50 protein-coding genes, 1 tRNA gene and 1 pseudogene (1 of these 52 cut by a window edge) are annotated in these 57,076 nt (G+C 72.9%); 20 read left to right on the top strand and 32 right to left on the bottom strand.

Annotation, left to right across the window (positions count from 1 at the left end; all coding sequences use genetic code 11):
• Positions 1-278 carry the 3' end of a glycosyltransferase 87 family protein gene (locus B7P34_RS13160; RefSeq protein WP_223267805.1) on the top strand. The gene continues 1,234 nt to the left of window position 1, outside the view, so only the last 278 of its 1,512 coding nucleotides appear in the window; its start codon lies off the left edge, out of view; the stop codon is at positions 276-278.
• Here B7P34_RS13160 and B7P34_RS13155 read toward each other — a convergent pair.
• A complete protein-coding gene (locus tag B7P34_RS13155; RefSeq protein ID WP_106676085.1) occupies positions 223-1,533 on the bottom strand; it encodes an SGNH/GDSL hydrolase family protein in 1,311 nt (436 codons plus the stop codon). The genes B7P34_RS13160 and B7P34_RS13155 overlap by 56 nt on opposite strands.
• Positions 1,534-1,790: 257 nt before the next feature.
• Here B7P34_RS13155 and B7P34_RS13150 point away from each other — a divergent pair, with 257 nt between their 5' ends.
• Positions 1,791-3,236 (top strand): glyceraldehyde-3-phosphate dehydrogenase, encoded by a 1,446-nt coding sequence (locus B7P34_RS13150; protein WP_106676083.1) that lies wholly within the window; start codon positions 1,791-1,793, stop codon positions 3,234-3,236.
• Between the two features lie 99 nt (positions 3,237-3,335).
• Here the strand turns inward: B7P34_RS13150 and B7P34_RS13145 are convergent, their stop codons facing one another.
• Positions 3,336-3,965 carry an HdeD family acid-resistance protein gene (locus tag B7P34_RS13145; RefSeq protein ID WP_106676082.1) on the bottom strand — a complete coding sequence of 210 codons (630 nt, stop codon included), beginning with the start codon at positions 3,963-3,965 and terminating at the stop codon, positions 3,336-3,338.
• Positions 3,966-4,351: 386 nt separating this feature from the next.
• Between B7P34_RS13145 and B7P34_RS13140 the strand changes: the two genes are divergently transcribed.
• The gene (locus B7P34_RS13140) at positions 4,352-5,950 is read left to right on the top strand and encodes an MFS transporter (RefSeq protein ID WP_223267804.1); all 1,599 of its coding nucleotides are present in this window, start codon (positions 4,352-4,354) and stop codon (positions 5,948-5,950) included.
• Positions 5,951-6,085: 135 nt separating this feature from the next.
• On the opposite strand, the gene B7P34_RS13135 is transcribed toward B7P34_RS13140, so the two are convergent.
• The 5 genes from B7P34_RS13135 to B7P34_RS13115 all read right to left on the bottom strand — a co-directional run bounded on the left by B7P34_RS13135 (position 6,086) and on the right by B7P34_RS13115 (position 14,188).
• On the bottom strand, positions 6,086-8,155 hold the full coding sequence (locus B7P34_RS13135) for a family 43 glycosylhydrolase (RefSeq protein WP_106676078.1): 2,070 nt from the start codon (positions 8,153-8,155) through the stop codon (positions 6,086-6,088).
• An 84-nt stretch (positions 8,156-8,239) separates the two neighbouring features.
• Complete coding sequence (locus B7P34_RS13130; protein WP_106676076.1) at positions 8,240-9,763, bottom strand: peptidoglycan DD-metalloendopeptidase family protein; 1,524 nt, start codon at positions 9,761-9,763, stop codon at positions 8,240-8,242.
• A 276-nt stretch (positions 9,764-10,039) separates the two neighbouring features.
• Positions 10,040-10,645 (bottom strand): hypothetical protein, encoded by a 606-nt coding sequence (locus tag B7P34_RS13125; RefSeq protein ID WP_106676074.1) that lies wholly within the window; start codon positions 10,643-10,645, stop codon positions 10,040-10,042.
• 67 nt (positions 10,646-10,712) lie between these two features.
• Complete coding sequence (locus tag B7P34_RS13120; RefSeq protein ID WP_146166808.1) at positions 10,713-13,667, bottom strand: AfsR/SARP family transcriptional regulator; 2,955 nt, start codon at positions 13,665-13,667, stop codon at positions 10,713-10,715.
• Complete coding sequence (locus B7P34_RS13115) at positions 13,664-14,188, bottom strand: hypothetical protein (RefSeq protein WP_106676070.1); 525 nt, start codon at positions 14,186-14,188, stop codon at positions 13,664-13,666. The genes B7P34_RS13120 and B7P34_RS13115 overlap by 4 nt, the downstream gene beginning before the upstream one ends.
• A gap of 244 nt (positions 14,189-14,432) precedes the next feature.
• On the opposite strand from B7P34_RS13115, the gene B7P34_RS13110 reads away from it, so the two are divergent.
• From B7P34_RS13110 to B7P34_RS13100, 3 genes are read left to right on the top strand one after another with little or no spacing between them, the layout of a single operon-like run.
• Positions 14,433-15,890: a pyridoxal phosphate-dependent decarboxylase family protein gene (locus B7P34_RS13110; protein WP_106676068.1), complete on the top strand. Its 1,458-nt coding sequence runs from the start codon at positions 14,433-14,435 to the stop codon at positions 15,888-15,890.
• Positions 15,887-16,717, top strand: coding sequence for a hypothetical protein (locus tag B7P34_RS13105; RefSeq protein WP_146166807.1), 831 nt, complete (start codon positions 15,887-15,889; stop codon positions 16,715-16,717). Before B7P34_RS13110 ends, B7P34_RS13105 begins: the two co-directional genes overlap by 4 nt.
• On the top strand, positions 16,710-19,565 hold the full coding sequence (locus B7P34_RS13100) for a pyridoxal-dependent decarboxylase (RefSeq protein ID WP_189382741.1): 2,856 nt from the start codon (positions 16,710-16,712) through the stop codon (positions 19,563-19,565). The genes B7P34_RS13105 and B7P34_RS13100 overlap by 8 nt, the downstream gene beginning before the upstream one ends.
• A 76-nt stretch (positions 19,566-19,641) precedes the next feature.
• Here B7P34_RS13100 and B7P34_RS13095 read toward each other — a convergent pair whose 3' ends face one another.
• Positions 19,642-20,289, bottom strand: coding sequence for a hypothetical protein (locus B7P34_RS13095; protein ID WP_146166806.1), 648 nt, complete (start codon positions 20,287-20,289; stop codon positions 19,642-19,644).
• 811 nt (positions 20,290-21,100) lie between these two features.
• Between B7P34_RS13095 and B7P34_RS37465 the strand changes: the two genes are divergently transcribed.
• On the top strand, positions 21,101-21,253 hold the full coding sequence (locus B7P34_RS37465) for a hypothetical protein (RefSeq protein WP_189382739.1): 153 nt from the start codon (positions 21,101-21,103) through the stop codon (positions 21,251-21,253).
• Between the two features lie 157 nt (positions 21,254-21,410).
• Here the strand turns inward: B7P34_RS37465 and B7P34_RS13085 are convergent, their stop codons facing one another.
• The 6 genes from B7P34_RS13085 to B7P34_RS13060 form a co-directional block, all read right to left on the bottom strand.
• The gene (locus B7P34_RS13085) at positions 21,411-22,478 is read right to left on the bottom strand and encodes a glycosyltransferase (RefSeq protein ID WP_189382737.1); all 1,068 of its coding nucleotides are present in this window, start codon (positions 22,476-22,478) and stop codon (positions 21,411-21,413) included.
• A 243-nt stretch (positions 22,479-22,721) separates the two neighbouring features.
• Complete coding sequence (locus B7P34_RS13080) at positions 22,722-23,585, bottom strand: methylenetetrahydrofolate reductase (protein WP_106676058.1); 864 nt, start codon at positions 23,583-23,585, stop codon at positions 22,722-22,724.
• 100 nt (positions 23,586-23,685) lie between these two features.
• Positions 23,686-24,282: a GTP-binding protein gene (locus tag B7P34_RS13075; RefSeq protein WP_106676057.1), complete on the bottom strand. Its 597-nt coding sequence runs from the start codon at positions 24,280-24,282 to the stop codon at positions 23,686-23,688.
• Positions 24,269-24,637: a DUF742 domain-containing protein gene (locus B7P34_RS13070; RefSeq protein ID WP_106676055.1), complete on the bottom strand. Its 369-nt coding sequence runs from the start codon at positions 24,635-24,637 to the stop codon at positions 24,269-24,271. Before B7P34_RS13070 ends, B7P34_RS13075 begins: the two co-directional genes overlap by 14 nt.
• Positions 24,634-25,041 carry a roadblock/LC7 domain-containing protein gene (locus tag B7P34_RS13065; protein WP_106676053.1) on the bottom strand — a complete coding sequence of 136 codons (408 nt, stop codon included), beginning with the start codon at positions 25,039-25,041 and terminating at the stop codon, positions 24,634-24,636. The genes B7P34_RS13070 and B7P34_RS13065 overlap by 4 nt, the downstream gene beginning before the upstream one ends.
• Positions 25,038-27,380 (bottom strand): sensor histidine kinase, encoded by a 2,343-nt coding sequence (locus B7P34_RS13060; protein WP_223267803.1) that lies wholly within the window; start codon positions 27,378-27,380, stop codon positions 25,038-25,040. Before B7P34_RS13060 ends, B7P34_RS13065 begins: the two co-directional genes overlap by 4 nt.
• Positions 27,381-27,779: 399 nt before the next feature.
• On the opposite strand from B7P34_RS13060, the gene B7P34_RS13055 reads away from it, so the two are divergent.
• A complete protein-coding gene (locus tag B7P34_RS13055; protein ID WP_106676050.1) occupies positions 27,780-28,148 on the top strand; it encodes a hypothetical protein in 369 nt (122 codons plus the stop codon).
• Positions 28,149-28,174: 26 nt separating this feature from the next.
• Here B7P34_RS13055 and B7P34_RS13050 read toward each other — a convergent pair whose 3' ends face one another.
• Positions 28,175-28,891, bottom strand: a complete 717-nt coding sequence (locus tag B7P34_RS13050) for an HAD family hydrolase (protein WP_223267802.1) — start codon at positions 28,889-28,891, stop codon at positions 28,175-28,177.
• A 691-nt stretch (positions 28,892-29,582) separates the two neighbouring features.
• Here B7P34_RS13050 and B7P34_RS13040 point away from each other — a divergent pair.
• Together B7P34_RS13040 and B7P34_RS13035 are read left to right on the top strand one after the other, a co-directional pair.
• Positions 29,583-30,212: a HemK2/MTQ2 family protein methyltransferase gene (locus B7P34_RS13040; RefSeq protein WP_223267801.1), complete on the top strand. Its 630-nt coding sequence runs from the start codon at positions 29,583-29,585 to the stop codon at positions 30,210-30,212.
• A 46-nt stretch (positions 30,213-30,258) separates the two neighbouring features.
• The gene (locus B7P34_RS13035; protein ID WP_106676049.1) at positions 30,259-30,417 is read left to right on the top strand and encodes a CDGSH iron-sulfur domain-containing protein; all 159 of its coding nucleotides are present in this window, start codon (positions 30,259-30,261) and stop codon (positions 30,415-30,417) included.
• A gap of 46 nt (positions 30,418-30,463) precedes the next feature.
• Here the strand turns inward: B7P34_RS13035 and B7P34_RS13030 are convergent, their stop codons facing one another.
• From B7P34_RS13030 to B7P34_RS13005, 6 genes and pseudogenes are all read right to left on the bottom strand, one after another.
• Positions 30,464-31,519: an iron-containing redox enzyme family protein gene (locus tag B7P34_RS13030; protein WP_106676047.1), complete on the bottom strand. Its 1,056-nt coding sequence runs from the start codon at positions 31,517-31,519 to the stop codon at positions 30,464-30,466.
• A gap of 40 nt (positions 31,520-31,559) precedes the next feature.
• Positions 31,560-32,090, bottom strand: a complete 531-nt coding sequence (locus B7P34_RS13025; RefSeq protein ID WP_106676046.1) for a DUF1360 domain-containing protein — start codon at positions 32,088-32,090, stop codon at positions 31,560-31,562.
• Between the two features lie 198 nt (positions 32,091-32,288).
• Positions 32,289-32,684 (bottom strand): CBS domain-containing protein, encoded by a 396-nt coding sequence (locus B7P34_RS13020; RefSeq protein WP_106676044.1) that lies wholly within the window; start codon positions 32,682-32,684, stop codon positions 32,289-32,291.
• Position 32,685: 1 nt separating this feature from the next.
• Positions 32,686-33,114: pseudogene (locus B7P34_RS13015) on the bottom strand (catalase); the annotation flags it as partial.
• A gap of 152 nt (positions 33,115-33,266) precedes the next feature.
• Positions 33,267-33,776, bottom strand: coding sequence for an O-acetyl-ADP-ribose deacetylase (locus B7P34_RS13010; protein WP_106676042.1), 510 nt, complete (start codon positions 33,774-33,776; stop codon positions 33,267-33,269).
• Positions 33,777-33,813: 37 nt separating this feature from the next.
• The gene (locus tag B7P34_RS13005) at positions 33,814-34,158 is read right to left on the bottom strand and encodes a hypothetical protein (protein ID WP_106676040.1); all 345 of its coding nucleotides are present in this window, start codon (positions 34,156-34,158) and stop codon (positions 33,814-33,816) included.
• 243 nt (positions 34,159-34,401) lie between these two features.
• On the opposite strand from B7P34_RS13005, the gene B7P34_RS13000 reads away from it, so the two are divergent.
• Positions 34,402-35,259, top strand: a complete 858-nt coding sequence (locus B7P34_RS13000) for an SCO6745 family protein (RefSeq protein ID WP_223267800.1) — start codon at positions 34,402-34,404, stop codon at positions 35,257-35,259.
• Positions 35,260-35,338: 79 nt separating this feature from the next.
• On the opposite strand, the gene B7P34_RS12995 is transcribed toward B7P34_RS13000, so the two are convergent.
• Entirely contained in the window at positions 35,339-36,193 is an 855-nt protein-coding gene (locus tag B7P34_RS12995; protein WP_106676039.1) for a helix-turn-helix transcriptional regulator, read from the bottom strand.
• A gap of 118 nt (positions 36,194-36,311) precedes the next feature.
• On the opposite strand from B7P34_RS12995, the gene B7P34_RS12990 reads away from it, so the two are divergent.
• Both B7P34_RS12990 and B7P34_RS12985 read left to right on the top strand, forming a co-directional pair.
• Complete coding sequence (locus B7P34_RS12990; RefSeq protein WP_106676037.1) at positions 36,312-37,367, top strand: NAD(P)-dependent alcohol dehydrogenase; 1,056 nt, start codon at positions 36,312-36,314, stop codon at positions 37,365-37,367.
• Between the two features lie 266 nt (positions 37,368-37,633).
• Entirely contained in the window at positions 37,634-38,425 is a 792-nt protein-coding gene (locus B7P34_RS12985; RefSeq protein WP_106676035.1) for a VOC family protein, read from the top strand.
• Positions 38,426-38,527: 102 nt separating this feature from the next.
• Here the strand turns inward: B7P34_RS12985 and B7P34_RS12980 are convergent, their stop codons facing one another.
• Positions 38,528-39,175 (bottom strand): 50S ribosomal protein L25/general stress protein Ctc, encoded by a 648-nt coding sequence (locus B7P34_RS12980; protein ID WP_106676034.1) that lies wholly within the window; start codon positions 39,173-39,175, stop codon positions 38,528-38,530.
• Between the two features lie 241 nt (positions 39,176-39,416).
• Between B7P34_RS12980 and B7P34_RS12975 the strand changes: the two genes are divergently transcribed.
• A complete protein-coding gene (locus B7P34_RS12975; protein WP_189382734.1) occupies positions 39,417-41,567 on the top strand; it encodes a hypothetical protein in 2,151 nt (716 codons plus the stop codon).
• 25 nt (positions 41,568-41,592) lie between these two features.
• Here the strand turns inward: B7P34_RS12975 and B7P34_RS12970 are convergent, their stop codons facing one another.
• On the bottom strand, positions 41,593-42,627 hold the full coding sequence (locus tag B7P34_RS12970) for a hypothetical protein (RefSeq protein ID WP_223267799.1): 1,035 nt from the start codon (positions 42,625-42,627) through the stop codon (positions 41,593-41,595).
• 338 nt (positions 42,628-42,965) lie between these two features.
• On the opposite strand from B7P34_RS12970, the gene B7P34_RS12965 reads away from it, so the two are divergent.
• Entirely contained in the window at positions 42,966-44,720 is a 1,755-nt protein-coding gene (locus tag B7P34_RS12965) for an ABC transporter ATP-binding protein (RefSeq protein ID WP_106676030.1), read from the top strand.
• Here B7P34_RS12965 and B7P34_RS12960 read toward each other — a convergent pair.
• The 4 genes from B7P34_RS12960 to B7P34_RS12940 form a co-directional block, all read right to left on the bottom strand.
• Positions 44,695-46,047, bottom strand: coding sequence for a hypothetical protein (locus B7P34_RS12960; RefSeq protein ID WP_106676028.1), 1,353 nt, complete (start codon positions 46,045-46,047; stop codon positions 44,695-44,697). The genes B7P34_RS12965 and B7P34_RS12960 overlap by 26 nt on opposite strands.
• Positions 46,044-46,343, bottom strand: a complete 300-nt coding sequence (locus B7P34_RS12955; RefSeq protein ID WP_106676026.1) for a hypothetical protein — start codon at positions 46,341-46,343, stop codon at positions 46,044-46,046. The genes B7P34_RS12960 and B7P34_RS12955 overlap by 4 nt, the downstream gene beginning before the upstream one ends.
• Positions 46,344-47,555 (bottom strand): RNA-guided endonuclease InsQ/TnpB family protein, encoded by a 1,212-nt coding sequence (locus B7P34_RS12950; protein WP_223267798.1) that lies wholly within the window; start codon positions 47,553-47,555, stop codon positions 46,344-46,346. It abuts the gene before it with no gap.
• Between the two features lie 512 nt (positions 47,556-48,067).
• Positions 48,068-49,009: a serine/threonine dehydratase gene (locus tag B7P34_RS12940; RefSeq protein ID WP_106676024.1), complete on the bottom strand. Its 942-nt coding sequence runs from the start codon at positions 49,007-49,009 to the stop codon at positions 48,068-48,070.
• Positions 49,010-49,061: 52 nt separating this feature from the next.
• Between B7P34_RS12940 and B7P34_RS12935 the strand changes: the two genes are divergently transcribed.
• Both B7P34_RS12935 and B7P34_RS12930 read left to right on the top strand, forming a co-directional pair.
• Entirely contained in the window at positions 49,062-49,697 is a 636-nt protein-coding gene (locus tag B7P34_RS12935; RefSeq protein WP_106676022.1) for a TetR/AcrR family transcriptional regulator, read from the top strand.
• An 82-nt stretch (positions 49,698-49,779) separates the two neighbouring features.
• A complete protein-coding gene (locus B7P34_RS12930) occupies positions 49,780-50,229 on the top strand; it encodes a winged helix-turn-helix transcriptional regulator (RefSeq protein WP_106676107.1) in 450 nt (149 codons plus the stop codon).
• 60 nt (positions 50,230-50,289) lie between these two features.
• Here the strand turns inward: B7P34_RS12930 and B7P34_RS12925 are convergent, their stop codons facing one another.
• Positions 50,290-51,702: an SDR family NAD(P)-dependent oxidoreductase gene (locus B7P34_RS12925; RefSeq protein WP_223267797.1), complete on the bottom strand. Its 1,413-nt coding sequence runs from the start codon at positions 51,700-51,702 to the stop codon at positions 50,290-50,292.
• Between the two features lie 61 nt (positions 51,703-51,763).
• A tRNA-Ala gene (locus B7P34_RS12920) sits at positions 51,764-51,836 on the bottom strand.
• Between the two features lie 614 nt (positions 51,837-52,450).
• Between B7P34_RS12920 and B7P34_RS12915 the strand changes: the two genes are divergently transcribed.
• The 3 genes from B7P34_RS12915 to B7P34_RS12905 all read left to right on the top strand — a co-directional run bounded on the left by B7P34_RS12915 (position 52,451) and on the right by B7P34_RS12905 (position 54,044).
• Positions 52,451-53,005 carry an inclusion body family protein gene (locus B7P34_RS12915; protein ID WP_223267796.1) on the top strand — a complete coding sequence of 185 codons (555 nt, stop codon included), beginning with the start codon at positions 52,451-52,453 and terminating at the stop codon, positions 53,003-53,005.
• 160 nt (positions 53,006-53,165) lie between these two features.
• Complete coding sequence (locus tag B7P34_RS12910; RefSeq protein ID WP_106676020.1) at positions 53,166-53,714, top strand: AidA/PixA family protein; 549 nt, start codon at positions 53,166-53,168, stop codon at positions 53,712-53,714.
• 141 nt (positions 53,715-53,855) lie between these two features.
• Entirely contained in the window at positions 53,856-54,044 is a 189-nt protein-coding gene (locus tag B7P34_RS12905) for a hypothetical protein (RefSeq protein ID WP_106676019.1), read from the top strand.
• 33 nt (positions 54,045-54,077) lie between these two features.
• Here B7P34_RS12905 and B7P34_RS12900 read toward each other — a convergent pair whose 3' ends face one another.
• On the bottom strand, positions 54,078-55,607 hold the full coding sequence (locus tag B7P34_RS12900) for an NADH-quinone oxidoreductase subunit C (RefSeq protein ID WP_106676016.1): 1,530 nt from the start codon (positions 55,605-55,607) through the stop codon (positions 54,078-54,080).
• Positions 55,608-55,609: 2 nt separating this feature from the next.
• Positions 55,610-57,076: proton-conducting transporter transmembrane domain-containing protein (locus B7P34_RS12895; RefSeq protein WP_223267795.1), on the bottom strand; the 1,467-nt coding region annotated here is incomplete at its 5' end.

Genomic DNA, 57,076 nt, shown 5'->3' with positions numbered 1-57,076 from the left:
CCACCCCCGGATACTCCTGGTACGCCCTGCTCCTGATCGCCCTTGTCGCGCTCGACGGACGCTGGGAGTGGCTCGGCGTCGCCATGGCCGGGGCGGCCAAGTACGTGGGCGGCCGGGCGGTCGACGACTCCGGCCTCCTCGGCACCGTGGCCTACGCGCTGGCGGGCGTCGTGGTGCTCGCGGGATGGCTGGTACGCCGACGAGGACGCGGAGCGCCGGAGGTCACAGCCGGCCGAGGTCCACGGCCTCGGCCACGGCCCGGTATCCCGCGCTGTTGAGGTGGATGCCGTCGGTGAAGGCGAACTCCTCCCTGATCCTGGGGCCGTCGGCAACGGCCCGGTCGACGTCCACGACGCCGTCGTAGGCACCGCTCGCGCGTATCCACTGGTTGACCTCGTTGCGCACCCGCTCGCCGCGCTCGGTCCAGTGCGCGTAGCCCTGGTACGGCGGGATGGTCGCGCCGATGACGCGGACGCCGCGTGCGCGGGCCTCGCGTATGAGCTGCCGGAGTCCTGCCGTGATCTCCTGGGCGGTGACCTTCGGGGCGGGCGTCGTGCAGCGGCCGGGGTCGTCGGGCTGGATGATGTCGTTGGTGCCCTCCAGGAGGACGACCGTGCCCACGTCCGTCCGGTCCAGGGCGTCGCGCCGGAAACGCGCCAGGGCGCTCTCGCCGAAGCAGGCGGAGCCGTTGAGGAGCTTGTTGCCGCCGATGCCCGCGTTGACGACGGTGCGCGGGCTGCCGGCCGCGGCGAAGCGCTCGGCCAGGACGTCCGGGTAGCGGTCGTCGGCGCCGAAGTCCGAGCCGTAGCCGTCGGTGAGGGAGTCCCCGAAGGCGACGACCGTGTTGCCCCTGCCGTGCGGGCGGCCCTTCACGTCCACCCCGGCCAGGTAGTACCAGGACGGGCTCGGCGGTTCGGTGAACGCGGCGGCGGAGACGTCCGCGCTGTGGTCCCCGGCCGTCCGGTACGAGCCGGTCAGCGCGAGGTTGTGGAACGTGGCCGGGCCGCTGGGAGCCCGGAAGTACAGGGTGACGGCGAGCTTCCCGAAAGCCTCGACGGGGAGGGCCGCCGGATCGCTCACCATCTCCCCACCGGCCGGGACCGCCGCGCTGCCCGCGCCCCCGAAGCGCAGCGGGCGCACCGTCCCGGGCCGGACGGCGGCGCCCCCGTCCGACAGGGCGACGGTGGCGCCGGCCAGCCGCAGCGGGATCTTGCCGTAGGCGTTGGAGAGCCGCACGCGCAGCTCGCTTCCCGCCGCGCCGGCCCGGATCACCTGGCGCACGGTCTGATCCTCGAAACCCGCCTCCGACCAGTTGGGATACCAGTCGGTGTGCGTGGGGGCCTGGGGAGCAGCCGTCCAGGCGGCGGTCCACGGTATCTGTCCGGCCGGCTGCCGGCCGGACGGCTGCCGCCCGGGCAGCTGCTCCCGGTCCGCGGCCGGGGCCGCCGGGGCTGCCGAAGCCGCCGAGGGAGCCGAGGCGAGCAGGGCCGCCGCGAGGGAAACGGCGACGCGTGCGAGGGGCTTTCCGATCATCGGGCGGTACCTTCCGTGCCTTCCGTCGAATGCTGTTACCTCTATGACTCGCGGCACAGGGGAAATGTGACCGACGCCCCTGGATCCCCTGCACATGGGCCTCAGCCGGCGGCCGAGCCAGGCCGTTTTAGGAGCTTTTATCGCTTTCCCGGACCCCTCACGGGACGCTCCACCCGACCCCCGGCGACACCACCTGAACGATCAAAATGGCATGGGGTTAGCATGTGAGCGCTGCCTAGCTCGAAAGAGAAAAGCCTGTGACTGTCAACGACGACTCGTTCACTGACTGGAAGAACCGCGAGGAGATCGCGGAGTCGATGATCCCGATCATCGGGAAGCTGCACCGCGAGCAGGACGTCACGGTCCTCCTCCACAGCCGCTCCCTGGTGAACAAGTCGGTGGTCAGCATCCTGAAGACCCACCGATTCGCCCGGCAGATAGCCGGCGAGGAGCTCTCGGTCACCGAGACGCTGCCGTTCCTGCAGGCGCTGACCACGCTCGACCTCGGCCCTTCCCAGATCGACATCGGCATGCTCGCCGCGACGTACAAGACCGACGACCGCGGTCTGACGGTCGAGGCCTTCACCGCCGAGGCCGTCGCCGGCGCCACGGGCGCCAACAAGATCGAGGGCTGCGAGGGCCGCGACGTCGTCCTCTACGGCTTCGGCCGCATCGGCCGCCTCGTCGCCCGCCTGCTCATCGAGAAGGCCGGCTCGGGCAACGGCCTGCGGCTGCGCGCCATCGTCGTCCGTCAGGGCGGCGACCAGGACATCGTCAAGCGCGCCTCGCTGCTGCGGCGCGACTCCATCCACGGCCAGTTCCAGGGCACGATCACCGTCGACGAGGCGAACGGCACGATCGTCGCCAACGGCAACGCGATCAAGGTGATCTACGCCAACGACCCGTCCGAGGTCGACTACACGGCGTACGGCATCAAGGACGCCATCCTCATCGACAACACCGGCAAGTGGCGCGACCGCGAGGGCCTCTCCAAGCACCTGCGCCCCGGCATCGACAAGGTCGTCCTGACCGCGCCGGGCAAGGGCGACGTCCCCAACATCGTCCACGGCGTCAACCACGACACGGTCAAGCCGGACGAGCAGATCCTGTCCTGCGCCTCCTGCACCACCAACGCGATCGTCCCGCCGCTGAAGGCGATGGACGACGAGTACGGCGTGCTGCGCGGCCACGTGGAGACCGTCCACTCGTTCACCAACGACCAGAACCTGCTGGACAACTACCACAAGGCCGACCGCCGCGGCCGCTCCGCGCCGCTCAACATGGTCATCACGGAGACCGGCGCCGCCTCGGCCGTCGCCAAGGCCCTGCCCGACCTCAAGGCGCCGATCACCGGCAGCTCGATCCGCGTCCCCGTGCCGGACGTCTCGATCGCCATCCTGAGCCTGCGCCTCGGCCGCGAGACCACCCGCGAGGAGGTCCTCGAGTACCTCCGGGACGTCTCGCTGAACTCGCCGCTGAAGCGCCAGATCGACTTCACCACCGCGCCCGACGCCGTGTCCATGGACTTCGTCGGCTCGCGCCACGCCTCGATCGTCGACGCCGGCGCCACGAAGGTCGACGGCGACAACGCGATCCTCTACCTCTGGTACGACAACGAGTTCGGCTACTCGTGCCAGGTCATCCGCGTCGTCCAGCACGTGTCCGGCGTGGAGTACCCGACCTTCCCGGCCCCGGTGCTCTGATCCGGTCCCGGTGACCCGCGGCGCGGCCGCCACCCCGCAGAGGGGTGGCGGCCGCGCGCGCGTGCGGCCCGGGCCTACGGTGGGCCGCAACTGCCGCCGTCAGTGCTGCGGGTGGGCGTGCCACCGGTGGCCGCGGCCGCCCCGGTCTCCCCCGCCGCCCCCATGCGCGCCGGGCGCGGAGAGCTTTCCGAGGCGCGTGCGCAACCGGATGCCGTGCCCGACCTCGATCAGTCCCATGACGATCAGCATGATGCCGACGACCGCGGTGAGGACGGCGATCGACGCGAAGGGCGAGGTGATGACCACGATTCCGGCCAGGACGCTGACGACGCCGAGGAAGACCTGCCAGCCGCGGGCGGGAAGCGACGGGACGGACAGGGCCATGCCCGTCAGCATGACGCCGCGCAGCAGCCAGCCGAACCCGATCCACAGCGCGAGCAGGAGCACCGACTGCGCGGGCCCGCGGAAGGCCACCAGTCCCAGCAGCACGCAGATCCCGCCGCTGACGAACCCCAAGGCACGCATGTGCCCCGGAACGTGGGCACCGAAGGCCCCCGCCAGCTGGAAGACGCCCATGGCCAGCAGATAGATGCCGAACAGCACGCCGACCACCGTCAGGCTCGCCTTCGGCCAGGCCAGGACGACCACGCCGAGGGCGACCGAGGCCACGCCCGCGCTCACCATCACCTGCCAGCCGGCGTTGGCCAGCATGGTCAGGCCGGCGGGCATGCCGGTGGGGGTCCCTGCGCGGGGTTCACCCGACCCACCGGGCTCACCCGGCCCGGCGGCAGCCGCGTAGGCCTCGTGGAACGCACGGGATTCGTCCGACGCATCGGACGGGTTCGACGCGTCGGACGGGTTGGATTCGTTGGAGGGATAACTCATGGCGCTTGCCTCTCGCCCCCGCGCATGAATCGCCCGACTGCTCCCCACATCAGGCTTGCACAGTTTCCGGCAGGGCGAAAACGGAGCCCCACTGAGCCCTGCCGGGGGCTGCATATCGGGGTGCACTGGTGTGGCACGCCCGTGCCACACATCACGCGTGTGAAGAATGACCGAAGTGACTCCGGGTCGCACGTCCGCCGCATCCCGCCCCCGACCCTGCAGGTGGAGCATTGAGCGCCGATCGCAGAAGACCCCCGAAGAGGACGACCCCCGCGTCCGGGCGCGGTGCCCCGCAGCGCGGCGGCACGTCGGCCACCGACCGGATGCTCAGGACCCTGCTGCGGCGCCGCAAGAAGATGCTGACCATCGAGGACGTCACCGTCACGGACCGCCCCGAGGTCCACCGCGCCGTCTCCGCCGCGGCGCTGGGGAACATGATGGAGTGGTTCGACTTCGGGGTGTACGCCTACATGGCGGCCACGCTCGGCAAGGTCTTCTTCCCCTCCGACTCCTCCGGCGCACAGGTGATCGCCGCGTTCGCCACCTTCGCCGCGGCGTTCGTCGTGCGTCCGCTCGGCGGCCTGGTCTTCGGCCCGCTGGGCGACCGCATCGGACGGCAGAAGGTGCTCGCGGCCACCATGATCATGATGGCGGTCAGCACGTTCACGGTCGGCCTGCTGCCCGCGTACGCCACGGTCGGCGTGGCCGCGCCCGTCCTGCTGCTCGTGTGCCGGCTGGTGCAGGGCTTCTCCACCGGCGGCGAGTACGCGGGGGCCACCACGTACATCGCCGAGTACGCCCCGGACGAGCGCCGCGGGTTCCTCGGCAGCTGGCTCGACTTCGGCACCTTCGTCGGCTATGCGCTCGGCTCCGGCCTGGTGACCGTGCTCACCGCGACCCTGGGCACCGACGGCATGACCGACTGGGGCTGGCGGCTGCCGTTCCTGGTGGCCGGGCCGCTCGGCCTGATCGGCCTCTACATGCGCATGCGCCTGGAGGAGACGCCCGCCTTCCGCGCGGAGACGGAGAGCACGGAGAGCGCTGCGGAACTGGCCGCCGCCGAGGAGGCCCGGCAGTCCGGGCACGGGCGGCTGAAGGAGATCTTCACCGGGCACTGGCACGCCGTGCTGATCTGCATGGGCCTGGTGGTGGTCTACAACGTCACCAACTACGTCGTGACGTCCTACCTGCCGACGTTCATGACCGAGACGCTGGATCAGAACCCCACCACCGCACAGCTGCTCGTCCTGGGCACGATGATCCTCGTCGCCCTGACCATCACCACCGTGGGCCGGCGCTCGGACACCTGGGGGCGCCGGCCCCTGTTCATGACCGGCAGCGCCGCCCTGGTCGCCCTCGCCGCGCCGGCACTGCTGCTGATCCGGGCCGGCGGCGTGCTGCTGCCGGCGCTCGGCTGCATCGTGCTCGGGCTGCTGCTGGTGGTCTTCGCCGGCACCTCCGCGGCCACGCTGCCGGCGCTCTTCCCCACCCGGATGCGCTACGGCGCGCTGTCCGTCTCGTACAACATCTCCGTCTCGCTCTTCGGCGGCACCACGCCACTGGTCGTCTCGGCGCTGCTGGAGAGCACCGGCGACGAGATGGTCCCGGCCTACTACCTGATGGGCGCGGGCGTCATCGGCTTCTGCTCGGCGTTCTTCCTGCACGAGACGGCGGGCAAGCCGCTGCGCGGCTCGGGCCCGATGGTGGAGACGCCTGAGCAGGCGCAGCGGCTGGTCGCCCACAGCCGCACCGAGGCGGGCCGCCGGGCCCGGAACGTATGGATGCACCTGCGGCATCCCGGGCGGCACCGGCACCACGGGGAGCCGTGAGGACGGGGCGCGGGCCGGCGTATTGCTGAACGCCGGTTCGACGACTGACGCTGCCGCTCAGCCGGCCGCAGGCCACCGGGCCGAGCCGTCCGGCCCAGGCCCGGTCCGGGCGCCCCGGGTCGCTGCGGGAGGAGGTCAGGCCCAGTACGCGGGGCTGCCCGATGGGACGGGGGCGATCGGGCGGTCGCCGAATGCGGTCCATGGGCTCCAGCCGCCGCCGGGCCGGGACCGTACGCGGGTGCGTATCCGGCCTTGGGTGGTGACGGCGAAAACGTGGGTCCGGCCGGTGGCGTCGGCCGCGGCCGTCGGCGGGGCGGCGAGCCGGACGCCGGGCTCGCCGAAGTCGTCACCGGCGTCCCAGCCGCCGACGGGGGTGACCTGCCGGCGGTGGCTGAGCAGGGCGCCGCCCGGGGACAGGGCGAAGCCCTCGAGCCTGCCGTCGGCGTCGGGGACGAGCGCCGGAGCGCCGGCGGTCCAGCCGGACATCGGTTGCCAGTCGTCCCAGCCTCCGCTCGGGACGGTCTGGCGCCGGGAGAACGCCGCCAGACCGGACGGAGCCGATGCGGCGACCGTGAGCCTGCCGCTGCCGTCGCGCGACACGCGCGGCGCGGTGCCGGCCGCGGTGCCGAAGCGGGTCCACTGCGCCCAGGGGCCGTTGGGCGTCTCCTGCCACCGGTGGTAGATCGCGGCGCCGCCGGGCGCGAGGGCGAAGACCTCCAGCCGTCCGTCGGCATTGGCCGCGACGACGGGCGGCGCACCCGCGGGCCCGCCGAAGCCGCCGTCCCAGGGCTCCCAGGTCAGTGACCCGGGTGAGGCCTGCCGCCGCCGGGCGACGGAGGTGCCGCCCGGGCCCAGTGCGAAGGCTTCCAGTCTGCCGTCGGCGTTGCGGGCGACGGCCGGGGCCGCGCCTGCCGCGCCGCCGAACTCCTCCCAGTCGTGCCAGCCGCCGTCCGGCCGCTGCACCCGGTGGTGCAGGCCGGCACCGTCCGGGTCGAGGGAGAACACCTCCTGCCTGCCGTTGGTGTTGCGGCCGAGCGTGGGCACCGCTCCGGCCGGTCCGCCGAACGCCTCCCACGGCGACCAGGTGTCGGACTGCGGGTCGAGCTGGACGCGCCGCAGCAGCGCACCGTCGCCCGCGTCCAGGGCGTACACGGTCAGCCGGCCGTTGACGTCCAGTCCGGCGACGGGGTTGTCGGCGCTCTGCCAGGGTGGCGGTACGTCCCGCCACTGCAAGGGGGCGAGGTAGAGCCCCTGGCGGAACCACCCCGCGGCACTCACGTGCCAATCCCCTCCGTCGGTGACCACCTCGGCCGCGTGACCGGGGACATGGCCCGCGTAACCGTCGAGGCCGAAGGAGAACGGGTTCCGGGACGCGAACACATCGGTGCCGTCGTAGCCGTTGCGGGGCCCGATGAACAGGTAGTACCAGCCGTCCCGCTCGACGACGAAGGGCGACTCGGTGACCGACACCGTCGCGGCGGTGGTCGCGTCGGTGAACGCGATGCCCGGTTCGCTCCAGTGCAACAGGTCGTCGGAGCGCCGGAAGGCCACCACGTGCCGGCCCTCCTGACCGCCCTCACCATCCTGGCCGCCCTGGCCGTCCCGGCCGGACAGTTCGGTGTAGTACATGACCCACTGGCCGGCGATCCGCACCACCATGGGGTCGCGCGCCACGCGTCCCCGGAACAGCGGGCCGGCCGGGACGCGCGTCCAGGTGAACAGGTCGGTCGAGGTGGCGAGGTTGATCGCGGCACCGTTCCGCCCGCCGGCGGCGTAGAACATCCAGTACGTGCCGCCCGCCTCGATGACGTGCGGCGCCCACAGGTGTTCCTCGCCGTAGTACGCCGGGTCGACGGTCAGCGCGTCGGCGTGCGTGGTCCACGGTCCGTACGGGTCCGGGGCGGAGGCGTGGGCGAAGGAGACCTCAGCCGCGCTGTCGGGGGCCTGGCCGGGTGGCGCGCCGGCACCGGCGATGCTGAACAGGTGCCACCGGCCGGCCGCCTTGATCAGCGTGTGGTCGTTGAGGTAGCGACGCCCGCCGGGGGTGGACGGATCGTAGACGTGTGTGAAGGGCCCCGCGCCGGTCCACTGGTGGGGAGGGGGCGGCGCAGCGGTGGCGACCGCGCCGCCCCCGGCTTCCAGCAGTGCGAGTGCGCCCGCCGCGGCGCAGCCCTGGAGCAGACGGCGTCTGCTGATCGGATGCATGGGTCCTCCCCGCAGGTGTGCCGCGGCCGGCCGGGCCTCGCAGGCCCGCCCGGCCGGCCGTGGATGGTGCCGGCGGTGCCGGGGTCAGGTGATCGGAGGGCCGGAGGTGCTGTTCACCCGGGCCCACTGCGACCAGGTGCTGAACCCGGTCTGCCACTTGTGGATGACCCCGTCCCGGCTCGTGCCGAAGACCTCGATGCGGCCGTCGGCGTTGGTGGCGGCGGTGATCCCGGATCCGCCGGCGCCGAAACCGTCCCAGTCGCTGTAGGCGGCGTTCAGGCCCTTCTGCCAGATGTGCGCGGCGGTGTCGCCGTTGATGGCGAAGACCTCGACGCGCCCGTCGGCGGTGCGGTCGCTCGTGAGCCGGGAGTCGGCGGGGCCTCGCGTGGGCTCCCACTCCGACCAGCTGGTGGGGTTCGTCTGGTACCTGTGGAACACCCCGACCGGGCCGGAGGCGAACACTTCGAGGCGGCCGTCGGCATTGTGGTCGACCGTCAGGTCGTGGCCGCCCCCGCCGAAGTCCTCCCACTGTGACCAGCCGCCGTTGACGGCGGTCTGGTACTGGTGCTGGAAGACGCTCCCGTTGAGCACGAACACTTCGAGACGGCCGTCAGGGGCCTTCTCCATCTTCACCCGGCCGGCCGCGGGGCCGCCGCCCGTGGGCTCCCAGCCCGACCAGCCGCTGTTGGGCGCGGTCTGGTAGCGGTGGAAGACGCCGTTCGGGCCGGAGGCGAACACCTCGATGCGGCCGTCGGCGTTGACTCCGGCGGCGACGGTGCTTCCGCCGGTGCCGAATTCCTCCCAGTTCGACCAGGCGCCGGACGGCGACAGCTGGTAGCGGTGCTGGACGGTGTCCCCGTTGACCGCGAACGCCTCCAGGCGCCCGTCGGCGTTGGGGGCGATCGCGAGCTGCGCGTTGCCGGGGCCGCCCAGCCGTTCCCACTCCGACCAGCTGCCGTTGACCTGGGTCTGCCAGGCGTGGTGCACTCCGTCGGCTCCGGCCGCGAAGATCTCCAGCCGGCCGTCGGCCGACCGTGCGGACACCACCCGGCCCGGCTCCACCGGATAGACGAGCGGCGCCGGCGCGGGCCGCCGGCCCGGCGTGCACGGCATGGAGACGCCGCGTTCCTCGAGGTAGGGGATGGGGTCGATGCCGCGGTTCATGCTGGTGTCGCGTCGTACCCGCAGATGGAGGTGGGGGCCGGAGGCCTCGCCCTCGGCTCCCATGAGCGCGATGCGCTGCCCGGCCGTCACCCGGTCCCCCACGGCCACGTCCCGCTGACGCATGTGCCCGTACTCGGTCACCGTTCCGTCGGGGTGCAGGATGCGGATCCACTGGCCGTAGCCCTGGGCGGGCCCGGAGTTGATGACCTCGCCGTCGCCGACGGCGTAGATCGGCGTGTCGTAGTCGTTGGCTATGTCGATGCCGTCGTGATTGCGGGCTCCGCCGTAGGGGTCGGAGATGAAGCCGGCCGCCGGGCACGAGGCGGCGAATCCGGCGGCTCGGGCTTGCGCAGCGGCCGGGGACGTCGTCACCAGCGCCGGCAGTGCGGTGACTGCCGCCGCGAGAACGAAGCGCAGTGCACGTCCGGAGAGACCGTGTAGCACGTGGCGTCCTTCCCCCTCGGGTCGTATCGGAACGGGGCGGGTGGGGTGCGGTGCGGCTCGCTGAGCGACGGCTCGCGCGAACCGGCGGGGTGGACGCTAGCCACGGCCGCCCGCCGAGGGCACCGGAACGCTACGGATTGACGACGTGCGGCGGAGGCCGCTTGCCGGCGAACAGGCTGGTGCCGTGCCCACGGGGCCCGGCGGAGGGGGTGCCGCGGGACGCGGTGACCGTCACGTCCACCGCGCCCCGCGGGCGCCCCGCCGGTGCGGCAGGGATCAGCGGTCGAAGCTGTACGAGCTGGCCTGGTCATTCATGGCGTCGCCGACGTAGGGGACGTTGCCGCGGAAGGTCTGGCTGAAGCCGCGGTAATCGGCGTGCTGGTAGAGGGTGATGTCGCACTGGCCGGAGGCGGTGGAACTGACCGCATCGTTCCAGTCGTCCCCCATGGTGGCGGACCAGGGGTAGCGGAAGCTGCAGCCTTGGCTGCCCGTGAAGTAGACCGAGCCGCCGCCGAAGTCCTTGTCGCGGTAGACCGTGGCGAGGACCCGGCTCTCGGCGGCCAGGGCGGACTTGGCGTTCTTCGCCGGCTTGATGCCGTGCTGGCTGCGCGGACCGCTGAGGCGCTCCTGGAGCTTCTCGTCCTTCAGCGCGGCCCGGGCGTCGTTCGGGGCGTCGGTGACGCGGCCCTTCGTGGCGTAGGCGATGGCCTCTCTATGGGTGGCGAAGCATGCCCGGTCACCATTGTCCGTGTTGACCACGCACTGCTGGTTCGCCTTGTCGGGCGCGGCCTTGGTGTCCTGGGCGACGGCGGGCGAGGCGAGGGCGGCCACGGTGGCCAGGGTGCCGAGGCCGAGGGCGGCGAGGGTGCGGGCGGTCTTCATCGGTTCCTCCTGGAGATCGGTGGGGAGTGGCGGTTCTTGCTGTGTCACGGAGACTGCCGCCCACCGTTCACCGCGGGATAAACGGCGCTGTTGCGAGCAGCCCGCGGATCTGTTCGGCGTCCTGCTCGGCCCGGAGTCCCTCGAAGAGGTCCAGGGCGGCCCGCAGGCAGGCGTCGGCGCGGGCCTGCTGCCCCAGGTGGACGAGGCTGCGGCCGAGAGTCCTGAGCAGGCCGCCCTCCAGCATCGCGCTGACCTTGCGGGCCAGTGGCAGGAACGTCTCGGCGGTCTGCGCCGCGAGCGCGTATCCCTCCTTGCCCTGCTTCTCGGCGTGGAGTTCGGCGATCAGGTTGCCGGACGCGGCTTCGAAGGAGGACACGTTCAGGGTGCGGAAGAGGGCCAGGCCGGCACCGGCCCGGCGCAGGGCCTCGTCCCGGTCGCCGCACAGCCGCAGGACCCGGGCCAGGTAGTACAGGCCGATGGCCGTGGACACCGACTCCCGGCCGCCGAGCAGTTCCGCTCCGCGCTCGGCCGCCGCCCGCGCCTCGGCGAGGCGGCCCTGACGGGCGTAGTTGAAGGCCAGCTCGCCCAGCGCGGTGCCCTCGGCGGTCGCCGCGCCCAGCGTGCGGAAGAGCCGCACCGACGCCTCGCCGTGCACGACCGCTTCGCCGAAGCGGCCGCGGACCCGGGCGTGGGCGCAGAGGGTCAGGTGGGCCGAGGCGCACAGCCGCAGGTCGGCGTCGCGGTCGCAGAGTCCGAGGCTGCGGTGGAGCTCCTCCTCGGCCTCGGGGAAGGAGTTGGCGTGCCACAGGGCGTTCCCCCGTACGTAGCGGGCGAGGGCCTCGGAGGGCCGGTCGCCGCGCCCGGCGGCGACCTCGGCGACCTGGCGGGCCAGTTCCGACACCGCGCTGAGGTGGGTGATGCCGGAGAGCACGGTGTTGAGCCGGTCGACGAGATCGGCGGCCTGGGCCAGTGGCAGGGCGTCGTCGGCGCAGGCGCGGGCGATCAGGGCGCGTTGCAGGGCAGTTTCCTCGCGCATCCAGTCGGTGGCGTCCTGCGCGGTGGCGAAGGCGAGGCCGGGCGAGGCGGGCGCGGCGTCGATGAGCGTGCGTTCGTCGGGTTCGGCCGCGTGCGCGACGGCGTCGGCGTTGCGGGCGGTGGCCAGGCAGAAGTCGAGGAGGCCGGCGACGGCGCGGGAGGTCGTCGCGGGAGGGTCCTCGCGGGCGTTCCGGGCCCGGGCGAAGGCGCGGACGAGGTCGTGGAAGTGGTAGCGGTCGAGGTGGTGGGACTCCAGGAGGTTGAGTTCGACGAGGGATTCGAGGAGTTCCCCGGCTTCTTCGGTGCCGAGTCCGAGCAGGGCGGCGGCGCTCGGCAGGGCGAGGTCGGGTACGTCCGGCGCGGACAGGAGGCGGAAGGCGCGGGCCTGTTCGGTGGTGAGCGTGGCGTAGGAGAGCTCGAAGGCGGCGTCCACGGCGGCGTCGCCGGTGCGCAGTTCGTCGAGGCGGCCGCGTTCGTCGGCGAGGCGGCGGACCATGCCGGCGAGGGACCGGCCGGGCTCCGCCGCGAGGCGGGAGGCCACGATCCGCAGGGCCAGCGGCAGGTGGCCGCAGGCGGCCACGAGTGCGGCGGCGGCCTCGGGCTCGGCGTCCACGGCGCGACGGCCGACGGTGCGCCGCAGCAGGTCCAGGGCCTCGGCCGGCGGCATGACGTCCAGTCGCAGGTGCCGCGCTCCGGCCAGTCCGGTGAGCCAGGCGCGGCTGGTGACCAGGACGGCGCAGTCGGCGGCGCCGGGGATCAGTGGTCTGAGCTGTTCGCAGGAGGCCGCGTTGTCCAGGAGCAGGAGCATCCGGCGGTCGGCCAGGAGCGAGCGGTAGAGGGCCGTGCGCTCGCCGGCGTCCTCCGGGATGTCTTCGTCCGCGGTTCCCAGTCCGCTGAGCAGGGTGGCCAGTACGGCGTGGGGATCCAGGGGTGCGGCGTCGGCGCCGCGCAGGTCGGCGTAGAGGCGTCCGTCGGGGAAGGCGTCGGCGTCGAGCGCGTGGGCGGTGTGGACGGCGAGGGTGGTCTTGCCGACGCCCGCCATGCCGTTGACCGCCGAGACGACGACGGCCGAGGTGCCTGGGCGGGTCAGCATGCCGGTGAGCTCCCGGAGCTGCTCGTCGCGGCCGGTGAAGCCGGCGACGGGGGAAGGGAATGCGCCGCCCGCGGCCTGCGGCCTGCGGTCCGTCCCGGGGAGGCGCAGGGTGGGGTCGGAGCGCAGGATCCGCTGGTGCAGCGCGGTGAGTCCGGCGCAGGGGGCACGTTCGACGGGCGGCAAGTGGGCGAGTTCGGTGGCGAGGTGGCGCCGGGTGTCCTCGTAGACGCCCAGGGCCTCGGCCTGGCGGCCCGAGCGGTACAGCGCCAGCATCTGCACCGCGCGCAGCCTCTGACTCGACGGGTGTTCCATGACCAGGGCGCCCGCCTCGGCCACGAGGTGGGGCCGGTCGCCGAGCTCGGCGTCGAGTTCGAGCCGGGCTTCCAGGAGGGACCGGTGCAGCTGGGTGCAGCGGGCGCGCAGGGCTCTGGCGTGGGGGCCGTGGAGTCCGGCCAGCGGTTCGCCGGTCCACAGCGCCAGGGCGCCGGCCAGGATGTCGCGGGCCTGCCCGGCGGTGCCGCCCGAGGCCCGGATCTCCCGGGCCCGCGTCAGGGCCCCCTCGAAGGTCCAGGTGTCCACGGCAGGGGCGGGCACCCGGAGCGCGTAGCCGTTGCCGACGGTGACGAGCAGCGGCTCGGCGGTGTGCCGGGCGAGGGCCCGGCGCAGCCGCCACACGTGGGTGCGGACGGAGTGCTCCGCCCGGGAGGGGCGCTCGCCCTCGTCCCACACCCCCTCCACGAGCAGCGGCAGCGCCACGGTCCGGCCGGCGGCGGCCAGCAGGACCGCGAGCACCTCGTGCGACCTGGACTGGCCGAGTTCCACCGGCACGCCGTCGCACCAGGCCCGCACCGGGCCGAGCACGGCGAATCTCAGTCCCGGGGCGGGGGCGCTCACCGGGCGGAGTAGCCGCAGGGGGGCTGGAGGCCGAAGGACGCCGACCAGAGCGGTACGTAGTACGGGGCCTCGCTGTCCTGCCCCGCCAGGATCGACATGTCGCCGTGGGAACGGACGGTGAGCTTGGTCCACGGCATGTGCGGGCAGTCCGTGCTGCCGGTCCGGCTCTGCCAGAGCTCGGTGCCGTCCTGCGCGGTGACGACGAGGTTGCCGTCGGCGCGCAGCTCGGCTCTGTTGCCCTCGCCGGTGGTGCCGGAGTGCCAGCGCAGCTGCCGGCCGGTGCCGTCGGCGCCGGAGGTGTAGAGGGCGAGGTCCCCGTCCTGCTGCATGACGAGGTGGGCGTCGCCGTTGTCCAGGCCGGCGCCCGGGGTCAGGGTGCCGCCGTTGGCGAGGGTGTCGGACGCGGTGCGCTCGGCGTGTGCCGTGCCGCCTGCGGCCAGGAGCCCGGTGGCCGCGAGTAAGGCGGCGGCCGTGAGGGATGCGGCGCGGGTCTTGATCGAGCGGTTCGTTGCCATCGGCATTGCGAGACCTTTCCGGTGGGGTGGTGCGTCCTTTACCGAGTGGTCTCGACCATCGTGGGCGGCACTGTATAAACGGTCAACAATCTCTAAACGGACAACCCGGGGGCGGGTGCGCCTCGTCCCGAGCAACCAAACAACCCACTTGCCTCGTTCAGGTGATTGCCGCTGATTGTCGTGATGGGGTTATTTTCCGCCGCTACGGTGATCGGGTCATGGGAGGCCGGGGGCGGGGCCGGGGGTGGGCATGGAACTGGGGTACTGGCTCGGGCGGGGAGCCGAGGCGTTCCGGGACTGGGCGCGAACGTACGACGAGTTCGCGGCGCATCCCGCGACGGCCGTCGACGAAGCGGCCTGTGAGGTGGCGTTCGAGGAGCTGCTCGCCCGGCTGCGCGGCAGTTACCCGTTCTTCCACCCCTGCTACGCGGGTCAGATGCTCAAGCCGCCGCACCCGGTGGCGGTCGCCGGCTATGCGGCCGCCATGCTGGTCAACTCCAACAACCACGCGCTGGACGGCGGTCCGGCGACCTCCGTCATGGAGGAGGAGGTGGTGGAACAGCTCGCGGAGATGGCCGGATTCGAGGCCCACCTGGGGCACCTGACCAGCAGCGGCACCCAGGCGAACCTCGAAGCCCTGTTCGTCGCCCGCGAGAGCCGTCCCGGCGCCGGCGTCGCCGTCAGTTCCGAGGCGCACTACACGCACGCCCGGATGTGCCATCTGCTGGGCGTCCCCGTGTTCACGGTGCCCGTGGACGCACGCGGGCGCATGGACATGGGCGAGCTGGAGCGGCTGCTGTCCACCGGGGCCGCCGGGACGGTCGTCGCCACCACGGGCACGACGGCGCTGGGTGCCGTCGATCCGCTGCACCGCATCGTCCCGCTGGCACGCCGGTACGGGGTGCGTGTCCATGCGGACGCTGCTTACGGCGGCTTCTTCCGGCTGCTGACCGGCGGAAGAACCGGCGGACGGCCCGACGGAAGGGCCGACGAAAGAGCCGATCGGAGGCAGGCGCCCTTCGCCCCGGAGACCGCCGACGCGCTGCGGGCGCTCGCGCGGTGCGACTCGGTGGCGATCGATCCGCACAAGCACGGTCTGCAGCCGTACGGTTGCGGGGCGGTGCTTTTCGGGGACCCGGACGTCGCCCGGTTCTTCCGGCACGACTCGCCCTACACCTACTTCACCTCCCGCCGGCCTCACCTGGGGGAGATCAGCCTCGAATGCTCCCGCTCCGGGGCGGCCGCCGCCGCCCTGTGGCTGACGCTGAAGCTGCTGCCGCTCACCCCCGACGGGCTCGGAGCGGTGCTCGCCGCCGGGCGGCGAGCCGCCGTCCGCTGGGCCGGGCTGATCAGCGACTCCCCCTGCCTGGAGCCGTACCAGCCTCCCGAACTCGACATCGTGACGTACTACCCGGCTGTCCCGGGGAGTTCGCCACCGCGCCTGTCCCGTGTCGGCGTGGCGAGCAAGGAGGTGATGCACCAGGGGATGAACGCCAAGGAGGACCCCGTCTTCCTCAGCGTCGCCCGTGTCACCGCCGACGCGTTCACAGCCCGCCACGCCGGTGCCGTCGCGGACAGCGACCACACGCATGTGCTGCGCAGCGTGCTGATGAAACCGGAGAGCGAGCCGTATCTGGACCGCCTGCACCAGCGGGTGGGACGGCTGGCCAAGACGTCGTGGCCCGCTGCCCGGGGGTCCGGCCGATGAGCAGCGAGGAGCCGCTGACGCCTCTGACCCTGGCCACCGACTCGCGCATCCCCGTACCGGCGGCGGCCGACGCCACGACCGCCGACTACGACCGCTACTTCCACATCGTGCGTCACGCACCGGACCTGATGTCCTGGACGTGCGGAGTGCTACGGCTCCAGGCGGCCGTCCTCGACGACCTTCCGCACACCGGTCTGGACGACTCCCAGCGTGCCGCGGTCCTGACCGGCCTGTTGCACACCTCCCACGCCGCGCTGGCGGCGTGGCTGCGGCCGGAGCCGGGATCCGTACCGGCGGACGGTCCCGCCCATGGATCAGACGACGCACTGCGCCGCTGGAAACTCGGCCACCAGCTCTTCCACCTCCTGCTGACCACCATGAACAGCACCCTCGACGACACCATGGCCGCAGTGGGCGCGGCACAGTGGAGGTCCGTCCGCCACGGCCTGGAGCGGCTGCGGACGCTGTACGACGCGGCCACCGCCGCCATGGCCTACGCCTCGGACTTCCCCGCCTCCGTCTACGCGAGCGACGTGCGGCCCACGATGGAGCCGCCGTTCGCGGCACCGGGCTTCTCCGGAACGCTCAATCAGGAGCACCGCGTCATGACCGAGCGGATGCACGCTCTCAGGGCCGCGCTCGGAAAGCTGCCGGCGCCGCCGTCCCTCCTCGCCGAGATCCGTACCGAGGAGGCTCTGCTGCGGGCGGCACAGCGACGGAACAGGCAGGCGCACGCGGCGATCTGCGAGCGCTGCGTGCCGGACGGCACCTCGCTCCTGTTGCGGCACACGACCCGGCGAAGGAGCGGCCGTGCGGCATGTGAGTGAACGCGTGAGCCCTGTCTCGCGGGCCGTGGGGGACATCGAGGGCATCGACGCGAGGGCCGGTCTGCGGCTGCTGGCCGGTCTGGTGGACGAAGTCGTGTGGCTCGACCACTGCCCCGCCGTGAGCGCGTCCTTCCAGCCGCCGCCCGCTTGGCTCCGGCACGAGCCCGTCTCGGCCTGGCAGCCGTTGCCGGAACCCCCGCCGGGCCTGCGGCCGTGCCCGCCCGATCCACGCCGCGTCTGCGTGTCCTTCGCTCCGGAGCACGGGGACAACGCCCGTACGTGGGCCCGCACGCACGGCTACCGTCTGCTCGCCCCGGACGCCGGCGTCACGGCGTGGGCCGCCGACAAGATCAGCGCCACCCGGCTGTTCGCCGAGGCCGGGGTCCCCGTCCCGCCCTTCCTGGTGATCCCCGCGACGGATCGCGAGCCGGCGGAGGCGTACTGGAGCGGCCGGTGGCCGCGGGCCGTCGCCCAGCGGGCGGAGAACAACCTGATCGGCCGCGGGACCGTCCTCGTCGACGGGCCGTCCGGCTTGCAGGCCTGCCTGGACGCCTGGCCGGACGAACCCGTCAAGCTCAGCCGTTTCGCCCCCGGGATCTCCCTGACCGTCACCGCGTGCGCCGGGCCGGACCGCACCGTCGTCTCCGCGGTCTCCCATCAGCTCGTCGGGCTGCCCGAGCTGGCCGCCTCCTGGGGCGCGCACTGCGGCAACCAGCTCGTCGGCCCGGACGACCTGCCCGAGGAGCTGTACGGACAGGCCCGGGCCGCCGCGTACCGCGTGGGCGAGGTCCTGCGGGGGCGTGGATTCCGCGGCGCCTTCGGCCTGGACCTCGTGGAGGAGGACGGCCGGCTGCGCGCCGTCGAGGTCAATCCGCGCTTCCAGACCGTGGTGTCCCTGGTCCACGCCGCCGAGGGCGCGGCGGGGCTTCTGCCGACCCTGGGCCTGCACGTCCTGTCCTTCCTCCTCCCCGCCCTGCCCCCGCCGGCAGCCCGGCAGCTGCCTCCCGGCGTGCGCCACAGTCAGCTCGTGGTGCACGCCCGTACGGACACCGTGGTACGTCGCCTCCCTCCGACGGGGCGCTACCGCAGGGACGACCGAGCGGTGAGCGGACCGCTTCACGGACCGCCCGTGGTGTCCCGGACGGCCGGCGACGAGGCCCTGTGGTGGGCCGTCGCCCGCTCCGGGCCGGTCGCCGCGGGCCAGGAGCTGGCACTGGTCCAGTTCCCGGGGCCGGTCGCGGCGCTGCAGCCCCGTCCGCGGCTGCTGCCGGGCGCGTCCGCCTGGATCGCGGGCCTCGTGCCGGACGAGGAGGCGCAGGGCCTGCGCCCGGAGAAGGGCGACGGGGACCGGCACACCGAGGACGAGGACGCGGAAGCGGACAGAAGTGCCGAGGAGGAACCGCCGCCGCTCCTGCGGATGAACGAACAGGCGATGCGCGAGGCCGGACGCCACGCCGTCGACCTCGTCATCGCCCGGATGACCACCCACGGCCCCCGGCCGCCCTGCCACGCCCCCTCCCCCGGCGCCCTCCGGGCCGCCCTCGACGAAACCCTCCCCGAGCACGGCACCCGCGACCTGCCCGGCCTCCTCGACCACGTCACCGAGCGGGCACTCGCCGAGGCGACCCGGCTGGACCACCCGCGCTGCTTCGCCTTCGTGCCCTCCACCGGCAACTTCCCGGCCGTGCTCGCCGACGCGCTGGCCTCCGCGTACCTCTCCGTCCCCGGCGCCTGGCTCGTCGGAGCGGGCCCCACGCAGATCGAACTGACCACGCTGCGCTGGCTGAAGACATTCCTGGGCCTCCCGGACGGCCACGGAGGCCTGTTCGTCAGCGGCGGCTCCACGGCCAACCTGACCTGTCTGGCCGTAGCCCGCGACCACCTGCTCGACGGCCCGCAGCCGCACGCCCGCCTGTACTGTTCCAGCCAGGCCCACCCCTCCGTCGCGCAGGCGGCGCACCTCCTGGGCCTCACCCGCGAACAGCTCACCGTCCTGCCCCCGGACGACGACCTGCGCCTGGACGCCGGCGCCCTGGCGGAGCGCATCGGCCGTGACCGCCGGGCGGGACTGCGTCCCTTCGCCGTCGTCGCCACGCTCGGCACGACCGGCACCGGGGCCGTCGACCCGATCGACCGCGTGGCCGATGTGTGCCGGGAGGAAAGCCTGTGGCTGCATGTGGACGGCGCCCACGGCGCGGCCGTCGCCGGCACCCCACGCGGTCACCATCTGCGCGGCGCCCTCGGCCGGGCCGACTCCCTCAGCATCGACCCGCACAAATGGCTGTTCCAGCCCTACGAGATCGGCTGTGTCCTGCTGCGGCGTCCCGAACTGCTCCCGGAGACCTTCGGTGTCACACGCCATGCCCTGGACCAGGCGTACCTGCGGCCGGCCCACCCCGCCGCCCCGGGACGCGAGGAGGTCAACCTCTCCGACCACGGCCCGCAGCAGAGCCGCGGTCTGCGTGCTCTGAAGCTCTGGCTCTCCCTGAAGACCTTCGGCGCCGGAGCCTTCCGCCGGGCCGTCGAGCAGGGCGTGGACCTCGCCGAGCACGCCGCCGGACTCGTCGAGGCCCACCCCGAGCTGGAGCTGGTCACGCCGCCCGGCCTCGCCATCCTCACCTTCCGCTACCGGCCTCGGAACGCGCCCCCGACATGGGACGCCGACGCGGCACAGGCGCACATCAGCAGGAGGGTGTGCGCCGACGGCGGGGCGATCCTCCTCACCACCACGGTGCGAGAAGCCACCGTGCTGCGCATGTGCACCATCAACCCCACCAGCACGCGTGCCGACGTCGCGTACGTGCTGGATCTGGTCACCCGCTACGGCCGCGAGGCCTGGCACGTCTGATGCGTGGACTGAGACGGAGGCTGTGGACTGAGACGGGGGCTGACGTGACGTCCGGCCCCGAGCGGTCGCGGCCCGGTCAGGCGATCACCAGCGTCGACGGCCCGTTGATCAGCTCCACCCCGCCCTTCGACGCGCACTTCAGCGGATCGAGCGCGATCTGAAGCCCGGGCGAAGCCACCGTCCGTCCCTTGAACTTCCCCTTCACCACCCGGCCCACGATCAGAACGACCGCCTGCCCGGCCACCTGCTGTACGTTCCCCAGGTGGTAGACGACCTTCGTCTGCTCACCGGTGTTCCAGGTGATCCACTCGGCAGTGGTCGCATCGGAGAAGAAGCAGCCGTTCCACCCGCCGCCACTGATCGAGGACGTCCCCGACCGCAGTGCCGGGTCCGTGGAAAGGCAGCTGTACGCACCGCTGCCGCCGATCCGGGTCCGCTGCGCCGTCAGCGACAGACCGGGCGAGAACGAGATGGTGTTGCTCCCCGCGCAGCTCACGGCGACGGCCGCGTGCGAGGCGTGCGCCGACGCGTCAGGCGCCGCGTGCACCAGCACGGCCAGCAATGCCGCCACCACACATCCGAGCCTCCTGCTCCACGAGAACCGTCCGCCCATATCCGCCCAGCCCCTCCCGCAAAGCCACCGCGTACCGATGGCAGCATCCTTCCGCTCCGGCCCGGAGCATGTCCGGCGCACGGTACGGAAGCCGGTGACGAGCAGCAGCACGGCGTCCCCGGGCGGCGCGGAAGCCCACCAACACGCCCCGGCAGCACCGCGTCCCTTTCACCGTTGCCTCCTCCGTTCGTGCCGCCGCCCGGTAAGCGCGCAAGCCGAGGCCGCAGTGAGCAAACCCGGGAGGAGGGCCGCCGGTTGAGTGCCCGGCGGCGTGCCGAGAGCGTCGCAAGTCGATGCCCCGCAGGGGCGGGGAGGATGCCCGACCAGGGCGAGTGCGGCTCCTGCCACCGCCGGCCCCGCCGCGCCACCGAGCATGGCGGACATGGTCGCCGTTGCCACCGCTTGCGCGGTGCCGTGCGACGCGCGGCTGCGGCTGACGACGGTCATGGCGGAGCCGTTGGCCAGGCCCAGGCCGCATCCCACGAGGGCGCATGCACCGCTGAACAACCACAGGGGCGTGGGGTGCCGGTGTCCGCAGCCACCGATGAGCATTCCGGCTGCGATACACAGAAGCCCGGTGCGCATGAGGCGTGAACCGTCCCGGTCTTCACCGGTCCGTTTGGCGGCCAGGCGGGCGGTGAAGACGGCGGGGGCTGCGGCCGGCAGGGCGACGAGTGCCGCCGGATGCCCTCTCTCGACGGACAGCAGGTTCGCTTCCGCATCCTTCGGAGGAGACTCCGCCGGCACCTTGTCCTGCCTCCTGGGACCTGCGAGCGGCACTCTCACGTTCCACTGGGGCGGCGACAAGGGCGAGGGGAAGGCGTCCCCCCGTCACGGCGACCATGGCGACCACGGCGGCACGACGTCGACCGCTTCGATCCGTAGCCTGGCGGCCGTACGCCCGAACGGAAACATCGTCACCGTGAGCACGGGAACCATCACCGACGGCGCGTTCAAGGGGGCGGCAGTCGTCACCGAGGTCACCCTGCTCGCCTCCCGGCAAGCCGCCTGCCTGACCCCCCAGGGCCTCACCTCCGCCTCCGGACCCACCACCGTGACCATCACCCGGGCCTGAGGAGGTGTTCGCCCTCGGTCCCTGCGGGTGTGCGGCCGGGGCTGAGCAGCCGGGACGCCGCGCCGGACGGCATGGCATCCCGCCGGCTCTCCAAGGTCACCGGCCGGCCGCACGCTCCCAGTGGAGCGCTGACTGACACTGCTGCGGCGCGGCCTGGTCACCCCGTGCGGCCACGCAGGGCCAACGCTTCGATGACCTCCGCCGTCCCGGGCGACGCCTCGGGCAGAAGGGGCATCCGGCCGCGGGACGCCTGTCGGTGCAGTGCGTCGGCCAGCTCCCCGGGCGTGCGGGGCCAGGGCACGAGTCCCGCGCGGGCGAGGGTGACCGCGTTCTGCCTGCCGTGCCCCGCCAGCACCTGGTAGCTGACCGCCGGCAACCCGGCGACCAGTGCCTCGGTCAGTGACAGGCCCCCGGCGTTGTGCACCAGGACCTCCGCCGCGGCCATCAACTGCGGCACGTCGTCACACCAGCCCAGCGCCACCACGCCCGGCAGACGCGCCGCCTTCCGCCTCAGCCGGTCGTTGCGGCCGCACAGCACCACTGCCGCGGTGCCGGGCACGTCCCGCACCGCAGCGACGCTCGCCATCACCTCGCCCGAGCCCAAGGCCCCCGCCACCATCAGCACCATCAGCCGCCCCGGTGGCACGCCCAGCCTTTGGCGCACCGCCCGCCGCACCGTCTCGTCCACCGGCCGGCGGAACGCGGCAGCGACCAGCGGCCCGCCCACCGACATCGTCACTCCGTAGCGTTCCGCGGCCTCCACCGCCGTCGCTTCGAAAACCGTCAGGTACAGATCGACCCCCGGATGCACCCACAGGCGGTTCGGTGCCGGATCGGTCAGGCAGCACACCACGGGGGTGCCCAGCTCGCCGTCCGCCCGCAGCATGCCCAGCGTCTGCGTGGCGAGAGGGAAGACAGAGACCGCCGCGTCGAAGCCGCCGGCCGCCCAGCGGGCCACCTCGCGTCGAGCCGTGCGGCACACCCGTCGGGTCAGCTCACGGACGACCGACTCGCGTTCCTGGCCACGGTCCGCCCAGTCGAACAGCCGTGGCGTGTGCCGGGCGGTGAACGTGTGCCAGCCCTTCAGCAGGGGCCGGTGCACCGGGGGCAACGCGTCGAGAAAATCATGCGAGACCGTGTCCGCGCCGCGTCCCCGGAGCCGGCGGACGAGCTCCCGCGCGGCGCCGTCGTGCCCCGCGCCCATGCTGCCCGAGACCACCAGCACCCGCGGAGCCCCGCTCCGGCCGGCGCCTCCTTCCGGCATCATTCCGTGCCGCTCTCGGCGGGACGGGCGGCTTTGCGGGCGAAGGCCGCCGCGAGCTGCGGAGGCGTCCATTCCCACCATGGCGGAGGAACATAACGGCTCATCAGCCTGATACTGCCTGCGCGGCGGGCGGATGAAACGCCGCGCGGACAGCAGGGCCTGGTGCTCGCGCTCATGCGGTTCGCATGGCGGGAGAGGAAGAGATCACGCCGCGCCGAAGCCCGCCGCCCACTCCGCGGTGGCCCGCAGGCCGCCAAAAGTGTAGAAGTGCAGCTTGACGTCGCCGTGCCGCTGCGGGTCGTAGCCCTCGGCGAGGGCGTGGACGAACCGGTCCGGGCCGGCCGTCCCCATGAGGTGGGTGAGGGAGAGGCCGTACTTCCGGGCGATGCCCGCGCTGGTCGCGACGCCGAACCGGGCGGCGTATCCCAGAAGCCTGCGCACCCCTGCGGGCCCGGGCACGCCGACCCTGACGGGCACGTGGATGCCGCGTTCTCGCGCTTCCTCGATCCATCCGAGGACCGGGTCGGGGTCGAAACCGAACTGCGTGATGATGTGACCGGGTATGCCGCGCTCGGCGAGCGCGGCAGTCTTCTGCTCCAGCGCCGACCACAGCCGCGGGCCGGTGATGACCGGGTGTCCCTCCGGATATCCGCAGACACCGACCTCCCGGACGCCGTACTGCTCCAGCAGTCCCGACCGGATCAGTGCCAGGGCGTCCTCGTACGGTCCCTCCGGCACGGCCGGGTCACCGCCCACCGCGAAGACCTGCCCGGACGTCCCGTCCTCCCGGAGCCGGGAGAGGAAGTCCTCGAACGCCGCGCGGGAGGGCATCCGGCGGGCCGACACGTGCGGAACGGGCTCGAAGCCGAGGGCCTTCACCGCACGGGCCGCGGTGAGCCGCGTCGCCGGCCCTTCGTTGCCGAGGAAGGTCACGTTGACACGCGTGCCGCCGGGGAGGAGCCGGCCGGCCTCTTCGAGGGCCGGTACGTCCTTGCCGGTCATTTCGAGGGAAAAGTCCTCAAGCAGCAGGCCGACGGCCCCACCGGGCGAGGCGGTACGAGAATGCATCGTGCTCCGTAAGGCGTGGGACGACCCGACTGCACGAGGGTAGACGAGCCCCCGGCCGCGCCGGCCTCCGGCCGGTTCCCCGGCGCCTCGCCGTCCGCGGTCAGGCGGGCGCGGTGACGCGTGCCCGGGTGATGAGCCGGTCCAGCAGCGAGAGCAGGCAGCCGCGGACGTCCTCCCGGGAACGGGCGTCGAGGAGGAGGACGGGGGTGTCCGGGTCCCTCAGGTGCAGGGCCGCCTTGATCTCCTCGGTGGTGTACGGCTGCTCTCCGTTGAAGCAGTTCGCGCCGACGATGAACGGCAGTCCGCGGTTCTCGAAGAAGTCGACGGCGGCGAAGCTGCGGTCCAGCCTGCGGGTGTCGACCAGGACGATCGCCCCGAGCGCCCCGTTCAGCAGGTCGTCCCACATGAACCAGAAGCGTTCCTGGCCCGGTGTGCCGAAGAGGTACAGGACCACTCCGGCGTCGGTGAGGGTGATGCGGCCGAAGTCCATCGCGACCGTGGTCGCGGTCTTGCTCTCGATGCCGTCGAGGTCGTCGACCCCCACGCCCGCGGACGTCAGCCGCTCCTCGGTGCGCAGCGGGTCGATCTCGGAGACCGCTTCGACCAGGGTCGTCTTGCCGACTCCGAAGCCCCCGGCTATGAGGATCTTGACGGGGGACGCTTCCGGTGCGGCTGCGGCGGTGTCATAGGCGGGCAAGGTTGTCCCTGATTTTCATGAGCAGGTGGACGTTGGAGGTCTCGGAGGCGTCCAGCGGCGGCCGGTGGCGGATCAGGCCGCGCTCCAGCAGCTCGCCGAGCAGGACCACCATGGGCGTCAGACGCATCCGCATCCGGGCGGCGATCTCGGCGACCGCCCGTCCGTTCGGCGACGGGCACATGCTGAGGATCTCCTGCCACTCCGTGGGCAGGCTGCCGTGACCGTGGCCGGGTCCGGCGGCCGCTGTGATCACGGTGTCCATCGTCAGACCATGCCGGGACGCGGCCGTACGCCCGTCGGTGAGGGCGTACAGCCGCGTCCGGCGGCGCCGTCCGGGCTGGGGGTCGGCCGTCATGACGAGGCGGGCGCCTGTGAGCGTTCGGGGGTGTCCAGCCACTCGCCGAGCGCCTGCGCGGCGCGGACCGTCTCGCCGCCCAGTTCCCCGAGCCGTGCCTTGCGGGAGGCCACCACGATCAGCGTGCTGCCCGATCCGCATCCGACGATGCACAGGTACCGGTCGTCCATCTCGACGAGCTGGCGGATCACTCCGCCCCCGTCGATCTCCCGCGAGATGGCCTTCATGGTGGACGCGATGCCGGAGGCTGCCGCGGCCACCCGTTCGGCCTGGTCCCGTTCCAGCATGTAGGCGCTGAGCTTGATCCCGTCGTTGGCGAGGAGCACGGCTCCCTGGATCCCCGCGATCCTGCTCAGGTTGTTGTCCAGGATGCTGTAGATCGCATCGTTCTGTGTCGTCGTCATGGCTGGTCCTGTCGGAGCTCGAGTTCCACTTGCCTGGTGCTGTCTTCGTAGTCCGCCCAGGCGTCGGCCACCTCTTCGGGCGTGGCCGCGTCCCGGCCGGCCGGTTCGGCCGCACGCGGCTCGCGGAGCCGCTGGGCGATGTGGGTCTGGGGGACGCGCTCGGGGAGAGCGGGCCGGTCGGGGGCGTCCCCGGAGCCGGGCCGGGGCGGCGTCTCCGGCGCCGTTGCGCGGGCGAGGCCCTTCCCGGCCTGCCGCACCTGCTCCTTCCGCAGGCGGCGCGGCAGTCCCGGCGTGCCGGGAGCGGGGTCGTCGCCCTCCGGATCAACGGTCTTCTGCCGCACGACGAGCTTCGGCCACCCTTCCTCGGCAGGCTGTGCGGGCAGTGCAGGGGGTGCGGGCGGGGCGGGCCGGGGCACGGGCGCGGGCTCCTTCGCCGGCCCGGAGGCCGCGGTGTCCTCCCGGGCCGGCACCAGGTGGTCGCTCGGGACGATCACGACGGCGGACGTGCCGCCGAACGCCGACCGGCGCAGCGTGACCGTCGCCCCGAGCTGGTCGGCGAGGTGGCCGACCACGAAGAGGCCGAGCCGGTGCGCGTTGCTGGCCAGTACGGAGTACGGCGGGGCCGAGTGGAGCCGGCCGTTCATCTCCTCGTACCGCTCGGCGGTCACCCGCGGGCCACGGTCCTCGATCTCGATGCAGAGGCCGTCGCCGACCAGTTCGGAGCGGATGGCGACCCTCGCCGTCGGTGGGGAGAAGCGCGTGGCGTTGTCCAGCAGCTCCGCCAGGAGGTGGCTGAGCTGGCTGATCACGCCGGCCTCCACACTGGTCTCGTCCATGGCGTGCCGGTCGATGCGCCGGAAGTCCTCCACCTCGGCGGCCGCCTCGCGCAGCAGGTCGGCGATGCGCATGGGTTCCATGTGCGGGTCGGGGACCTCGCCGCCCGCCAGGATGAGCAGGTTCTCGATCTGCCTCCGCATGCCCACCGTGAGCTGATCGGACCTCATGAGGTCGGCGAGGAGCGCCTCGTCCTGGCCGTAGGCGTCCTGGATGTGCTCGGTGAGGGCGAGCTGCCGGCTGACGAGGTTTCCGGTCCGTGCGGCGATGCCGGAGGCGAACGCGCTGAAGCCCTGCCGCTCGTCGGCGAGCTTCTGGTGTCCCTCGACGGATACGGCGACGACTTGGGCGAAGGCGTCGCTGATCCGTCCGACCTCGTCCTGTTCGCCCTCCGGCCGCGGCAGTGCGCCGGCGTCGACGGCCTCTCCGCGTTGGAGGCGGTCCACGACGTCCGGCAGGGTCTCCTCGGCGACCGTCACCGTGCGGTCGTGAAGGGAACGCAGGCGGCGCAGGACCGAACGCGTGGTGAAGACCACGACGGCGACGACCAGCAGGAGCGCGGCACCGCCCGCGGCCACCAGCAGGACGACCTGGTCCTCCAGCTGCGCGGCCCGGTCGTCGGAGTGGTCGAGCAGCTCCTGCAGCTCGCTCTCGTCGAGGGTGTTCAACTGGGCGGAGAAGGTGGTGTAGGCCGCTCGCCATTCCCTGACGTCCGGCGGCAGCACGACGTCGGAGGAGACGTCCCGGTGCTCGGAGGCGATCGCGTTCTCGATGCGGGACTTGGTCTGCCAGGCGTTCGAAGTGAGGATCCGCTGGAGGGCGTCCTGGTCGTCGAGAGGCAGGTCGAGGGCGACCGTGTCGTACAGGTAGTCGCTCGCGCCCACGGCTTCGACGAATTCGCGGAACCTGGCGGTGGTCAGCTTTCCGGAGGGGCCCGCCAGCGCGAGGATGGCGTCCTCGCGAGCCACCACTTCCGCCGCCGAGAGCAGGGCCACGAGCGATGTCGCCTCCTGCGTGAGCCCTCCGTCGTCGACGTGGTTGAACTCTCCGTAGCAGCGGACCGTTCCGCTGATCACGTCGGTGTAGAAGTCGACGGTGTCATCGGGGCTGCCGTGGCGTGCGTCGGTGCGCTCGCGCTGGGCGCCCAGTTCGGTCAGTCGCCGCGCGACGTCGCGGAGGCGGTCCTTCGCCCGGTCGGAATGGAGCTGATCCGGGTCCGACGACTTCAGGAACACGTCCACGGCCCGGTCGGTGCCGGCCCGGCGGCCGCGCAGCTCGGCCCCGGACACGGGCATGCCCGACCACCACGCGGCGGTGATCGCGCGCTCTGCCTGCAGTGCGGTCATCAACTGGTAGAGGGGCACGCCGGTCTGCCGGCCGGCCGCCACGTCCTTGCGCAGGTGCCGGGACTCCTGCACCGACCGGTCGGAGCTGATGAGGACCTGGACGCCCATCGCCACCGTGGGCACCACCGCGAGCCAGACGAGCAAGGTACGCAGGCGCACGGGCCGTCGTCGGCTTCTTCGTACCGGCTCGCCCGGGCCTTCGGATCCTGTGGGAGTCATCAGTCCTCGTACAACACAGCCGGTCATTTTCGGAGTGAGTGCCGATCATAACCAGCCAATTCCAGGAACATCAGTTGAGGTTGACGCACAGGATTGGTAAGGGCGTTCAAGAGGGGTTCATCGCTGGTTGCGCTGATTGTCGGCTGTACCCGGAGATCGAGCGGATTGCACGCCGAGACGAGGTCGGCCTCAGCCGACCGGGGGTCGAGCGACGATCGTGCGTTTCGAGGCAATGGCCTGATCTTGCAGGCGGGAAACCAGCTGTTGCGGGTTCCTGGCCAGGCCGTAGAAACGGGATGTCATTCCGCGTTGATCGTTTTCCCGGCCGAGGAGCCTCCCATGTCTCGTTTGCGTACCACCGTGATCGCTGTCGCCGGTGCTGCCGCGATGTTCGCCCTCACCGCCGCGCCCGCCCAGGCGGCACCCGGTGACGTGACCACCACCTGCGCCAGCACCGCCACCCCGGTGGGCTACGTCGACGTCAGCTGGGGCTACAGCAACACCTGCGGCGGCCAGAACTTCGCCCCGAACATCAAGCAGATCAAGCAGCTCACCGGCCTGCCCATAGGCACCGTCGTCCAGGCCTGCGGGTCCGCGTTCTACCCGACCGGCTGGGTCCAGACCAGCTCGTACTACAGCGGCTCGTGCGTCGCCTTCCCGAACTCCGGCTTCAACAACAACGCCTGGACCCTCAAGCGCGTCTCCTGATCCGGTCGTCGAGGCGGACCACCACTTCACCCCGCGCGCTCCATGCGGGCGAACGGGCTGTCGTCCAGGCCCGCGAGGAGCGCGGCGGGGTCGCGGTAGACGGCGATCGCTCCCGCCTCCTCCAGTTCCGCGCGGCCGATGCCCCCGGACAGGAGCGCGACGCAGCCGACCCCGGCCTTGCGGGCCGCTTCGACGTCCCAGACGGTGTCCCCGACGAAGAGGGCCCGCGCCGGGGGCACGTCCGCCTCCCGGAGCGCCTGCTCCACCGGCTCCGGGGCGGGCTTGCTCGCGTCCACGTCGTCGGCGCTGGTGGCCCCGAGGATCGCGTCGTCGGCTCCGATCGCGCGCCGCAGCGCCGCGAGTTCCGAGCCCTGGGCGGAGGTGGCCAGCACGATCCGCCAGTCCCGGTCCGCGAGGGCACGCAGCAGCGCGGCCGCCCCGTCGAGCACCGGCAGGCGGTCGAACCAGGTGGCGTAGAGGGACTTGTGCGCCGCATTGAGCGACTCGTCGCCGTCGTGGTCCCGGTCCTCTCCGAGCAGCCGGTCGAGGAGCCGGCCGGAACCCATGCCGACGGTGTGGTGGATGTCCGTCATGGCCACGCGGTGGCCCGCCTGGTGAAACGCCTCCCACCAGCAGACCGCGTGCAGGTAGTTGGTGTCCACGAGCGTGCCGTCCACGTCGAAGACCGCCGCGCGGGGGCGCGGGGAGTCCGCGGCGCTGGTCATGTCGTCGTACGCGGTCATGATTGCCGCCTCGGGGGTCGGTCGCCTGTGGTGAGGGGGATCGGGCGTGCGGACGGGGTCGGGGCCGGCCTCTCCGGCCACGCTGGCACCTGCCCGGCCCCGGCGCCCGCCATGCGTACTCCGAACGGGCGCGCGTCTGTCTCTCCCGGACGCGGGCAAGGAGTTCTTCTACGGACCACATGCGCGCACCCGTACTGGAAGCACTCGCCGCGTACCACGCGCAGGGACAGACCCCGTTCACCCCTCCGGGCCACAAGCAGGCCCGGGGCACCGATCCCCGGGTCCTGGCGCACCCGCCCTCCGCCCGTTCCTTCGCCGAGGTCTGCCGCCGGCTGGACCACGTGTGCGACCACCGGCGCATCAGCGCCCAGCTCACCCACGCCGACGACGAACACACCACGCAAACCCCGTTCGACGCCTCCACGACCTCGTGGGGAACGCCGCGGCGCTGCGGCCGGCCCGGACGGTGGAAGTGCCGGATCCGCCGGAGCTCAGGCTGGAACAGGCGATGCTTCCCCGGGACGCCTTCTTCGACCGCTCCGAGCAGGTGCCGTGCGACGCGGCGGTCGCCGGCCCGGGGTGCCGCCGCGGAGTGGTCCGCCGTACCGACACTCCTGCCCGGCGCGCCTCCCGGTTTGAAACCGGGGCTCGGGGTCACCCGTGGTGCATGCGATGCGTCGTTCTCCCCGGCGTGTATCCACCGCAGGAGGACACGCTTCTCCTGGCCGCTGCCCTGCGCCGCGAAAGGCTTCCCCCAGCCGCCCGGGTGCTGGACGTCGGCACCGGCAGCGGCGCCCTGGCCGTCGCCGCGGCCCGGCACGGAGCCGCCGAGGTGACGGCGGTCGACGTGTGCGGCCGGGCGGTGCTCACCGCGCGGCTCAACGGGCTCCTGGCCGGATGCCGCATCCGGACGGTGCGCGGAGACCTGCTGTGCCCGGTCGCCGGCGAGCGGTTCGACCTCGTCGTCGCCAATCCGCCCTACGTCCCCACTCCCCCCGCCCCGCGCCCGTCGCGGGGGATCGCGCGGGCCTCCGACGGCGGTGAGGACGGCCGGACGGTGCTGGACCGGCTGTGCGCGGAGGTGCCGTCGGCACTGCGGCCGTCGGGCGTCCTGCTCCTGGTCCATTCGGCGCTGTGCGGCGTGCGGCCCACCCTCGCGCTGCTGGCCGCCGCGGGGCTGCGGGCAGAGGTGGCCGACCGTGTTCTGGTCCCCCTGGGACCCGAGACGCGCTCCCGCGCGGGCTGGCTCCTGCGCCGGGGGCTCCTGGCGCCCGGTCAGGAGAAGGAGGAGCTGGTGGTGATCCGTGCCGAGCGCGTCTGAGCCCGGGGCCCGTGCCCCGCGGATCCGCCAGGAGCCCGGCGGGCCCATGCTGATCGACGGGCCTGTCGAGGTCGTCATGGAGGACGGCACGGTCGTGCGCTCGGACCGGCCGGTGGTCGCCCTGTGCATGTGCCGGCGCAGCCGGATCTTCCCGTGGTGCGACACCAGTCACCGCCGCCCGGCGTCCGAGCGCGACGGGCCGTGATCAGGGCACCGTGCGGTCGCCGCGCCTTCCCACCGAGCCGCTGTGATCAGCCCAGTGGCGCGCGCAGCGAGCTCCTTCCCGTCGTCCAGGCCCCGAGCAGGTGGTCGGTGAGGCGGCCCTCCAGCCACAGGGTGGCGGCGATGCCGAAGGCGACGTCCTGCGCCAGCGCGGGTTCCCCGGCCAGGAGGTCGCCGATGAACTCGTGGCGCACGAGCTGCTCGTGCACGGCGTCCGCCTCGACGTGCTCGGTGTAGAAGCCGATGGCCGCCGCTCCGGCGCCCAGCCGCCGCAGCGTCTCGGCGAGCCGGCGGGAGCCGGGCGGCGAGGTGCACTCCAGGACGGCGAAGTGACCGGCCAGCGCGCCCCGGCGGGCCCGGTGCAGGCCCAGGAGCGACATCAGGTTGACCGTGGCGAGAGTGACGGCGGGGACGGCGTGCGCGTAGTGCCCGTAGGCGTCCTCCAGGTCCAGATCGCGCATCAGGCCGGCGAACAGCTCCGCGTGCACCCTCTCGGCACGGCCGGCGCCGAACTCCTCGTACTCGACGGTGACGAACGCGGCCTTGGCCCGGCCCGTCAGCCGGGGGATCATCCACGCGTGGGGGTCGGCCTCCTTGAGCTGGTAGAGCGAACGGTGGACGGCGTACTCGCGCATGTGCCACCACTCGCCCTGGTGCTGCAGGAAACGCGGGACGTCCGGGCCGTCCGTCCGGTTCCGGACCAGCCCTTCCAGGGCCTGCCCGGCGTCCCCGGCGCCCTGGGCGTCCGCGCGCAGGGCGTCCAGGAAGCGCCGCTCCAGCACCTGGCGCAGGCCCAGCAGCCCGGGGTCCCACTCCCAGCCGTCGTCGACGCCTTCCCAGCCCCGGTAGTGCAGCTCGTAGCAGAGGTGGAGGGCGAGCTGGAGGTCGTCTCCGTAGGCGTCGGCGCGCTCGGCGAGCACCCGGCCGGGCAGCCGCCGGCGGCCCGGCTCCCGGGCGAGGGCCTCGGTCAGCGCCGCGGTGAGCTCGCCGCGGGGAGGCGGACACGCCGCCGCGCCGGCCCGTCCGGGCCCCTCGCCGCCGCGCGCGGGCGCCTCCGGCGCCCCGGGCCGGTACGGGTCGGTCATGGGACGTCCCTTCGCAGGATTCGCAGGAGGTGTCCGGCCCCTATTCCCCGGCGCTCTGCTGCATCCGCACGCGCGCGAAGTGCAGCAGGTCGGAGCAGGCGAGCGCGGTCAGCGTGGCCGATGCGAGCCGCGTCGCGCGGGGCGCGAAGACCAGCCCGGCGGCGATCCCCGTGGAGATCCACATGCCCATGCAGAAAGGGCAGGTCAGGAGCTCGCCGATGGCCTTGCGGGCGCCGCTTCCGCGGACGTCCTCCTCCAGCTCGGCGGGCCCCTCGACGCCCCGGTAGCGGGCGAACGGGGCGCGCAGCGGGCTGGTCACCGGGTCCTTGGCCACCAGCCGGGACAGCCGGTGGGTGGCTCCGGCGCACAACACCACGTCCCACGGAGAGGGGTCCGGCAGCTGACGGCGGGCGAGCCGGGCCGCCGCCGAGAGGGCCGCGATGCCCGCCACGTAGACGCCCATCGCCCCGGCGTACGCCTCCAGCGGGTGGTTCTCGCCGCCGGTGTAGGCATCGCCTTCCTCCTCGAGGTTCCGCCGCAGACGGCCGCGGGCGTCGTCGGGGCTCGGCATGCGTGCGTCCCTTCTCCGGGGATACGGGCGTATCCGGCACCGGGTTACCAGCTCCCGCGGCCGCAAACCCCTGCCGTGTGCCTGCCCTTCTACGTCAACCCGAAGGTCGTCGAGCTTTACGAGCGGGGGTGCGGTCCGCTGTCCGCCGGCCGGCAGGGGGGGCACCGGTGCACGGCCAGACGGCTGCCGGCCGGCGGCCTACCGGTTGGGTGCGGCCGTGCTGATCTCGCCCAGCGCGGAGCCCGGGTCGCCTTCGGCGGCCAGGTCACCGAGCGAGACGATCCCGACGGCCCGGCCGTCCTCGACCACCGGCAGCCGGCGGACGGTGCGCCGGCGCATCAGACGCACCGCGTCCTCGGCCGCATCGTCCGGGCCCACGCTGACGAGTTCCTCGCTGCACGCCTGGTGGACGGTCCGTTCGCCGACGTCGCCGCCCTCGGCCAGGACCCGCACCACCAGGTCCCGGTCCGTGACCAGGCCGCGCAGCCGCCCTCCGTCGGTCACGAGCACCGCTCCGATGTCCTCCTCGCGCATGCGCCGGGCCACTTCGACGACGGACGTCTGCGGCCCCACGGCCACGGGAACGGTCGACATGCTTGGTGGCGAAGCCGCGGACGTCGCGGACGGTGTCGGCCGAGCCGCGCGGCCCCTGAACGGTGGAGAACCGCACGAAGACGGGCGTGCGGCGGCCCGCCTCGGCCAGGAAGCCGGCGCAGGTGTACTCGCTCAGCGAGGCGTACGGCTCGAAGTACCCGTAAGCCCCGGCGCCGCGGGCGTGGACGACCCGTTCCGGGATCCGCTCGTGGTCGAAGTGCGTGATCTTCTCGCGGTTGTGGAAGTCCTCCAGCAGCGTCGGTCCGCGGGTCCCGGCGCGCAGGGCGTTGTCGGTGTCGTCGACGCGCGCGCCCTGGTCGGTGGTGAGGGCATCGTGCTCCGGCGCGGCACGGAAGCGCGGCAGCTGTTCGTCCTTCGGGTCCTGCTCTGCCGGGCTGCCCCGGTGTGACGACTCGCGGTGGGCGGACACGTCGGCATGTCCTCTCGCCAGGGTGGGGAATCAACCCTTCCGTCCCGACCGGGTGCCCGCGGGCGGGGGACCGAAACAGCGAGCGCCGAGGATTCGTGCCCGCGAAGGGACGGTCCCCCCGGCCCCGTGGGCGCGTCGGCGGCCGGGACCATTCATCGAAGCTGGTCGGCGAACACCTCGTACGCCCGCTCGTCGAAGAGGACGAAGCGGACCTCCTCGACCCTCGTCTCCGTCCCCCGCACCGTCTCCACCGCGATGCGGGCCGCGTCCTCCATGGGCCAGCGGTAGACGCCCGTGGAGATCGCCGGGAACGCTACCGTCCGCGCACCCAGCTCGTCCGCGACCCGCAAGGATTCCCGGTAGCAGGAGGCCAGCAGCAACTCGTCGCCGCCGGAAACCTGAAACACCGGGCCCACCGTGTGGATCACCCAGCGGGCCGGGAGGTTGCCCGCGGTCGTGGCGACGGCCTTGCCGGTGGGGAGGCCCTTGCCGTAGTGGGAGGCGCGGAGGTCCCGGCAGGCGGAGAGGATTTCGGGGCCGCCCTTGCGGTGGATGGCGCCGTCGACGCCGCCGCCTCCGAGGAGCGAGGAGTTCGCGGCGTTGACGACGGCGTCGACGTGCTGCTCGGTGATGTCGCCCCGGACGAGAGTGATCATGGTCATGAGGTCATCCTCTCTCGTCCCCGGCGGCCGGGCGGTATCAGATCGGGAGCGGGTAGCGCACGCTGCGGACCGCGGGGTTGGTCAGGGAGCGGCCGGGTCCGAGGCCGCGGGCGCCCTTCGTGCAGTGGCGGTCGGTGTAGTAGTAGACGGTCCGGTTGGTGTTGTTGCTGAGCTTGAGGATCTTCGCGCGGTTCTCGGTGAGGAGGCTGAAGCACTTGCCGTCCTGCGGGTCCTTCTCGCTCCTGCTCACTTCCTCGCGGAAGCAGGCCACTCCGGTGATGCCGGTGCCCGCTTTGCAGCGCGAGTAGTCCACGTTCAGGGTGCCGTTCGCGGCGTGCGCCCCGGGGGCGGAGGCGAGGGTGGAGAGCAGGAGTGCGGACACAACGGTTCCAAGGGCGCGGCGGATACGCACGGGGTTCCTTTCGTTGCGACAGGGCGTTGGGGTGCCTCCAGATATCCACGGGTGCTGATCCATTCAGCGGAATCACTCGTCGGTGGGCGCGGCAGGGCCACATCTCCGCGATCTTGGAACGAGCGAGCGAACGGGCCCCACCTGGCCGCCGTCGTCGTAGGATCCTCAATGCCCGGCATTCATAGACGTGTTCGACGCATTCCGGAGGTAACCGTGCCGCAGTCCTCTCCCGCCCGGCGGCTCTGGACCGCGGTCGAGCCCCTGCACGCCCTCGTCTACTTCGCTCCCGAAACCGCCGCCGCGGCCCGCGCGGTCGGCCTGCCGAGCTGGTGGATGGGGTACTTCGCCGGACGGGCGGCCCCGCTCGGGGCGGTCGGGCCGGCGCCCGTGGCGGCGATGTTCCACGGGTTCTCCCCGGCCATGGTGGCCCGCTCGCTGCCCGACGCCTGGTCTTTCGCCTCGCCCGAAGCCGTGCTGGAGGCCCGTACCGAAGCGGTGCGGGCCGCGCTGGACCGTACGCTTCCGGCGGGGGCCGGCCGTTCCCTCGCCCGCCTCGCCGAGCTCCTGGAACAGGCCGTGACGGGCTGCGACTTCGAGGGGAGGCCGCTGACCGCGGCCTGGGCGCGGGTGGCCCGGCCCACCGACGCCGCCATGCGCGTCTGGCTGGCGGCCACCGTTCTGCGCGAGCACCGCGGCGACGGCCACGTCCTCGCCGCCGTCCACGCGGGCCTCGGTGGTCTGGACACCACGCTCACGCACGTGGCCACCGGTGGCGTGCCGCTGGCCGCCGTCCAGGACAACCGCGGCTGGACGGAGGCCGAGTGGGAGGACAGCCGCCGCCGGCTCGTGGAGCGCGGCGTGCTCGACGGCGAAGGGCGGCTGACCGAGGCGGGTGCGGCGCTGCGCCGGCGGCTGGAGGAGGACACCGACCGGCTCGCCGCGTCACCCCTCGCCGCCCTGGGCGCGGAAGGGGTGGAGGAGGCGATCCGCCTCGCCGTCCCGCTGAGCCGTCACCTCGTTGACACCGGCGCGCTGCCCGTGCCCAACCCCATGGGCGCGCCTCGGCCCTGACCCTCCCCGCGGAGACACCCCCCTACGGGTCCGCCCCCTATGGTCCGACCCGTAGGGTCCAGCCCCTGTGGTCCGGCCCCTACAGGTCCGAGCTCTCCATCGCCCAGCTGGCCAGGATGCGCAGGGACTCGGCGGAGGGCGAGCCCGGCTCGGCGTGGTACGTGATCAGCTTCTGGTCCTGGTCGGCCGGGAGCACGAGCGTCTCGTAGGACAGGGTCAGCGGGCCCACCACGGGATGGTGCAGCTTCTTGACGCCGAAGCCCTTGTCCTCCACGTTGTGGGCGGCCCACAGCGAGCGGAACTCCGGGCTCTTGACGGAGAGCTCGCCGACGAGGGCGGCGAGGTGCGGGTCCTCGGGACAGCGGCCGGCGTCGAGCCGCAGGAAGGCGACGACGTCGGCGGCCTTCTTCTCCCACTCGGTGTACAGGTCGCGGTTGCCCGGCTCCAGGAAGATCTGCCACGCGAGGTTGCGCTGCCCGGCGGGCATCGCGTCGAAGTCGCCGAGGAGGGCGCAGGCCAGCCGGTTCCAGGCGATGATGTCCAGCCGGCGCCCGACGACGTAGGCCGGGGTGTTCTCCATGCTGTCCATGAGGTGCTGCACCGAGGGGCGCACGCGCTGCGGGCGGGCCGGCCGGCACGGCCGCGCCTTCTTCACGCTCGGGCGGACGAGGTGGGTGAGGTGGTCCCGCTCGGCGCTGGTGAGCCGCAGGGCGTCGGCGATCGCGTCCAGCACGGCGGTGGAGACGTTCTGCCCGTGTCCCTGCTCCAGGCGCGTGTAGTAGGCGACGCTCACGCCCGCGAGCTGTGCGAGCTCCTCGCGCCGCAGGCCGGGCACCCGGCGCCGCCCGCCGTAGGGCGTGAGGCCCACTTCGGCGGGCTGCAGCCGGGCCCGCCTGCTGCGGAGGAACTCGCTCAGTTCGGTGCGCTGGTCCATACCCACCAGTATGCGGGGGACTCCGTGGCCGAAGGTGATACTGCTGGTGGTAGGAACCGCAAGCGTACTTTCAGCCGGGTTCTGGCTGGGCTCCCGCCACGGGCGCACGATGGCGGACATGACCCACACCACTGTTCCCGCATACGCAGCCCCTGCAGCCAAGGCTCCTCTGGAGCGGATCACCGTCCAGCGCCGGGAGCCGGGTGAGCACGACGTCCTCATCGAGATCAAGTACGCCGGCATCTGCCACTCCGACATCCACACCGTCCGCGGCGAGTGGGGCGACGGCGGCCACTTCCCGCTCGCCCCGGGCCACGAGATAGCCGGTGTCGTGACCGCCGTCGGCGCCGGCGTCTCCCGCTACCAGGTCGGCGACCGCGTCGGCGTCGGCTGCTTCGTCGACTCCTGCCGCGAGTGCGACAGCTGCAAGGCCGGCCTGCAGCAGTACTGCACCGGCGAGCTCGGCATGGTCGGCACCTACGGGGCCACGGGCCGTGACGGCGAGATCACGCAGGGCGGCTACTCCACGCACGTCGTCGTGGACGAGAACTACGTCCTGCGCATCCCCGACGCCATTCCGCTGGACGCCGCCGCCCCGCTGCTGTGCGCCGGCATCACCCTCTACTCCCCGCTCGCCCGCTGGCAGGCGGGACCGGGCAAGAAGGTCGCGATCGTCGGCCTCGGCGGCCTCGGCCACATGGGCGTGAAGATCGCGCACGCGATGGGCGCGGAGGTCACCGTGCTCAGCCAGTCCCTGCGCAAGCAGGAGGACGGCCTGCGGCTCGGCGCCGACCACTTCCACGCCACCTCCGACCCGGCGACCTTCGAGCGGCTCGCGGGCGGCTTCGACCTGATCGTCAACACCGTCTCGGCCGACATCGACGTCAACGCGTACCTGAACCTGCTGAAGACCGACGGCACGCTCGTGCAGGTCGGCGCCCCGGAGAACCCGCAGCCGGTCGCGTCGTTCGCCCTGATCACCCGGCGGCGGTCCCTGGCGGGCTCGATGATCGGCGGCATCCCGGAGACCCAGGAGATGCTCGACTTCTGCGGCGAGCACGGCATCGGCGCCGACATCGAGCTGATCCGCGCCGAGCAGATCAACGAGGCGTACGAGCGGGTGCTGGCCAGCGACGTCCGCTACCGCTTCGTCATCGACGCCTCGACGATCTGATCCGGACGATCACGGCGATCCGAACGATCACGGCGATCCGGACCGTCACCCGGGGCGGGGCGGCCGGAGGCTCGTCCTCCGGCCGCCCCGCCCCGCGCCCGCAACGACTCCGCGCGCCGGTCGCCCCTCCGTCACCGCGTCGCGCGATGCCCCGGGAGCGGTGGAAGACTGAGACGCGTCGGGGGACGCCGAGCGCCGCGCCCGCGGTGACGGGGCCTCGCGCGTATCCGTTGCCCCCGCGCGCATCCGCCGGAGGAGCACCCACCATGCTCAGCACAGATTTCGTGACCGGATCACCCAACTGGCTCGACCTCGGCAGCCCGGACACCGCGGCGTCCGCCGAGTTCTACGGAGCGGTCTTCGGCTGGGACCTGCAGTCCGCCGGGCCCGACGCCGGCGGCTACGGCTTCTTCCTGCAGGACGGCAAGAGCGTCGCGGCGCTCGGCCCGCTGACGGAGGAGGGCGCGAGCCCCGCGTGGACGGTGTACTTCCAGACGCCCGACGCCGACGCCACGGTCAAGGCGGCCGAGCAGGCCGGCGGCGCCGTGCGGGTGGCGCCGACCGACGTCATGGACGCGGGCCGCCTCGCCTGTCTCACCGACCCGGGCGGGGCCGAGTTCGCCCTCTGGCAGCCCGCCGCCGTCAAGGGACTGGAGAGGTTCTGCGAGCCGGACACCCTGTTGTGGGTCGAGCTGCACACCGCCGACCCGGCGGCGGCCGGGGCCTTCTACCGCACCCTGTTCGGCTGGGGCACGGAGGAGAAGGAGTTCTCCGTCGGCACCTACACCCTGATCTCCACGGCCGGGGCGAGCGGCGACGACGCCGCGTTCGGCGGCATCGCGCCCGCGCCCGGCGGGGGCGAGGCGGCCGGGCCGTCCCGCTGGATCCCGTACTTCCTGGTCACGGACACCGACGCGACCGTCGCCAAGGCGCAGGAGACCGGCGGCTCGGTGGTCGCACCGGCCGCCGACGTGCCCGACGTCGGCCGGATCGCCTGGCTGGCCGACCAGTTCGGCGCCGTCTTCGGCGTCCTCAAGCCGCTGCCGCGCGCGGCCTGAACCGCCGCTCCGGCCCGGACCACCGCCCCGGGGCGGTGGTCCGGGCCGGACCTCGCCCCGTAAGCCCCGGTCGCGCCGCCCCTCCCGGGCCGCCCCTGCCGCTCAGCCGCCGCCCTCGCCCTCGGGAGCGGCAGCGGCCTCCTCCGCCGTTGCGCCCTCGGCCGCCGCCTCCGCCTCCTCCTCTTCGGCTTCCTCCTCCTCGACCGGCTCCGTCTGCGCCGCGACGATCTGCAGGACGGCGTCCTCGCCGTCGACCGCGAGGCTGGTGCCGCGCGGCAGCGGGATGTCCTTGGCGTGGATGGTCTCACCGGCCGCCATGCCCTCGATAGAGATCGTGACGCCCTCCGGGATGTGCGTGGCCTCGGCTTCGACCGGGAGGGCGTTGAGGATGTACTCCAGCAGGTTGCCGCCGGGGGCGAGCTCGCCCTCGATGTGGATCGGGATGTCCACCGTGACCTTCTCGCCCTTCTTGACGATCAGCAGGTCCACGTGGACCAGGAAGCCGCGGATGGCCTCGCGCTGGACGGCCTTGGGGATGACGAGTTCCTTCTTGCCGTCGACGTCCAGGTTGATCAGCACGTTCGGAGTCCGCAGGGCCATCAGCAGGGCGTGCCCCTCCACCGACACGTGCCGCGGGTCGGCGCCGTGGCCGTAGATGACGCAGGGGACCTTGTTCTCCCTGCGGATGCGGCGGGCGGCACCCTTGCCGAAGTCGGTGCGCGTCTCGGCGGTCAGCTTCACTTCGGCCATGCCAGAACTCCTCGCGGTTCGGTCGTCTGGACATGTGTTAACCGCAGCCCGGAAAGGTGCCTCCGCGGCTACTCCGTACGAGAGCGATATCGGCCGGTTTTCCTTCTGATGGCAGATGTCCCGGCACGGGGCCGTCGCGCCGCGATATCCGGAATCCTCCCGACCGCGCACGGCTGATCGGGCAGACTTTGCGAGCACCGTGCAGACCCCGTCACACCGTTGTGAAACCGAGGGGACACCCATGAGCACCATGCGAAGATTCAGCCGGAGAGCCCTGTTACGCACCGGCCTGGGGGCGGGCGGCGGCGCGCTCGCCGCACAGCTCCTCCCCCGGCTCCCCCACCTCCCCGGTGCCCCCGAAGCCGAGCCCGCCTGGGCACCGGCCGCGGCCCGGCAGGGGCTCTTCCCCGAGTGGAGCCGCTACGCCCGGCTGGCCGACGGCACGTTCGACGAGGACGCCGACCCGCAGCGCGACATGAAGCCCGTGATCACGGCGCTCAAGGCGCAGAACGTCAGCGTCATCGAGCTCGACACCGTCCTGTCGAACTGGCTGACGCCCGCGGAGTTCACCGCGCACATGGGCAAGGTCAAGAGCTTCGTGGAGCTGGCGCACGCCGCCGGGATCCGCGTGGTCATGTACTACCCGTCGCTGGAGCTCATCAGCGTCGGCGGCGAGAGCGGCCGGTCGTTCTACAAGAACGGCGAGGGCAAGGCCTGGGTGCAGCGCTCCCTCGACGGCAAGCCCAACGTCTTCTACGGCAGCCTGGTCGTCTGGGTCGACCCGGGCGACGAGAGCTGCTGGCTGAGCCCCAACTCCCCCTGGCGCGACTACTACCTCGGCCGCGTCAAGTCCCTCGCCGCCACGGGCGTGGACGCCATCTGGCCGGACGTGCCGATCTACTTCGACGGGGCGCTGAGCTGGTGCGACGCCTCCACCTGGGCGGCGGACGCCTTCAAGGCCGACACCGGCCTCGCCCTCCCCGCCAAGGCCGATTTCTCCGACCTGACCTTCCGCCGCTACGTGGAGTGGCGGCACCGCAACCTCAACCAGTGGCAGCTCGACATCGCCGCCGCCGGCCGTTCGGTCAACCCGGAGCTGGTCACCTTCGCCGAGACCGTGAGCATGGACTACCAGTACGCCACGCTGGTCGGCCTCGACGGGGCGTATCTGCGCAAGGCCGAGGGCGTGAGCCACGTCTGGGAAGTGGACATCCTCGGCAACTACGACGGGATGCGCCACGCCACGGCGACGGACTGGACATGCCTGATATCGATGTACAAGTACGCGCGCGCCGCGAGCGGGCCGAAGCCCGCGTGGGCGTTCTCGTACGGCTGGAAGGCCGACGACGCGTCGCTGGTGATGGCCGAGCTGCTGGCGGCCGGCTGCAATCCGTACGAGGTCAAGAGCCCGTTCAAGAACGAGACCACCGACAAGGCGATGCGCACCCGCATGTACGCCTTCGTCGCCGCCAACCAGCAGAAGCTCTACGACGCGGTCCCGGCGGCCGAGGTCGGCGTCTACCACTCCTCGGCCTCGCGGGACTACGTCAGCCCCTCGGCCGGCACCGGCATGTACGCCAACGCGAAGGCGCCGTCGGGGGTCAAGGACTGGTGGGCCTCGGGCAGCGTGGAGGAGAGCTGCACGAGTCAGGCGTGGCTGGGCGAGTTCCGCGGCACGGTCAAGGCGCTGGTGTACGCCCACGTTCCCTTCGCCACCGTCCCGAGCCCGCACCTGTCCGCCGCCGACCTCGCCCCGTACCGCGTCCTGATGCTGCCGAACCTGCAGGCCGTGTCCGACGCCGAGGCCGCGGTCCTGCGGGAGTACGTGGCGGGCGGCGGGACGGTCGTCGTCACGGGCCCCCTGCCGACCGGCCTCGACGGGCTGGGCACGCCCCGCAGCGAGTACGCGCTGGCCGACGTGCTCGGGTTCCGCAAGGGCGATCCGCTGCCTACGACCAAGCAGAATCGTTTCGGTCAGGGGACGTGCTGGTACGTCAAGGACCTGGCCGGCCGCAGCTACCTCGCGAAGACGGACCAGGCGAGCGCCGACCTGCTGCTCGCGCCCGTACGGGCGGCGGCGCCGCCGTCGGTGGAGCTCACGGGCGACCGGCGCATCCACATGGAGGTGAGCCGGCTCGGCGCCGACACGGTCGTCCAGCTGGTCAACTTCACGGGCTTCGGTGACACGCCGGCGGCCTTCAGCACGAAGCCGGCCGCCTGCTCGGTCGCGCTGAAGCTGCCCGCGGGCAAGCAGGTGCTGGCCGCCACGGTGAGCTCGCCGGACGGGGCCTCGCCGGCTCCGCAGCCGGTCGCCTGGCAGACGGCGGGCGGTACGGCCACGGTGTCCCTGACGGTGTCCCAGTACTCACTGCTGACCGTCACCACGGACTGACCGTCACCACCGGCCGGCACCCCTCTCACGGCCCGTCCGTTCCGGGGGCGGGGATCCGCCACAGCGACGTGGGCCGGTCCTCGTCCCCCGCGTGGGACTCGAAGGCGATCCACCGCCCGTCCGGTGACCAGCTCGGCGCGCCGTCGTAGTCGCCGTCGCGCGTGGTCACCCGGACGGGCCGGCCGCCGCCGGCCGGGATCACGAAGATCTGCGGCACCTCCAGGCCGCCGGCGGTGGAGGAGAAGACCACCGACCCGCCGTCGGGCGACCAGCTCGGGTCGGTGTGCTCCCCGGGACCGTCGGTGAGCCGTCGCAGGCCGCTGCCGTCGGCGTTCATCACGTACAGCGCCCAGGCCCGCGCGCCGCGCTCGCGCCGCTGGAAGACCAGCCGGTCGCCCTTGGGCGACCAGTTGGGCTGGCGGTTGTCCGTGCCGGTGGCGGGGCCGTCCAGGAGGCGGGTGCGCCCGGTGCCGTCCCGCCGGACCTTCCAGAGGGAGCCGAGCGCACTGCCGCCGTCCCCCGGGTCCGCACCCTTCTCCCGGATCTCCTGGAAGACGATCCACGTCCCGTCGGGCGAGAAGCTGGGCTCCAGGTAGCCGGAGTCGCCGCTGTGCTCGGTGACGCGGGAGGGCCGGCCGCCGCCGGGCGGCATCACCCACACCTCGTCGCGGCCGCCCTCCCGGTCCGAGGCGAAGGTCACCCCGGCCGAGGGGTGCCAGCTGGAGCCGGGCAGGTTGACGGCGGCCTTGTCGGCCTCGTCGAGCAGGGTCTTCGGGCGCCCGGCGGCGTCGCCGCCCTGCAGCGGGAGGACGCGCAGCGCGGCGGCGCCCTCGTTGTAGCCGTCCTCGAAGAGCGTGAAGAGCACGGACTTGCCGTCGGGCGAGAAGGCGGGGTTCTGCGCGCTGGCCCGCCCCTTGCCCCGGTAGAGCAGCTGCGCGCCGTCGGACCGGGTGGCCGCCCGTCCGTCGGAGGGGGCCGGCGGCTGCGGGGACCCGGAGCTGCTGCAGGCCGTCAGGGCGAGGGCGGCCAGGAACGCTGTGACGTACAGGCGACTGCGCACCCGGCCGACCCTAGTGGCTCCGGCGCACGCCGGACGGCGGAACGGGACAAGCCGGCGTGCTCCCGTGCGGTGCTCCCGTGCGGGCAGCGGGGCGGGAACCCCGCTCGCCCGCAGCCGGCCGTGGGACCGCGGGCCCGCTCGTCCGTCCCCGTGCGCCCCGGCCGGCCCGCGCCGTCCGCATGGTGGTCGGGCCCGGTGATTCCGGAGGGGATTCGCCGGCCTCTCAGCGTGCCGGATTGCATGCGGCGCCGCCGTGCCGACCATGAGAACGGCTGACACGGCGTCAGCCTGCGGGCGGGCGCCTGCCCGCCGCGGTGGCGGGCCTGCCGGGAGTGCTGATGAGGACCCCTTTCACGCCGCACCGCCCGTTGCTGCGGTTCTTCCGCGGGTTCGGCGCCCCTTACCGCAGGCTCTTCGCCCTCGGGGTCGGGATGCGGCTCTGCGAGACGGCCGCGGACCTGGTGACGCCGTGGCCGGTCGCCGCCGTCATCGACCACGTGCTCGGGCCGGGTGCCTCACGCGGCAGCCCCCTCGGCCCGCTGCTGGGCGTCCTCGGCACCGGCCGGACCGCCATGCTCACCGCCGCCGCGGCCCTGGTCGTGCTGGTGGCGCTGGTGTCCGCCGCCTTCGACTACGCGGGCGACCGGCTGATGAACGGCGCGGGCGAGCGGATGAGCGCCGCGATCCGCCGCGAGACGTTCGCCCACCTGCAGCGGCTGCCGCTGAGCTATCACGACCGGCAGACCGTGGGCGGGTCGGCGAGCCGGGTGATCACCGACTGCGGGGCCGTCAAGGACGCTCTGGTGGCGTTCTGTTCGGTGCTCTTCCCCGGCGTGCTCTCGGCCACCGGGTACGCGGCCGCGCTGCTCGTGCTGGACTGGCGGTTCGGCCTGATCGGCGTCGCGGCCGTCCCGGCGGTCCTGTTCCTCGGCGTCCGCAACCGGCGGCGCGGCCACCGGGCGGCGCGGCGGCGCCGGGAGGCGGAGGGCGAGCTGACGGCCCTGGTCACCGAGGCGCTGCAGGGCATCCGGACGGTGCACGCCTTCGGCGGGCACGGCGTGCACGACCGGGACTTCGCGGCGGGCAGCCGCGGCGTGCTGAGCGCGGGCCTGGAGGCCGTGGACGTCCAGGCCCGCCGGGTGCCGCTGCTGGAGTCGGTGACGGCCGCCGCGACGGCGGCGCTGCTGTGGACGGGCGGCGTGGGGGTGCTGCGCGGGTGGTGGAGCACCGGCCACCTCGTCGTCGCGCTCGGCTATCTGACGGGCATGGTGGCCCCGCTGCGGGCCCTGTCCAAGCTCTCCGGCACCTTCGCCCAGGGGCAGGCGTCGGCCGAGCGCGTCGCCGCGGTCCTCGCCGAGCCGTGCCCGCTGCGGGCGCCGGTGCGGGCCGGGGCGCGGGGCCTGCCGCACCGCGCGCGGGGCCGTGTCGACTTCGCCGGGGTGTCGATGGACTACGGCGACCGGCGCGCGCTGCACCGCCTCGACCTCAAGATCGCCCCCGGTGAGCGGATCGCGCTCACCGGGCCCAACGGGGCGGGCAAGTCGACGGCGCTCGCGCTGGTCGCGGGCCTGTACCGGCCCACGCGCGGCACGGTCCGCATCGACGGGACGGCGACGGCCGACCTGCCCGAGGAGTGGCTGCGCCGCCAGGTGACGGCCGTGCTGCAGGAGACGTTCCTGTTCGCCGGGACGATCGCCGACAACATCCGCTACGCGCGGCCGGACGCGAGCCCGCGGCAGGTGCGCGCGGCCGCGGAGGCGGCGCTGGTCACGGCGTTCACCGACGGCTTCCCCGACGGGCTCGGCACGCGGCTCGGGGACTGCGGCGGCGGGCTGTCGGGCGGGCAGCGCCAGCGGGTGGGGATCGCCCGCGCCCTGCTCGCCGACGCGCCGATCGTGCTGCTGGACGAGCCGACGTCGGGGCTCGACGCGGAGGCGGAGCGGCTGGTGGTGGCCGCGCTGGGCCGGCTGGTGGCGCACCGGACGGTGGTCATGGTCACGCACCGGCCGGCGCTGCTGGAGACGGCGACGGGGACGGTGGCGCTGGCCCCGGCCGGACCGGGACCGGCTACCGGGCGGCCAGCAGGACGTTGATGAGGGCTCCGTGCCCGTACATGCTGACGATGCCGCTCGAACCGTCGGCGAAGTACCGGACCAGGCACCCCGCCGGCCTGCCGGCCATGACGTACGGGCCGAGGAGCGGGGCGATCGTGGCGGGGCGGGTGCCGGACTCCGTCCCGTCGGTCACCTCGGCGGCGCAGCGGCCGGCCTCGACGTACTCCTGGGCGATGCTGTCCTCGTCCCGCAGGGCCGCCTCGACGGCGCGCCGCCACACCGCGGGGTCGGTGGAGGGCCCGAGGAGCACGCCGTCGCCGCACATGCCGACGGCCTTCTTCAGGACGAACCGCCGCCGGCGGCGCAGCAGCAGCTCGCCGAGGCCGGTGCACCTGCCTCGCCAGGTGACGCGGCGGTCGCCGACGACGCGGGTCCAGGGCAGGTAGCGGCGCACGAGCGCGCGGTCGGCGGCAGTCATCCAGGGGAGCCCCTCGGAGACCCAGCCGAGGACCTTCTTGTTGGAGACGAGGAAGGCGGTCTGCGGGGCGAGGAAGGTGCAGCCGGCGTCGAGGGCCCTGCGGACGGGGGCGAGGTCGATGCCGTGCCGGCGCCACTCGGTGACCGTGAAGTGGCGCAGTCCGAGGGGGTAGCGGAAGCGGCCGCCGGGGCCGTGGCCGCGGTCGAGCTCCTCCGGTTCGAAGAACTCGGCGGCGAAGCCGTGCCGGCGCAGGTGGTGGACCTCGGCGTCGAAGTAGCGGGTGGTCCGTACGCCGGGCAGGTCGCGGAGGGTGCCGAGCAGGGCGACCCCGGGGGCCTGCTTCAGCTCTTCGCAGACGGTGGCGAAGACGCGGCGGCGGGCGCCGAACAGGGAGGGCGCGTCGAAGGGGAGCCGGTCGACGTCGGCGTGCACGTGGCGCCAGGCCCGGGTCAGCATGTGCGTGTGGACGGCTCCTCCGACGGCGCCGCCGACGTTGAACTCCAGGAACTGCGGTCCGTGCTCGCCGATCACGGCGTCCGGGCGGGCCATGCAGGCGCAGTAGCGCTCTTCGGTCCGGTCGTCGGTGAACAGGGGGTGCAGGGACTCGTCGGTTCCCAGGGCGGCCATCCGGTGGCGGGGCGTGGGACCGCTCGCGAGCAGGGCCTTCCGGAGCAGGGCGAGGAGCCGGGCGGCGGCTCCGTAGAGCTCGGCGGCGCTTTGCGGGGGCACGAGCAGGGGCCGGGCGGAGACGAGATCCTGGTGGAATCCGATGTCGTCCATCTCCCGGAGGAGGACGTCGCGGACGCCGGCCGCGCCGAGCCGGGGCGGCCGGGAGAGGGCGTAGGAGCCGAACCAGGGGTGGTGCTGCGGCCGGGTGTGCGTCGTCATGGCCTGCCTCCGCGGGGTGGGCCGTCCTCCCGGGGCAGGCCCCGGGCGAAGGTGTCGAGCGGGACGTGGCGGGCGCGGCGGATGCCCGGGCACCGCCAGGCCAGGCCGGTGCGGGGCGGCCGGTCCGCGTCGTGGAAGTAGAGGGCTTCGAGGCCGTCGTCGCCGAGCGCGATCAGCGGGTTGGCCGCGAGGAAGTCCCGTACGGCCGGGGTGTCGCGCAGGACGCGCAGGACGAGGCGCTTGCCGCCGAAGTGGTCGTCCGGCAGCCGGCACTCGGGGTGGAAGCGCTGTATCAACTACCAGGCCCTTAAAGGGGCCGGGTTTGCGGCTGGAGCACCAGAGGTGTCCGCTGCATGGGGCTGGTTGATGGCAGCCCAGACGTGTTCGGCGCGGGCCGCGATGTTGCGGGCCGCGTTGTGGTCTGCGTGGGCAACGACCCCGCATGACCGGCAGGCGAAGAGTTCCTGCGTGGGACGGTTGGCCTTCTCGGTGTGCCCGCACCATGAGCACGTCTGGCTCGTGTAGGCGGGATCGACCTGGACGAAGGGGACCCCGGCTCGCTCGGCCTTGTATTTCACGAAGGCGGCGAGCTGGGCGAATGCCCAGGAGTGCAGCGCGACCCGTTGGGGCTTGCGGAGCCGTACCCGTTCGCGAATGCCGGTCAGGTCTTCCAGACCGATTCCGCGTCCGGTGCGTTCAGCCTCGGTCACGATGCGTTTCGAGATGACGTGGTTGATGTGGGTGGCGTGCCGGGCCTCGCGGCGGGCGCGCTTCTTCAGTTTCCGCTTTGCGGACTTGGTGCCTCGTGCCTGGAGTTCGGCGCGGACACGCATCATCCGGCGGCGGTACTTGTTCAGCTTCTCCCCGGCGAACGTCTCGCCCTCATCGCTCGTGGTGGCGATGTTCGCTATGCCGAGATCCACACCGAGGAAGCCGGACGGCTGGGTGTTCAGCTCGGCCGCCGGTATCTCGCAGGTGGCGATCAGATACCAGGAACCGTCGCGGCGGATGAGGTCAGTCTCACCCTTGCGGTACCCGGAGAGCATCTTGAGCGCGCCGGGCGAGCAGACGAATGGCACGCCACGGATGCGGCCAGTGATGGTCCACATGGACACGGTGCCCGCGTCGTACTGCCAGGACAGGCACCGGTCGTCAAAACTCTGCGCTGCGTCCGGCCGGAAACGGACCGGGGTGTCGACGATGCGCTGGTATCGCGTGGAGTCCTTCTTACCGTAATTCCCGGCCTTCAGGTTCGCCTTGCGGGTCGCGTACGCGTCCGCCACCTTCCGGATCACGTGCAGCGCCGGTTGCGCGGACAGACCACGGGCTTTCAGCTCGGCGTAGGCGAAGGGCTGCAACGCCTTGCGGGTCCTGTCCCGGTCGTCCTCGCGGCCCTGGGCGCGCCAAGGCAGCCAGTTCGCCGCGTTGTTGCAGGTGAACAGGGTCGCCTCAAGCGCCACGGCCACCTCGGGCGACGGCGTGAGCTTGACCTGCACGACCACCTTCACGCACCCATCATCGTGTCTATGCCACCCCGATGGGACCCAAACCCCGATATCCGCCTTGATCGCAGCGGTACCGGCGCGGAGTCTTCACCGACGAGATCCTGAGCCGGTGCGAAGTGATCACGCGGGAGGTGCGCGCCAAGGCGAACGCGGAGCTGCGCGAGTTCAACGGCGAACGGGATCACGTCCACCACGCCGCCGGTGTAGTACCGGCGGGCCCCGTCGAGGACACCGAGGAGGCGCATCGTCAGAACGCGGCCGTCGCGGGGGCGGGCGCAGAGCACTCCGGCGACACGGGCCCCGTCCTGGTCGAGGAAGAAGAGGATTCCGCGCCGGAAGAGACACTCGTAGGCAAGGCCGACCGGGAGGCGGCGGGTGGCGACGCCATGCCGGCGGCGCCGGCCGGCGCGGTCGGCGGGCAGGCGGTCACGTCCGACCGCAAGCCCGGCGGCAAGGTGACGGCCCTTGGCCACCCGGCGACCGCCTGCCACCGCCAGGCACTTTCGCCGCCAGGCCTAGGCTCGGCGGACCAGGTCCGCCGGGTCCGTGTTCGCGCCGCAGAGGACGACGGCGACCGTCTCGTCCTCCGCGGGCACGTACGGGCCTCCCGGCGCGAGCGCGGCAAGCGCCGTCGCGCCGGCGGGCTCGACCGCGATGCGGCGCTCGTCCCACAGGGCCTGCCGCGCGGCGGTGATCGCCTCGTCCGGTACGAGGAGGGAGGTGACGTCCGCGTGGCGGGCCGCGGCCAGGGCCGTCCCGGAGACGCGGCGGGCGCCGAGCGCGTCCGCCGCGACCGAGTCGACCGTGACATCGACGACGTGCCCGGCCTCCAGGGCGGCGTGGAGGGCCCGGCTGCCGGCGGGCTCGACGGCGACGGTCCGTATGCCGTGGTGCCGGGCGGCGGCCGCGACGCCGGCGAAGAGCCCGCCGCCGCCGACCGCGACGACGACGGTGTCCAGGCCGGGGACGGCGGCGCGGATCTCGTCGAGGAGGGTGCCCGCGCCCGCGGCGATCAGCGGGTGGTCGTAGGCGTGGCTCGCGAGGGCGCCGCTGGTGCGCGCGAACTCCTCGCAGGCGGCGAGCGCCTCGGCGTACTCCGTGCCGGCGAGGCGGACGTCGGCGCCGTAGCCGCGCAGCCGGTCGGCCTTCACCTGCGGGGCGTTCCCGGGCAGGAAGACGGTCGCGGGCAGTCCCTGCTGCCGGGCGGCCCAGGCGCAGGCCAGTCCGGCGTTGCCGCCGGAGGCGATGGTGACGCCGGCCGGGGGCAGGGTGCCGGCCTCGCGGTGGGCCGCCAGGAAGTTCCAGGCGCCGCGCGCCTTGAAGGACCCGGTGTGCTGCATGAACTCCAGGGCCAACCGCGCGCGGCCGGTGCCGGCGGGAGTGACGGCGACCGGGCGGGTGCGGCCGGCGATGCGGGCGGCGGCTCTTTCGACGTCGCCGTAGGTGAGCTCGTGCACGGGTTCTCTCCTCGAAGCAGCCGATGATACGTCGTACGATACGCTGTTTCACATGCCGCGGCACTCTCCCTCCCTCGCCCGGGCGACCCCGGACCTCATCGCCCGCACCGCCCTCGCGATCATCGACGAGGAGGGCCCCTCCGCCCTGAGCTTCCGCTCCCTCGCCGAGCGGCTGGGCGTGTCCCACGCGACGATCCACCGCCGCTGCACGGACCTGGGCGGCCTGATCGACCTGTGCACCGACCACCTCGCCGCCGGCCTGCCCGAGATCCCGCCGGGCACCGGCTGGGCCGAGGCCACGGAGCGGCGCTTCAGGGCGCTGTACGAGCTGCTCACCGCACACCCGGGGCTGGTCGCCCTGCGCGGTTCGCGCCCCTGGCTCAGCCCGCAGTTGCTGGCCCGCCTGGTCGAACCCGCGCTCGCCGACAGCGTCGCCGCGGGGATGACGCCGGAGCAGGCGTTCCGCACCTACCGGCGGATGTACCTGCTCACGCTCGGCAGCGCCACGTTCGTCGACCACCGCGACCCCGCGCTCACCGTCAGGAGCACCCGCACCGCGCTGGCCTCGCTCGACCCCGCACAGTTCCCCGTCCTGACAGGCGGCATGGACGTCATCCTGCCCGGCATGACGGACCATGAGGTCTACTACGGCGCGCTGCGTCAGCTGATCGAGGCGGCGCACCCGTGAGGCCCGTGGGCCGGCCGGCGAAACGGATGCGCCTCACCGCAAGGGTTGGGGAAGCAAATCCTGCTGTTCTACGATGGGGAACATGACGAAGCCGCGCCCCTGTTCGATCGCCGACGCGCTCGGTGTGGTCGGCGAGAAGTACTCCCTGCTCGTGCTGCGTGAGGTCTTCTTCGGAGTCCGGCGCTTCGACGCGATCGCCCGCAACACCGGGGCCCCGCGCGACATCCTGGCCTCCCGGCTGCGCCGCCTGGTGGAGGCGGGAGTGCTGGAGAAGGTTCCCTACAGCGAACGGCCGGCGCGCTTCGAGTACTGCCCCACCGCGGCCGGGCACGATCTGCGGCCCGTCCTCATCATGCTGATGAGCTGGGGCGACAAGCATCTGGCGGACGTGCCGCCGACGGTGTTCGAGCACTCCTGCGGTGCCGACCTCGACCCGGCCGTCGTCTGCCGCTGCTGCGGCGAGGAGGTCGACGGCTCGGCGATCACCGCGCGCTTCCAGGTGCCGGGATGGAGCGTGGAGGGCGCGGCCTGACGGGTCCTCGGGGCCCGCTCGGCACCCGGCGGGTTCCGCCCGGCGCCCCGCGGGCCCTGCTCACCACTCGGCGACGCGGTAGTCCTTGAGGTGGACGCCCGAGACCGGGTCCCCGGCCTCGCCGCGCACGATCGGGTCGTAGACCCGGGCCGCCCCGTCCACGATGTCCAGCGGGGTGCGGAAGCCGTGCGCGGCCATCCACTCCTTCTTCGGCGCCGGGTTCTCGTCGGTGATCCAGCCGGTGTCGACGCTGCACATGTGGACGCCCCTGGCGGCGAGTTCGTGGCCGCTGGTGCGGGTGAGCATGTTGAGCGCGGCCTTGGCCATGTTGGTGTGCGGATGCCCCGCGGACTTGTTGCGCACGGCGAAGCGGCCCTCGACCGCCGTCACGTTGACCACGTAGCGGCGCGGGTGCGGCGAGGCCAGCAGGAGCGGCAGCAGCCGGTCGCACAGGAGCGCGGGGGCGAGCGCGTTGACCAGCTGCGTCTCCAGCAGCTCCGCCGGGTCCAGCTCCCCGATGCGCGCGGACCAGGAGTTGGCCGCGGCGCGGTCGGGCACCAGCCCGGATTCGTCGACCTGCGCGGCGGGCGGCAGGACGAGCCCGAGCGCCGCCGACGCGCCCGCACCGGCCCCGGTACCTTCCAGTGCGTACGGCGTCCGGAAGCCGGGGGCCTCCCACACCTCCGCTCCGGCCGGGCCGGCGGGCAGAGCGCGCGACTCCCCCGCGACGAGCGGCGCGTAGGCCCCGGGCGGCCGGCGGATGGTCTGCGCGGCGTTGTTGACGAGGATGTCCAGCGGGCGGCCCTCGGCCCGCAGCCGCTCGCACAGCCCGAGCACCTGCCGCGGGTCACGCAGGTCGATCCCGATCACGGTGAGCCGGTCCAGCCACGCCTCGCTGCCCTCGGCGGCGCGGAAGCGGCGGACGGTGTCGCGCGGGAAGCGGCTGGTGACCAGCAGCTCGGCGCCGTCGCGCAGCATCATCAGGGCGAGCTGGAAGCCGATCTTGACGCGGCCGCCGGTGAGCAGCGCCAGGCGGCCCGTCAGGTCGGTGCGCAGGCCGCGCCGGAGGGTGTTGTCGGCGGCGCAGGCCGGGCAGAGCAGGTGGTAGAAGGCGTCGACGGTCCGGTAGTGGGACTTGCAGACGTAGCAGCGGCGGGGGCGGCCGTAGGTGCCCGGGGAGCCGGGGGTGATCAGGGGTGCGTCCTCGCGGCGGTCGAGGGCTCCGGTCGCCGTCGCGGCGGCCACGGCGGCGTCGGCGGCGGCCTGCTCCTGGCGCCGGATCCTGCGACGGCGGTGACGCCCGTCGCGGACGAAGGACGAGGCCACTTGCTCGGCGCGCAGCCGTACGGGATCGTCCAGGGGCAGCTCTCGCAGCCTGCCGACCACTCGGCCGAACGCTGCGAGCTCCTCCTCGGTGACGTCAGTGATGTCAGTGACGCCGGTGTTGCCGGCAGCGCCGGCGGTGCCGCTCACGTACGCGTGCCCCCGCCCCCGTAACAGGGCAGGGCCCCGCCTCGCTCAAGTCTTGAACCTGCCCGTACGGCCGGATTCGAACCGGCGTCCTCCGTCATGCCATGACGGCGCGCCTGCCTCTGCGCTACGTACGGGCATTGGGCAGAACCTTACCCATCGTCTTGACCACAGCCAAACGGATTCCACTGCACAGGGATGCCGCATGCCGCCGCCGAAGCCGCCGCCTTCGGGACCTGGCGGCCGGCCCCGGCCTGAGGTCCATCCGTCTCCGGCGGATCCGGGTGATTCGTTTGCCATCAGCACATGACTTCCCGTCAGGTGGGGCGCTCACGATTCCGTCACGGAGACTGCCGAACTAACCCGCCCGGCCGCACCCTTCCGTTTTCCCCGGCCTCAGCGACATCACACGCCACGCTCAGAGCGACGCGCAAGTCGCCGATGTGACGCAAGCTGTCCTTGCGCCCTCCGTGTTGCCGGAGAGGTGGAAATTTCGGGCCGCCCCGGGCCGGCATGGCATGGACTATTCCTGTCCAGAAACACCTACGCCCTCGGTGACTTGAGCTTGTCAGCTCATCCATCCGGTGCGAGTGTGTGACGCGCAATCGAGCGGACGGGCGTGAAATGCGAAACCGATTTCGCCTCGACGCGACGAAAGGCACTCTGCGCGGCCCGCTCTCCCCACACGAGTGGTGAGCTCCCCTGCGCAATTCCTCCGGCCGGTACGGCCTGTGCAGCAAAGGAGAGAGTCGTGACGACGGAAGAAGAAATCCCCGAGATGCTCCCCGCCCCGCAGAACTCGCAAATCATCGACGTGCTGGTCACGTTCGACGCCTACACCATCGTCAAGAACTACCCGGCCTCGACCAACCCCGACAGGCCGACCGGGGTCAGCAGCAGCCTCATCTACATGACCACGCGCCAGGACCGGATCATCGGTTACCCCGGCGCCGAGCTGAACCTCAAGGCCAACCCCCTCGACGTCATCAGGTGGCGTGAGTCGACGCTGTCGCTCAACACCGAGTACAGCGCCCTGCTGTACCGATTCGTTCCCAAGAGCGGGGAAGAGCTCATATCTCCCCCGGGCCCCCTGGTCGCCGATGTCGTCGTCCCCTACCCCAGGAGGAAGCAGCCGGAGTACGACTTCCAGACCCAGGACGTCAAGGGGCACCACTGGGGCACGACGGCCCTGGCGACCGGCACGGTCGTGTACGAGTTCTTCTTCCAGCTCATCGACGGGTCCGGGAAGCGGATCGGCTTCTACCGGTGGGACCCGAGGATCACCATCGTGAAGCGCGGTCAGTGATTCCCTTCCGTCCCGGGCCGCCGGGACGGAAGAGCCGGTAAGCGAGCGTTACGGCACCATGGCAGAGCCCCCCATGCCGTTCGGGTGGTGATTTCCCTCAGCACCCCGCCGACCGGGGGGCTCTGCCGGCACATTGCCCCGGCGCAGAGGAGAGGGAACCGTGGCAACGGAAGCAGACCTCGAAGACATACCCGCCCTGCGGGACAAACACGTCATCGACGCACTGGTCATGTTCGACATCCACACCATCGTCAAGAACTACCCGGTCTCGACCAACCCCGACGAACCGACACCGGTCAGCGGCAGCCTCATCTCCATACTGACCCGCCAGAACAGGTTCACCGGATCCCCCGGAGCCGATCTGACCATCAAGGCAGGACTTCTCGACGTCATCAAGTGGCGCGAGGCTGCACTTTCGTTCAACGACGAACACAGTGCTCTGCTGTACCGGTTCGTGCCGAGAAAGGGCGAGGAACTGATATCGCCGCCGAGGCCCCTGGTCAGCGACGCCGTCATTCCTCATCCGGCCCCGAAGGACGGCGAGGATTCCTACACCGTCTCGACCGTCAAAAGCCATTTCTGGTACAGCGTCATAGAGGCATACGGCCGGTCCGGCTACGAGTTCCGCTTCCAGGTCATCAGTGGCAAGGACCGGGTGGGCTTCTACCGGTGGGACCCGGACATCACCATCGTGAAGCGCGGTATCTGATCGGCGACCGCCGGCGCCGGGCCTGCACGGCCCGTCAGCCGGTCCAACCGGGGAAGCCGGTGCGACCGGGGAAGTCAGTGCCGCTCCAGGGGGCGCCACCGCGACGTTTCGGCCCTAGAATTCAGGGGAGTCTCCTGTTCCATGCCCATCGCGCTGGGGGCCGTCGTGAGCGAATTCGCCGAGGCCGTGCGACGGCGCGTGCGGGAGGCGCGGGAGGCCCTCGCGGAGGCCGAGACCGACGGGGACGCCTACGGGGCCGCCGTCGCGGCCGACGAGCTCGACGACGTGCTGCGCCTCGCCCGCCTGCACGGCGTCGACCCCGACGCCTGAGGGCGGCGCCGGCGCCAGAGGCCGTGAGCCGCGTCAGAGGTCGTTGCCCGCGTACGACAGGTTGAAGCTCTTGTTGGCCAGGGGGAAGTCGGGGACGATCGTGTCCGCCAGCGCCACGGGCAGGGCGGGCCAGTTGAAGAAGGACGGGTCGACGGTCTTGACGCGGGTGAGCGTGTCGCCCGCGCCGAGCTCGACCCGCGTGGTGATCGTGCCGCGCCAGCCCTCCACGATGCCGACCCCGGCGCGGCGGGTGCTGCGGGCGAACAGCGGCGGCCAGGCGAGCGAGGTCCCCGTGGTCCGGCCGGCCTCCAGCCCGGCCGCGAGCCGCTCGGCCGTCGCCAGCGAGGCCTCGGCCTCCTCGGCCCGGACGAGGAAGCGGGCCAGGACGTCACCGGTGGTGTGGACGGGGATGGTCAGCGCTCCCCCGTGGTCGTGGAAGGGGTGGCTCGCGCGGGCGTCGGCGGACAGGCCGCTGGCCCGGGCGACGTAGCCGAGGCAGCCCAGGTCGCGGGCGGCGGTCACGTCCAGGCGGGCGGTGCCGGTGAAGCGGTCGCGCACGGTGGTGTGGCCGAGGGCGAGGGTGACGATGTCGCGGATCTCGCGGCCCAGCTCCCGGAGCCGGGCCGGGCCGGGCACGGCGCGCAGCACGGAGCCGCCGGGCACGACGCCGCCGCGCAGCAGCCGGTGCCCGGTGACCTCCTGGTTCAGGCGCAGCAGGCGTTCGCGGACGTGCTGGGCGCGGGCGTGCAGGATGCCGTGGCCGACGTCGTTGCAGAGCGCGCCGAGGTCGGCGACGTGATTGTGGAGGCGTTCGAGTTCGAGGAGGAGGGCGCGGGCGCGGCGGGCGTCGAGGGGGACGTGGGCGCCCGTGGCCTCCTCCACGGCGAGGCAGTAGGCCAGGGCGTGGCCGACGGCGGTGTCGCCGCTGATGCGTTCGGCGAGCGGCAGGCCCTGGTCGGGGGTGCGGCCCTCGAAGAGCTTCTCGATGCCCTTGTGGACGAACCACAGCCGGGCCTTGAGCTTGATGATCGTCTCGCCGACGACGGAGAAGCGGAAGTGGCCGGGTTCGATGATGCCGGCGTGGACGGGGCCGACGGGGATCTCGTAGACGCCCTCCCCCTCGACCTCCAGGAAGGGGTAGGGGCCCTCGGGTTCGGCGAAGGGCGGTGGCGGGCCGGCGTCGGGGTGCATCGGGTACCAGCCGCGGGGCCAGTGGAAGTGGCGCACGAGGCGGTGCGGGAGCGGGTGACCCAGCGGCACGATGCCGTGCAGGTCGCGCATCTCGCGCTCGAAGCGGCCGGCGGGGAAGGAGAGGTGGGCGAGGGTGGGGAGTTCGGGGGCCTTGGGGTCGAGGCGGACGTGGAGTTCGGTGCGGGTGTCGGGCGGGCCGGAGACGAAGAGGTAGACGACGCGGACGGCCCGGCCGCCGGGTTCGTCGGCGCTGTCGTGGTGGGCGGCGACGAGGGCGAGGCGGTGGCCGCCGACCAGGAGGTCGGCGGCTCTGCCGGGCAGTTCGGCGGGGCCGATGTCGGTGACGGTGCGGTGCGCGGTGGCCGGTTGCATGCTCAGCGGCCTCCGATGATCTCGCCGGCTTCGGACAGCAGCGCGGTGAGCGGCCCGGTGGTGACGCCGAGGGCCGCGCAGGCGGCCAGGCCCGCGACCAGGGGGGCCGCGGCGTCGGCACCGAGCGGTACGGGCTCCTCCTCGTCGTCCTCGCCCGGCGGCGGCCCCAGGAGCATGCGGGCGGTGCGGGCGGCCAGGGCGGCGAACGCCGCGAGCATCAGCACGAGGGCCGCGGCCAGGGCCCAGCGGGGGCCGGAGAGGAACCCCGCCCGCGCGATGCCCAGTTCGGAGGCGAACAGCCCGAACGGCGGCAGCCCGAGCAGGGCCACGACGGCCGCGCCGAAGGCGGTGCCGAGGCACGGCGAGTGGGCGAGCAGGCCGCGGATCCTGCCGATGCGGGTCGTGCCGCACAGCCGTGCGATGTGGCCGGAGGCGCAGAACGCCACGGTCTTCGCGAGCCCGTGGCCCGCGACGTGCAGCAGGACGGCCGAGAGGGCGAGCGGGCTGCCCACGGCGGTGCCGAGGGCGATCAGGCTCATGTGTTCCATGCTGGAGTACGCGAGCATGCGCTTGTAGTCGCGCTGGGCCAGCAGGAGCGCCGTGGCCAGGGCGAGGGTGAGGACGGCGACGCCCGCGAGCAGGGTGCGGGTGAAGCCCGTGCCGAGGGCCGTGTCCGCGATCACCTTGTAGCGCAGGAGGCCCGCGAAGGCGACGGAGAGCAGGACGCCGGACATCAGGGCCGAGACGGGGGCGGGTGCCTGGCTGTGGGCGTCGGGCAGCCAGGCGTGCAGGGGCGCGAGGCCGGCCTTGGCGCCGAAGCCGAGGACGACGAGGCCGGTGGCCAGCCGGGTGACGGACGGGTCGAGCCGGCCGGCGTGCGCCCTGAGGGCCTGCCAGTCCAGGGCGTCCGCCTCCGGGATGCCGGCCTGGCGGGCCGCGTAGTAGAGGAGGACGGTGCCGAGGAAGGCCAGGGCGATGCCCGCCGAGCAGATCACCACGTATTTCCAGGCGGCCTCGACGGAGGCGCGGGTGCGCCGGTGGCCGACGAGGAAGGCGGTGACGATGGTGGTGGCCTCGATGGCGACCCACAGCACGCCGAGGTTGGCGGCGAGGACCGCGGCGCTCATGGCGGCGAGGAAGGCGTGGACGAGGAGGAGGTAGCGGCGGGCCGCGGGTTCGTCGGTGCGCTCGTGAGCCAGGTGGGCGGGGTTGGCGGCGCAGGCCAGGCAGGCGACCGCGCCGACGGTGAGGAGCATCCAGACGGTCAGCGCGTCGGCGCGCAGCAGCCGCCCGTACGCGGTGACGGGCCCGCTGTCGGGCACGGTGCAGGCGAGGGCGGCCCCGCAGGTGAGGATCGCGAACGGGGAGACGAGCCCGAGCCGGCCGGTGAGCGGGCGCGGCACGGGGCCGCTGCGCGCGGCGCGGAGCGCGGCCCAGGTGCGGGGCGGCGCGCCGGGTCCCCTGCCGGA

The sequence above is a fragment of the Streptosporangium nondiastaticum genome, assembly GCF_003011965.1.
GTDB lineage: Bacteria > Actinomycetota > Actinomycetes > Streptomycetales > Streptomycetaceae > Streptomyces > Streptomyces nondiastaticus.
The sequence above is the reverse complement of the archived record's forward strand: the minus strand, read 5'-3'. Positions and strand labels throughout refer to the sequence as shown.

Coding starts and splice junctions, on each gene's coding strand:
- B7P34_RS13155 (WP_106676085.1), bottom strand. CDS start 1,533: ATGATCGGAAAGCCCCTCGCACGCGTCGCCGTTTCCCTCGCGGCGGCC.
- B7P34_RS13145 (WP_106676082.1), bottom strand. CDS start 3,965: ATGCCCGCCGGCCTGACCATGCTGGCCAACGCCGGCTGGCAGGTGATG.
- B7P34_RS13135 (WP_106676078.1), bottom strand. CDS start 8,155: ATGCATCCGATCAGCAGACGCCGTCTGCTCCAGGGCTGCGCCGCGGCG.
- B7P34_RS13125 (WP_106676074.1), bottom strand. CDS start 10,645: ATGAAGACCGCCCGCACCCTCGCCGCCCTCGGCCTCGGCACCCTGGCC.
- B7P34_RS13115 (WP_106676070.1), bottom strand. CDS start 14,188: ATGCCGATGGCAACGAACCGCTCGATCAAGACCCGCGCCGCATCCCTC.
- B7P34_RS13110 (WP_106676068.1), top strand. CDS start 14,433: ATGGAACTGGGGTACTGGCTCGGGCGGGGAGCCGAGGCGTTCCGGGAC.
- B7P34_RS13105 (WP_146166807.1), top strand. CDS start 15,887: ATGAGCAGCGAGGAGCCGCTGACGCCTCTGACCCTGGCCACCGACTCG.
- B7P34_RS13080 (WP_106676058.1), bottom strand. CDS start 23,585: ATGCATTCTCGTACCGCCTCGCCCGGTGGGGCCGTCGGCCTGCTGCTT.
- B7P34_RS13070 (WP_106676055.1), bottom strand. CDS start 24,637: ATGACGGCCGACCCCCAGCCCGGACGGCGCCGCCGGACGCGGCTGTAC.
- B7P34_RS13065 (WP_106676053.1), bottom strand. CDS start 25,041: ATGACGACGACACAGAACGATGCGATCTACAGCATCCTGGACAACAAC.
- B7P34_RS13055 (WP_106676050.1), top strand. CDS start 27,780: ATGTCTCGTTTGCGTACCACCGTGATCGCTGTCGCCGGTGCTGCCGCG.
- B7P34_RS13050 (WP_223267802.1), bottom strand. CDS start 28,891: ATGACCGCGTACGACGACATGACCAGCGCCGCGGACTCCCCGCGCCCC.
- B7P34_RS13035 (WP_106676049.1), top strand. CDS start 30,259: ATGCTGATCGACGGGCCTGTCGAGGTCGTCATGGAGGACGGCACGGTC.
- B7P34_RS13030 (WP_106676047.1), bottom strand. CDS start 31,519: ATGACCGACCCGTACCGGCCCGGGGCGCCGGAGGCGCCCGCGCGCGGC.
- B7P34_RS13025 (WP_106676046.1), bottom strand. CDS start 32,090: ATGCCGAGCCCCGACGACGCCCGCGGCCGTCTGCGGCGGAACCTCGAG.
- B7P34_RS13020 (WP_106676044.1), bottom strand. CDS start 32,684: ATGTCGACCGTTCCCGTGGCCGTGGGGCCGCAGACGTCCGTCGTCGAA.
- B7P34_RS13010 (WP_106676042.1), bottom strand. CDS start 33,776: ATGACCATGATCACTCTCGTCCGGGGCGACATCACCGAGCAGCACGTC.
- B7P34_RS12995 (WP_106676039.1), bottom strand. CDS start 36,193: ATGGACCAGCGCACCGAACTGAGCGAGTTCCTCCGCAGCAGGCGGGCC.
- B7P34_RS12990 (WP_106676037.1), top strand. CDS start 36,312: ATGACCCACACCACTGTTCCCGCATACGCAGCCCCTGCAGCCAAGGCT.
- B7P34_RS12985 (WP_106676035.1), top strand. CDS start 37,634: ATGCTCAGCACAGATTTCGTGACCGGATCACCCAACTGGCTCGACCTC.
- B7P34_RS12980 (WP_106676034.1), bottom strand. CDS start 39,175: ATGGCCGAAGTGAAGCTGACCGCCGAGACGCGCACCGACTTCGGCAAG.
- B7P34_RS12975 (WP_189382734.1), top strand. CDS start 39,417: ATGAGCACCATGCGAAGATTCAGCCGGAGAGCCCTGTTACGCACCGGC.
- B7P34_RS12965 (WP_106676030.1), top strand. CDS start 42,966: ATGAGGACCCCTTTCACGCCGCACCGCCCGTTGCTGCGGTTCTTCCGC.
- B7P34_RS12960 (WP_106676028.1), bottom strand. CDS start 46,047: ATGACGACGCACACCCGGCCGCAGCACCACCCCTGGTTCGGCTCCTAC.
- B7P34_RS12935 (WP_106676022.1), top strand. CDS start 49,062: ATGCCGCGGCACTCTCCCTCCCTCGCCCGGGCGACCCCGGACCTCATC.
- B7P34_RS12930 (WP_106676107.1), top strand. CDS start 49,780: ATGACGAAGCCGCGCCCCTGTTCGATCGCCGACGCGCTCGGTGTGGTC.
- B7P34_RS12905 (WP_106676019.1), top strand. CDS start 53,856: ATGCCCATCGCGCTGGGGGCCGTCGTGAGCGAATTCGCCGAGGCCGTG.
- B7P34_RS12900 (WP_106676016.1), bottom strand. CDS start 55,607: ATGCAACCGGCCACCGCGCACCGCACCGTCACCGACATCGGCCCCGCC.